Source organism: Burkholderia sp. Ac-20365, from assembly GCF_017104715.1.
GTDB lineage: Bacteria > Pseudomonadota > Gammaproteobacteria > Burkholderiales > Burkholderiaceae > Paraburkholderia.
Window position 1 is genome coordinate 55,603 of the sequence record NZ_JAAGPI010000010.1, and the last position, 57,671, is coordinate 113,273.

Consider the following 57,671-nt stretch of genomic DNA (forward strand, 5'->3'; position numbering starts at 1 on the left):
CACGCTGCCCGCAAACCGCATGTCGGGCAGCGCGTCGAGCTGGATTTCGCACGGGGCGTTCACCGCGATCTTCCCGATGTTCGATTCGGCGACGTCGGCTTCGACTTCGAGCGTGTCCATGTCCGCGATCGTCACGACGGCGCCCTTGCTGTCCGACGCCTGCGAAAACGGCGTGATGTTGTCGCCGACGTTCGCGTGCTTTTCGATCACCACGCCATCGAACGGCGCGCGGATCACGGTCTGATCGACGGCAACCTGCGCGGCCTGCGCGTTCGCCTGCGCCGACACGATCGCGGCGCGGCTGTTGTCGATCGATGCCACCGCCTTGTCGTAGCGCGCGACATCGGCGTCGTACTGCGTGGCGGAAATCGCGCCGTTCGGTGCAAGGATTTTCGAACGGCGCAGATTGACCTCGGCGTTCTGCAACTCTGCCTGCTGCAACGCGAGGTTGGCCTGCGCGACCTTGATCTGCGCCTTGGCCTGCGCGAGCGACGCTTCGACATCGTTGCTTTCGATCCGCGCGATGATCTCGTCTTTCTTCACGCGCGTGCCTTCCAGCACGCCGAGCCATTCGAGCCGCCCTTGCGCTTTCGACGACACCGCCGCCTTGCGCTGCGGCACGACGTAGCCGGTCGCATTGAGCAACGTGTAAGTTTGCGAGGGATAAGCCGACACCACGGTCGTGGTCTCGACGGTTTGCGGGCCCGCCAGCCTCAGCCCGACGACGAGCGCGCCAATGACGAGCAGCGCGACGACCCCGTAGCCGATCCAGTTGCGCCGGCGGCCGCCCGTGGCGACGGCGGGCCGGTCGATTTTCAGCCGCTTCAGATCGTGATCTGCCAATTTCTTATGTCGTCGCCGTGTGGCCGATGCGCACGCCAGCAACTTGTAGTGTGTGGACGGGTCCACAGTATAGCGCCGCGCCCTGCCCGCGTCTGCACGGCCTGGCATCCCGCTTGCAGCAGCAAGGCGTCTGCGCGCAGAACCCCGGGAGTGCTTACGATTCATGCGCTCTGCATCCGGCCGTGACGTGCAGAAGTTGACAGACGTCCGGGGCGATGTTTTAGATTCTCGCCCACGACGTCCGATTTCCGAGGGAGACATCATGGAAGAAAAACAACTGGCTGCGCCGGACAGCACTGCCGTGCGCGTCGCGCTGTGGCGAGCGATGCATGTGCAGGTCGACGCAGCGCCGCATGTGCTCGAAGACGAAGTCGGCCTGCGGCTCGCCGCGCCCGACGAAGACTGGCGCAAGCGGCCCGACATGGATGCGCAGGGAACGCGCGGCTATCGGGCGTCGATTGTCGGACGCGCGCGTTTTATCGACGATCTCGTTGCGCAGCAGGCGGATCAGGGTGTCGATCAGTACGTGATTCTTGGCGCCGGTCTCGATACGTTCGCGCAACGCAAACCGCAGGTCGCGTCGCGGCTCAGGATTTTCGAAGTCGACCGGCCCGGCGCGCAGGCGTGGAAGCGCGAACGGCTTCTCGAAACCGGCTATGGCATTCCAGACTGGCTGCGGCTCGTACCCGTCGATTTCGAAGCCGGTCAATCGTGGTGGGAGCAGATAGTGGAAGCGGGGTTCGATACACAGTCGCCCGCCGTGATCGCATCGACAGGCGTGTCGATGTATCTCACACGCGAAGCGAATCTGGCGACGCTGCGCCAGATCGCCCAGCTTGCGCCGGGCTCGACGCTAGCCATGACTTTTCTGCTGCCGCTCGAACTGATCGATCCTGCCGAACGCGCGCAGCACGCGGCTGTCTACGAACGCGCAAAAGCCGCGGGCACGCCGTTCGTCAGTTTCTTCACGCCAGACGAGATACTCGCGCTCGCGCGCGAAGCGGGCTTCAAGGACGCGAGACATGTGTCGACCGGCGATCTCATCGAGCGCTATTTCGACGGCCGCCCGGACGGCTTGCGTCCGTCGACGGGCGAAGCGTTTCTCGTTGCGACCACCTGAAAACCGCGCGCCGTCTTCCGGGAAAAAAAGACGGCGCGCGAGTCCGACCTAGAACCGGCCCTGATCGCTCCTTCGATAGCTGCTCCAGTTGTTGCCGCCCGTGCAGTTCAATTGCGAGCCTTGCGCCTGACACCACGCCTCGTAACCCGGCGAGTAGAGCCATGCGCCGATCCAGTCGAGATCGACTCGCGTATCGCCTTGCGTCGACGCGAAGTTCGCCGCGTCGTCGGTGCTTCCCGAGCCGGTGTAGCGCGCGACAGCCGGATACGGGAACACGGGACGCGTGCGCGTCGTCTGCCCCGTCGAATCGACGATCGATGCCACGATCGTGCCCGGCTTCGCGCCCGTCTCCGTCCACGACATCAGCGGCGTCAGGACATCGAACGTGTTCGGGCCGTCTCCGCCGCCGCAATGCGCGACGCCCGGGAACAGGTAAAGCCTCGCAAACCCGTCGACGCGATCACTACCCATCACACTTTTCATCGCCGTGTAGTACGCGATCGTCGAACGCGGCGAGATGTGCTGATCTTCGAGTCCGTGCCACAACAGCAGCTTGCCGCCGCGACGCTCGAACGGATGCAGGTCCGGATCCGTTGCCGCGAGGTACTTCGAAGTCGGCACGGTTTTCAGGAACGCGTCGATCGTGAACTTGAGATCGCCAAAGCTCGCTGATGCATTCGATCCATTGAAGTAGTCGAGGTAGCGCAGGAACGGCATTACGAAGTTGATGCTGCCGCTCGGGCCCGCATCCGTGGCGGGCACGAACAGGCTCCAGTTCAGCTCGGAACCCCATTCGCGCGACACGTACGGTTCGAGCCGCGCGCCGCTTGCATCGGTTGCGCCGTCGTGGATCTTGCGCACGACAGCAGCCTCGGCGGCAGACAGACACGTCGCAGTGGACTGGCCCTTCGCGCACACCAGTGTCTCGGGATCGAAACGGCACGCCTGCGGGCGATCAACGATGCCATCCGTCACGCCGTCGATGCCGTCGCAGGCCTTCAGCACGGCGGCATGGATCAGCGGCAGCTTGCCGGCAAGCAAAATGTACTTGCCCGTCTTCGGGTCGATGTTCGCAGCCGCTGCCCAGCCGTGATGGAACGTGTTCTGCACGATCAGATCGTTGGCGGGCGCGCCTGCCGCAATGCCGTCGAAGTCGTCGGGAAAGCGCTGCGCTTCCATCAGCGCCTCGCGGCCACCGTCGGAGCAACCGTCGAAGTACGCATACTTCGCGGGCCGCGCGTAGAACTTGTTGATAATCGCCTTCGCCACCTGCGCCGTCGCGTGCTCCGCGCGATACGCGAAATCGAGCTTCGCCTTCGGGTCGAGCGCCCATGAACCGTCGTTGCCGCCTTCGTGGCCCATGTCGGTTGCCGCCATCGCGATCTGTCCGTTGGTGACGGGTATGCAGGTCGACGCCATCGGCGCATTGATCGACAGATTGCCGCACAGGCCGCCGCAGCCCGTCTGCAGATAGCGCTGGGTCCAGCCTTGCGTCGGCAGTTGCAACTCGAACAGCGACGCGCCCGGCCCGATCGTGCCCTTCACGTCGCACATGGACGCGGCCAGCGTGTTATTACCGACGACCGTTCCCGCCGGTAACACGACAGCCGATGTAATCGTGACCGTGCCGTCCGTCACGCCGCTCAGGTCGAGTCCCGCGACAGCCGCGCAGGTCATTGCGGGCATCACGGCGGGCAGACTGGCGAGGCCCGTCGCGGCGTGTGCGCCGGTTGGCAGCGCGAGCGCCGCCAGCAGCGACACGATCAGGCTGAGTGCCGCCAGCAGGCGGCGCATCAGGTCACGTTTTACAAGTCCTGTCGCGCACGCTGCGCCCGCCATCATCGGCCAGGCACGCGCAAGCGATCCTGCGTTGCAGATCACACGCATCTCTGTCTCCTGTTGTCATCGAAAGGAGGCGCTCGCGCGATGCGCCACTAGCAGAACACGCAACCAGTTGCACGCTCAGGATAGCCAACGTAAGGGTCGGAGACGATTGCCAAATCGGTGCGATCCAATCTGTTTTTCTTATCGGCGGGCGGACAACAGCCGCGCTAAGACTGCGCTAACTCTGCGAGGGCAGAATCTTGCGTGTGCACCGAAACAAGGCCTGAAACCCCGCGCACGACGCGGGTTTTGCAATCCGTCTGCCTGTTTCCGGAAGCGATGATATGGTGCGCGCTTATTGGCGTGGCGCAATTGCATGACGCGCCTGCTTCGAGCGTGTGAATTGTGTGAATTCGCACGCTGCACACCTCTTCATCGATCGGCAATAAAGACATGAACTTCGAAAACTCCCCTTCGAGCAACACGACAGAAGCCGTCGACGCCACGTCTTCGCCGTTGCGCGCATGGCTCGCGGTAGCGTCGGTGACAGTCGGCGCGTTCGCGTTCGTGACGACGGAATTTTTACCGGTCGGACTGCTGCCCGACGTCGCAAAGACCTTCGACGTTTTGCCCGGCACAGCCGGCCTGATGGTGACGATTCCCGGCATCATGGCCGCGATCTCCGCGCCGGGCCTGATGCTCGCCGCCGGACGCGTGAACCGCCGGCTGATCCTGATCCTGCTGACCGTGATGCTGCTCGCGTCGAACCTGCTGTCGGCGTTCGCACCGAACTTCCCGGTGATGCTGGTGGGCCGCGCGCTGCTCGGCGCCGCGCTCGGCGGCTTTTGGACGCTCGCGCTCGCAGCCGCAGGACGGCTCGTGAAATCGCACGAAGCGGCCCGCGCCACGGCGACGATACTCGCGGGCGTGACGTGCGCGACGGTGATCGGCGTGCCGCTCGGCACGTTCATCGCAAGTCTGGCTTCGTGGCGCATGTCGTTCGTCGCGACGGCCGTGCTGGTGACTGTCGCACTGATTTCGCAATTCGCGCTGCTGCCGTCGCTGCCGTCGCACGCCGCGTTGCGTTTCGCCGATCTCGTCACGCTCGTGCGCCGTCCGTTCCCGCGCAAGAGCCTCTTGATGGTCGCGCTGATTTTCGGCGCGCACTTCTCGTCGTACACCTATATCGCGCCGTTCCTCCAAAACGCGCATTTCAGCACCTCGTCGATCACGACTGTGCTGCTCGGCTTCGGCATCATCGGCTTCTTCTCGAACTTCGCGGTATCGGCAGTCGTCGCGCGCCGGCTGAAAGGCTCGCTCGCTACGATGACCGTGCTGCTGATGTTCGCGTTGCTGACCATGCCGCTGCTCAAGGACATGGCGCCCGTCGTGACGGGCATCGTGCTCGCCTGGGGCGTCGCGTTCGGCGCGATTCCGCTGTGCGTGAGCGTGTGGATGCAGGAAGCCGCGCCCGATCTGCCCGAAGCGGGTTCGGCGCTGTTCGTCGGCATCATTCAGGTGGCGATTGCGGTGGGTTCGTCGGTGGGCGGCACGATCGTCGATCACGCCGGCATTCCCGTCGATTTCTGGTTCGGCAGCGTCCTCGCGGTGCTCGGACTCATCACGCTGGCGAGCTTCCGCTCGCGCGACGCCGCTGCACAGGCCGCTGCGCCGGTTGCATCGAACGAAGTCCAGACCGAGTGCGTCTGATGCGTGAAGCGCGGCGTCATCGCGCCGCGCATCTCACGATCACTTGCGCCTGAACGCGGCGCGCCGCTCGGCGCGCTCGCTGGCAAACCGATGGCTGAGCGTCGAGTCCAGGTCCTTGCGCTCGACATGCTCGCCGCAGTGCGGGCACACGTTATCCAGCCCGACTTCGTGACCACACTTGCGATGCACGAAGCGCACGGCGAGTCCCTCGTGCTTCTCCTTGCACCACGTCTCGCCCCACGCGCGCAGCGCGTGAATCACGGGATAAAACGCCCGCCCTTTCTCCGTCAGACGATACTCGTAGCGCAGCGGCTTCTCGTTGTATGGATGACGCTCGATCATGCCATCCGCCTCCAGCGACTTCAGACGCGTGGCGAGCATTTGCGGCGTCGCTTCCGTCTGGATCTGGATTTCCTCGAAACGCGATGCGCCCATGTACAGCTCGCGCAGGACGAGCAGCGACCACCGATCGCCCACGACATCCAGCGACCGGGACACCGGACACACGGTATCGGCCTTCTCCGCAACACGCGCCACGATCTTTCTCCGTAGAAACTCTTAATTTCATAGTAGCACGAGTGCCGCTCCACGTGCATACGCACACGCTTTCTGCACGGGCGTTTCATGGATCTCGGCGCTCATTTTCAGCGCTCGCGAAACAGCCGGAAAAGCCTCGCCACACTTGACACTATGATTTTCATAGTTATATCCTGCCTGGACGTTAGCGATGTGTGAGACGTCATGCATCGTCCGATCCAGGCAGCCGGCGCCGGGTGCGGAACGCCAATCCGACCGCACCCATTTCGATGGAGAACTGAAATGCCCAACACTGTTTATCGCGCGGAGCGCACCGGCCTGCTGCTGGTCGATCCGTACAACGACTTCCTGTCGGAAGGCGGCAAGCTGTTTCCGATGATCAAGGAGATCGCCACCAACGTCCGGCTGCTCGACAACCTGCGCGCGACGGTCGCCGCCGCGCGCAAGGCGGCAATCCAGGTGTTCTACGTACCGCATCGCCGCTGGCGACCGGGCGATTACGAGAACTGGGACCATCCGAATCCGACGCAGCGTCTGGTTGCGCAGCGTCATACGTTCGCCAAAGACACGTGGGGCGGCGAATGGCATCCCGATTTCGTGCCGCAGGAAGGCGACATCGTCGTGCAGGAGCATTGGGCGCAAAGCGGTTTCGCCAATACCGATCTCGACTTCCAGCTGAAGCAGCAAGGCGTCACGCATGTGATCGCCGTTGGGCTGCTCGCCAATACGTGCATTGAGTCGACCAGCCGTTTTGCGATGGAACTGGGTTATCACGTCACGCTGGTACGCGACGCTACCGCAGCTTTCTCGGAGGCGATGATGCATGCCGCGCACGCACTGAACGGCCCGACCTTTGCGCATGAAATCCTGACGACGGCAGAACTGATCGCCGCGCTGCCCGCAGCGCAAGGAGCACCGGCATGAAACTCACCGGCGATCTGCTGATCGGTTCACAAGAGATCGCAGCGACGGCAGGCACGATGAAAGCACTGAACCCTGCGACGAATGCCGAGATCGAACCGGCGTTCGCTTTCGGCGGCAGCGCGGAAGTGACGATCGCAGCGCAACTCGCCGACGAAGCATTCGATAGCTACAACAACACATCGCTCGGCGAACGCGCTGCGTTTCTCGAGCGCATCGCCGCCGGACTCGATGCCGTCGCGCCCGAACTCGCGCAACGCACGTCGCTGGAAACCGGTTTGCCTGCCGCGCAGCTCGAAGCGGAAACCGCAAAGGCCGCCACGCAGTTCCGCCAGTTCGCAACCGTGGTGCGTCAAGGGCGTTTCCGTCAGGCGACGATCGATCCCGCGCAACCCGAGCGTCAGCCGCGTGCACGCATGGATCACCGGATGCAGAAAATCGCGCTCGGTCCGGTCGCGATCTTCGGCGCAAGCAACTTCCCGATTTCCTACTCGGTGGCGGGCGGCGACGTGGCGTCGGCGCTGGCTGCGGGCTGCACCGTGATCGTGAAGGCGCACAACGCGCACCCGGGCGCATCCGAGATCATGGGCCGCGTGATCCAGCAGGCAGTTGCAGAATCGGGCCTGCACGAAGGCGTTTTCTCGCTGCTGCGTGGCGGCGGCAATGCAATCGGCGAAGCGCTCGTCGATCATCCGCTTATCAAGGGCGTGACGTTCACGGGCTCCGAAGTGGGCGGCATGGCGCTTTACCGGCGCGCGCAGCAACGCCCCGATCCGATTCCCGTGTTCACCGAAATGACCAGCGTCAATCCGACCTTCGTGCTGCCGGCGGCGCTCGCGGCACGCGGCGGTTCAATTGGCGACGGCTTCGGCGAACGCATGCTCGTCAACGTGGGGCAGGCGTGCCTGAAGCCCGCCATCCTGCTCGCCGTCGACGGCCCTGGTTTTAGCGAACTGCGTCAGGCGCTGATCGCACGCGTCGAAGCCATGCACGCGCGCACCATGCTCACGCCCGGCATCTGGAAGTCGTATAGCGAGAATCTGGAGCGACGCAAGAACGCGGGTGCGGAACCTATCGCGTCAGGCGGCAAGGCACAAGGCGCGTGGGACGGCCAGGCCGTGCTGCTCGAAGTCGACGGCGCGCGCATGCTGGCGGACGCGTCGCTATCCGAAGAAGTGTTCGGACCGGCTGCGCTGCTCGTGCGTGTGGCGGATGTCGGGCAGTTGATCGCGCTTGCGCGGCAGTTCCACGGCCAGTTGTCGGCGACGATGCAACTCGATTCCGCCGATCACGCGCTCGCCGCGCGCCTCTTGCCCGTGCTCGAACGGCGCACGGGACGCATCGTCGTGAATGCGTTCGCGCATCCGCAGGAAGTGTCGTATGCGTCGATTCACGGCGGGCCGTTCCCCGCGACGTCGGATAGCCGCTTCACGTCGGTCGGCATGACGTCGATCGAGCGCTTCTTGCGACCCGTCTGCTATCAGGGCTTCCCGGACGATCTGCTGCCGGAAGCGTTGAAACACGACAATCCGCGCGGGCTGTGGCGTTTGACGGATGGTGAACTGTCGAAGGCCTGATCGTATTTCGATGCAATGAAGCCTGCGCACGCAGAATACGTGCGCAGGCTCTTTTATGCCTTGCTCAAAGATCCAGAACCAGCAGTTCACTCTTCGCGCGCGATACGCACAACGTGAGGAAGTTCTGCTGCTCGCCGGCATCGAGAATGCAGTCCTGATGTTCGACTTCGCCGCTCAGATAGCGCACCTTGCAGGTCGCGCACAAGCCCGCTTCGCACGATGTCTGCACATCGATGCCCGCGGCCTTCAGCACGTCCGCGATGCTCCTGTCGACGGGAACGGGAATACGCTGCCCCGTGCTGGCGATTTCGACAGTGAATTCGCCCGGCTTCCTGTCCTCAAGCGCGACCGTACGTTCAGGCGCCTTGAAATGCTCGCAGTGCACGGTGTCCTGCGGCCAGTGACTGGACGCGTCCGCGCATGCCTGCATGAATCCTGCCGGACCGCAGTAATAGACATGCGTGCCTTCTTGCGCCTGAGCGCGCAGCAGCGCCGCGACATCGAGCCCGCGTGACGGATCGCCGCCATCGAAGTGAAAATGCAGTCGCTGCGTGTCGACCAGCCCTTGCAGGTCTTCCGTGAACGCGGCGCATTGCGCATCGCGCGCGCAGTAGTGAAGCTCGTATTCGACATCGCCCGCGTCGGCGAGCTGATGCGCCATCGACTTGAGCGGCGTCACGCCGATTCCGCCCGCAATCAGGATGACCTTGCGCGCCCCTTGCGCGAGTTCGAAGTTATTGCGCGGCACGCTGACGCGCACGCGGCCCTGCACCTGCAACTGCTCGTGAACGGCCTTCGATCCGCCGCGCCCCTTCTCGTCGCGCAGTACCGCGATCACATAGCGATGCCGGTCAGCGGGTGAATTGCACAGCGAATACTGCCGTATCACACCGTTCGCGAGATGCACGTCGAGATGCGCGCCCGCGGTGAACGGCGGAAGCTCTGTGCCGGCGGGATCGACCAGCTCGTACGACTGGATATTGCGGCCTTCGTAGCGGACCTGCCGCACGAACAGTTCGAGCGTCGCCGCTGCCCGATTGAATGCTGTCAATTGATGTCTCCTTGCTGCCTGCCGTCGCGCGTTTTGTGCGTGGATATGCGGCGCCACGCTGTTGCTGCGCGGCGCCGCACGTTGCGCTTACTCGCGCGTCGACTGCTCCAGCTCGTCCATCTTCGCGCGCACGAATTCGGCGCGCTCATCGCCCTTCAGGTGATCGCTCTGCGTGAGAATCGCGACGACCGCTTTCGAAATGCGGCGGCGTTGCGCGACTTCGTCTTCGACACTCGCCGCTTCGGGAATCTCGAACACGTTGCCCGAGCAATAGCTGTTCGGCGTCGCACCGACGTCACGCAGCCATTGCGCAAACTCCGCGGGCGACGCCGCGGGGTTCGTGCCGCGCACGGCATCGCGCAGCATCTTGCGGAACAGGTACAGGCCCGCGTCGAACCTGGTCGGATGCTCGAGCGAATGCACGGCGATCGGGCGCTGACTGATGATCGCTTCGTAATCGCCCGGCGCGTATTGCGCGTCCTTGTAGTGTTCGCGCTCGCGGTGATTCGACGGAATGGGCGGCATATCGTCGATCGAGTACTTGCCGAAGCGCTCGGGCCGGCGCATCGCCACCTGCCCTTCGAGAAAGTCGATCGATTCATAGCCGACCAGCGACTTGTCGCCGACGCCGCGCGTATCGATGCCCGGCCCCATCACGCGCCAGCCGATCATCTTGCTGTTCTCGTCGTCGACGGGCACGGTCCAGCGGATCATGTGAAAGCGGCTGAAGAGCTTCTTGTTGAGCCCGTCTTCCGACGTGTACGCGTGCAGGCTCAGATTCGGCAGCACCTGATGCTGGACGCGCACGAACAGATGATCCTTGTCCGCGCGGCGCGCGCCTGCGCAGGCAAGACTGCGGCCCTGCTGCACAGGAATGAACTGCATGTCGGGCGGCACTTCCATCGATGCCGCGCCCACTTCGTCAAAGGTCGTGCCCTGATAGTGACCGCCCACCACGTTCTTGCCCGCGTGCAGCGCGGCCGTGTGGTAGTTGTCGGCGGCGTTGTCCTGCACCTGCAGCCAGTTGCAGTGCTGGAAGTTGCTGTACGGCACGAGTTCATCCGTCGGCAGCACGGTGAAATTGCCTTCCCACTCGGGGAACGGCGGCTCTTCATCGGGCGGACCCATATAGGCGAACACGAGACCGTTGCGCTCGACGGCCTTGTACGCGCCCTGGCGGATCGAGCAGGCGTACTTCTCGGCTTCGCCTTCCTCGCCCTTCGGAAACGGCGCATGCAGACAGGTACCGTCGACATCGAACACCATGCCGTGATAGCAGCACTGGATGCCGCGCTCCTGGATCGCGCCATATTCGAGCGAAGCACCGCGGTGCACGCAATGCGCGTGCAGCAGGCCGACGCGGCCACTACCGTCGCGGAACGCGACCAGTTCTTCGTTGAGGATCTTCAGGAAGCGGGGCGTATCGGTCAGTTCCATCGCCATGCAGACGGGATGCCAGAAACGGCGCATGTACTCGCCCATCGGTGTGCCGGGACCCGTCTCGGTCAACTCGATGTCATGGGTCGGAATCTTGTTCGTGTAGTAGCCGCCGTAGGGAATCAGCTTCTTCACCACCGTGCCGCCCGTGCTGCCGCCCTTCTCCATCTGTTCCGACTTGATCGTCATGACCGCTCCTTTGACTGTGGGGTTTTTGACTGCTTCCGCCTGTTGAATACGGATACCGAACTCTGTATACAAAGATTAAGCATGTGCCGAATCACCGCCAATCAAGGTTTACACCTAAGGTTGACCATGCTGCCGTCACGATGTAGTCTGTATCCAAAGTACAGAGGCTCATCATGACGCTCAAGTTCAAGAAGTTGCAGGTTCGTCCCGACTATGTCGAGGAGGTGTATCGCGTGCTGGCTGATGCGATCAGCGACGGGTCGCTGGCGCCTGGCACGCGGCTGACGCAGGAAGAGATTGCCGAGCAGTTCGCGGTGTCGCGTTCACCGGTGTTGCAGGCGTTGCGTCTTTTGAAGAAGGATGGCCTGGTGCAGGATGCGCCGGGGCGCGGCGTGCTGGTTGCGCCGCTGGATGTCGAATGGACGAGCCAGCTGTATCAGGTGCGGGGCGCGCTCGATGCGCTGGCGGCAAAGCTTGCCGCGGAGCGCGGGGCTGTGATCGACAATGCGTTGATCATGCGTGGGCGGCTTGTCTCGAAGGGCAAGGATGTGAAGGCGATGATCGACGCCGATATTGCATTTCATTCGGCTATTTATAAGGCGTCGGGGAATCCTTTGATTGTCGAGAGTGCGCAATTGCATTGGGTGCATTTGCGGCGCGTCATGGGCGCGGTTTTGCAGTCTTCGCGGTTGCGTGATTCGATCTGGGATGAGCATCAGGCTATCGCCGAAGCGATCGCTGCGCGTGATGTTGTGCGGGCTGCTGAGTTGACGGAGTTTCATGCTCGCAGTGCGAGGGAGAATCTTGTGGCACGGCTTGGGGAGATGCTTAAGGCTGGGTAGTTGTTTTTTGTCCTGCTATCGCCTTTAGTGGTTTGCCTGGGTGTTCGCTGGCATCCGCGATATGCCTTCTTGCTTCAGGCGTTGCCCCTGTGCGGGGCGGCACTTACTTTCTTTGCCGCCGCAAAGAAAGTAAGCAAAGAAAGCGGGCTAACACCGCCAGCTCTTGGCCTCAGCCTGAGGGCCCCCAACGGGTCCTCCGCTTCACACGGCGTTCTGCCATTCACCGTCCGTTGCCAACGCTTCGGCTAGTCGCCTCACCCACTTCAAACACCCGTAGCACAGCGAACAGCAGCGAATGGTCACTGCCGCCAAGGTGGCAAACTGTGTGTAGGTCGCGGTACTTCACACGTCAGCGCTCCTACGACACCGATCGTGCTGTTCAGTCCGGAGTGATGCGTGTGCGGCGCGACAGCCGACACACAGTTTGCCGCGATAGAACGCGCGCAATTTGATCGCGCACGCGCCGACGCGGACGTGTGAAGCGGGTGATGAGCCAATTCGAAGCGTTGGCAGCGGGCATCGAGAAGAGCGGTGCCGCATACAAGACGGGGCTGTTGGGGGCCCGTGGGCAAACGTCAAGAATTAGCGGTGTTCAGCGGCTTTCTTTTGCCTACTTTTCTTTGCCGCGGCAAAGAAAAGTAGGTGCCGCCCCGCACAGGGGCAACGCATGAACAAGGCAAAACATCACGCGGATGCCAGCGAAAGCAAAAGCAAAAAAAGCGAAAGCAAAAAACAAAAAACCAAACCTTAAACAACCGGATCAATCGGCGCCACCACCGCCCCCCGCGCCTCAATCTCCTCCCCCGCGAGCAAACACAAATCCTCCCGATAATGCGCAGCAACAACCTGCACCCCAACGGGCACACCGTTGACCAATCCGGTCGTCACAGCCAGCCCAGGCAAGCCCATAGCAGGCAATGCACGCATCGTGAGTTGCGCTTCCCACACCCGATCAAACCCTTCCGCCCCACGCTGATCGAGATCATCAGGAAACGGCAGTTCGCCCGACACGGGCATCAACACAACCGCATACTGATCAAGAAACAAACGCCATTGCCGCGTAAGCGTCGTCCGCCGCACAAGTGATCGGCTGATCACATCGACCGGCAAATCCCGCACCTTCAACCGCGCCGCCGCAATAACAGCCGCCGCCCCCGGATCGCCGTCACGCGCGACGGAATCGGCCAGCGCATCGAAGCCGTCGCCCAGCCACAAGCGCTCCTGCAACTGCCCCGCTTCGCGAATCGACGGCACGTCTTCAATTTCTTCTACTTGCCAGCCTGCATCGACCAGCCGGCGCGCTGCATCCTGCAACGCATCTTCGACTTCCTTCGCGATCTGCATGCCGCCGGGCCGCAGGCAAAGCGCCGCCCGCAACGGCACCGCGCGCCCCTCCAGCGGCATCGGCACATACCACGGGTCGCGCAGGTCCGTCGCGGCAAGCGCCTGCAAGCCGAGTCGAAGATCCGCGATCGTGCGCGCGATCGGCCCCGCCGCCGACATCAGTTGCGCACCAATCGCACGCTCCGGCGACGACGCATTGAAGGCCGGCACCCGCCCGAAGCTCGGCCTGAGTCCGTGCACACCGCACGCATAGGCGGGATAGCGAACCGAGCCGCCGATATCCGTGCCGAGCGCCAGTTGCCCGATGCCCGCCGTCACAGCCGCAGCCGCGCCGCCCGACGAACCGCCCGGCGTCAGCGACGAATCGCGTGGATTCAGCGTGCGGCCATGCACCTGATTCGACGTGAACCAGCGCAACGCAAAGGTCGGCGAATTGCTGCGGCCAAGCAGCACCGCGCCCGCCTTCGACAGATTGTCGACGGCAGGACTGCTCGCCTCGGCGATCAGGTTCTCCTGCAAACGCGTGCCGTTGGTGGTCGCAAAGCCCGCCTGATCGACGTTGATCTTCGTCGTGACAGGCACGCCCGCAAGCGGCCCCGGATCTTCGCCGCGCGCAATCGCGCGATCGATCTCGTCCGCCTGGCGCAGCACCCACTCCGGCTTGTGCGCGACGATCGCGTTGATGATGGGATTCACGGCATCGAGCCGCTCAAGCGCGGACTGTGCCGCCTCGCGCGCGGACACCTCGCGGCTGCGAACGCGCGTCGCGAGGTCAGCCGCGGACAAACGCCATAGTTCACTCATGTTGCCCTCGATAAGGAATCGGACTGGAAAAGACGTGCATCACGCAGCGGGCAGGTCCGCGTGCGGATCGAGCGTGGCCGCAAGAATCATCTGATGCCGGTTGGACGGCACGTGAAAATCGTGCGCGCGCGGACGGAACACCTCATCGCCGCGGCTGATCGCGCGGCCTGTCAATGCACACACGGCCGCGCCGCGCGCGAGCCCGCTGCGCCAGATCTGCGCGCTGTAATGCCCCGAGCGCGGGTCGCTCCACGATACGCTGATCGTGCACGACGACAGCCGTTCCTCGACCACGATATGCGCGGGCCGGGCAGGCGCATCGAACGGTTCTTCATCGACGGGCGACGGCAGCGTGATACGCAGCTTCTTCAGCGCCGAATACCGGTTGATCGCGCACGCGTCGCGCTGTTCCGCAGAGGGATCCAGCACGTTCAGCAGCGTACGCAGTACGACATTGTCTTTGGATAGCGCGCTCATCGACTTATCTCCCGTCACTGTCGCGGCCATAACCTTGAAAACATCTCCATTCTGCTGAAGGCGGCGGCTAGCCGCAAAACATGTCCGCGCAGCCGCTCGCCGTCATGCATCGACCGTCGATCAGCCGCCGCCTTGCTGGCGCAGCGTCAGCTTGCTGACCACCGACGTGACACCGTGCGCCTGCTTCGCCGTATCGACGGCAAGGCGATCCTGGTCTTCGCTCGACACCTGCCCTGCCAGCGTCACCTGTCCCGTCTTCGCGTTGCCGAACACGGTGATCGACGTGTCTTCCAGACCCTTCGTCTTCGAGATCGTCTTCTGGATGGGACGGGAGAACGCACGATTGGCCGCGCGGATCGACTTCTTCGTCGCGCCGGCCTGCGTGCCCGTTGTTGCGGTCGCGTCGCTGGCTGCCGCGTCGGCCGCGAACACCTGCGTGCACGAGAATGCCATCACGGCCGCGAGGCCGCTGCCCAGTACGAATTGGCGGAGCTTCATTGTCTTGTCCTTGTCGTTGTTGAAGTGAACTGCGGGTCGTCAGCGCTTCGTGCACCAACGCCTGCCGACAATTAGAAACGCTGAATGTATCGTCTGTTTTTCCTCGACGTATCCAAATGTATCGGGTTTTACAGTTGCATTGCGCGACAGGACGCAAGCGTCATCCGGTCCCAAGCGCGCGGCCGATCCACATCTCCAGTTCCCGCGCGTCGATCGGCTTGTCGAGCATGCACAGCGCCGTGCCGGCCTGCACGCGCTCGCGCATGCGTTGCGTGGCAAATGCGGTAATGAAGATCGTAGGAATGCGCATGTGTTTGCGCTGAAGCGTTTCAAGCAGTTCGATGCCGTCGATATCCGGCATCTGCACGTCGCAGACGAGGCAACGCGTGCGCTCGAGCGTATCGGAAGCAAGCAGTTCAGCGCCGGATGCAAAGACCCGCGCATCCCATCCAAGGGATCGCACCAGACTGCTGGTTGCGGCGCGCACAAGGGGATCGTCGTCGACGATAGAGACTAGCTCGTTGTTATGCAGGGACAAGGACACTCTCGCTGATGTCGAGGCAAGCGAATGAGCGGATCCCAAACTTGCCCGGCATGGTCAGCATAGAGCGCGCCTTTTGCGCACACCATCATATGATCGTATATGGCCCCTTTTGATGTGCACCGGGGAATGCAACGCGCGGCTATCGCGGCGCCTGAACGATCCCGAGCGCTTCCATCTTGCGCATCAGTTCCGCGACCGAGCGCGAATTCATCTTGCGCATTGCCTGTCCGCGATGAATCTTGGCCGTGATCTCCGCAATGCCCATGTTCGCGGCAATCTGCTTGTTCAGCAGGCCTGTCGCGACATGCTGCAGCACTTCGCGCTCGCGCGGCGTGAGCGACTCCCATGCCGAACGCATCGCGTGCAGTGAGCGGTCCGAAGCAAGACGCTTTGCGTCGCGCTCCAGCGCGGCGATGACGGCATCGATCATGTCCTGATCGCGGAACGGCTTGGCGAGAAAATCCATGGCGCCCGCCTTCATTGCCTGCACCGACATTGCAATGTCGCCATAGCCCGTCATGAAGATGATGGGCATATGCACGCGCCCGTCTTCGCTCAGCGTCTGTTGCAGCGCGAGGCCGCTTTGACCGCGCAGCCGCACATCGAGCACGAGGCAGGAAGGAATGGCCGGCTTGTCGGCAGCAAGAAAATCTTCCGTCGATGCGAACGCGCGCACATCGATGCCGATCGAGCGCAGCAGCCCCGACAGCGCACCGCGCACGAGTTCGTCGTCATCGACGATATATACGAGGCGTGCATCGGATTGAGAGGAAGCTGACTGGGAAGGCGTTGATCTCGACATCGTTGCTTTGTGCTGTTTCTTATAACGCGGATGACCGCTGATTGAGGCGGCCGACCATGGTAACAAATGCGACCATGCCGGTCCACGGCATCAGCGCGCAAAGCTATAGGCAATCGTAACGTCGCATGCGGCCGGTCACGGCACGCAGCGCGGCAGCGTGAACGTTGCACGCGTGCCGCCCGTTTCGCGCGGCGAGAGCGTCAGCGTGCCGCCATGCGCTTCCACGATCGAATTGCAGATGGCGAGCCCCATGCCCATGCCGTTCTCCTTGGTGGTGAAAAGCGGTTCGAGCAGACGCCCGGCGATCTGCGGGTCGATGCCGCCGCCCCGGTCTTCCACCGACACACACACAGGCGCGCCTTCCTCCGATGTGCAGACCAGCCTCAGCTTGCGCTCGCCCTGCGCGAGCGACGCCATGGCTTCCGCGCCGTTCGTCAGCAGATTGATCGCGACCTGCTGCAACTGGATGCGGTCGCCGCGCACCTGCACCGGGAGATCGAGCCCGCGCAACTCCAGCGATATCTTCAGCGCGTCGAGTTGTCCGGCGACCAGCGCGGCCGCTTCGCGCAACGCTTCGTTCAGATCCAGCGTCACGAACTGCGGCTCCGCGCGGCGCGCCTTCGCGCGCAACCCGTGGATGATCGCCCTTGCGCGCGTCGCGCTCAGACTGATATGCGTGAGCATCTCGCGCGTCTCGCCGATCTCGGGCGGCGAACGGTTCAACCAGCGCAACGCGGCGCTAGCGGATGCATCGACGGCGGCAAGCGGTTGCCCGACTTCATGCACGATCGACGCAACGAGTTCGCCCATCGCCTTCAGGCGGCTCGCGCGCTCCAGGTCGCCGAGCGCGTTGCGCAACTGGTCTTCGGCCTTCGCGCGCTGCCGGTTCTGCTCGAACAGTTCTTCATAGAGACGCGCGTTTTCAAGCGCAAACGCCGCTTGTGAAGCGACGACTTCGAGCAACGCCGCTTTCGCCGACGTGAAGACATTCGCCGCGAGATTGTTCTCCAGATACAGCACGCCGACGAGCATCGCATAACGCATCAGCGGCACGCACAACACCGAGCGCGGCCGCTCACGCCGCACGTAGTCGTCCTGCGCATAGGCGGGCGAGTCGCAGACATCGTCAAGCACGAGCTTTTCCTGCGTGCGCGCGACCGCATGCACGATCGAGACGGGCAACGTGTCCGACGAGAACCCAGCCGCCTCATGCGATACCACGATGGCGCCGCCCATCACCTGCGCGCGCGCCGGCACGCGCCACACGCCGCGTTGCAACAGCACGAGCGCGCCCTGCTCGGCGCCCGCGCTTTCGAGCGCGGTGCGCAACAGCGTTTCGACCAGACGCGCGGGCACGATGTTGCTGGCAAGCGCATTCGAAATGCGCAGCACGGCCTGCACGTCGAGTTCCTGCAGACGGCTCGCTCCTGGCGCGCTGCTGTCGGAGGTGAAGTAATCCGGATAGTCGGCCTGCAACTGACGCACCTTGGCCGTTGCGCCCCAGCGCTGCCACGCGCCGCGCGCGTGATTCAGATACGCTTGCGCCGGCACCTCTTCTGAGCGTGAAGCATGAAAGCGCGCGGCCAGTTCGGCGGCGAATGCCTCGACCTGCGTAAAGCCGTTGCGGCGCGCGTGCGAAACGGCCTTTGCGTACGCTTCGCCCGCTTCGTGCGAAGGCCCGTAGACACGCGCATACTCGGCGCGCACCAGTTCGCGTCGCGCGACGAAGTTCATCGGGCAGGCAAGCGCCCATACGTCGAGCTGATCTCTATGACGCTGCAGCGCCGCTTCCTGTTCGGCGTCGCGCGTGGGCAAGGCGAGCAGCGTCAGTGCACCGTAGTACGGCAATTCCGCGCGCTCGGCAAACGAGCGCGCGAAGTTCGAACACGCGTCAGCGCGCCGGCGTGCTTCGACGGCATCGTGCAGATCGCCTAGCAGCAGCCCGCGTTGCATGCGGTACACCCAGTACGCGAGATCCACCAGCGTGACGGGCGCGCCTTCCTCAGGAACGGGCGGCGGCTCTTCATCGGGATCCGGCACGCCGTCCTGCAACGCCGTCACGAACGCCCACTTGGCGAGAAACGACTTGATGACGAGGCGAAAATTGGCGTCGCGTACCAGCGCCAGGCCGCGCGACACCGTCGCGCGCACGTCGCCGAGGAACTCGCCCGCGAACAACATTCCCGTCACCTGATTGCTCGGGCAGTACATCGCAAACGTGTGATCGCCGCTTTCGACGGCAATATCGAATGCACGCCGGATGTAGTCGCGCCCCGTTCTCGCGGGCAGCGCCCACGGTACGACGAAGGTGCCGAACACCATGTAGACCCGTGCGCGATAACGTGCGAGCCCGCGCTGGTCGACCAGATGCAGCGCGAGTTCGCCGAACGGCAGCGCGGCGGCATGGTCGCCGTAACGCGCGCCGAAAATCTGCTGCATGCAGGTGTAGACGTTCGCGGATGCATCCGAATGCCCATGCTCGATGCCGAGATTGACGGCGCGCAGCAGCATCAGGTCGACGAGATCCTGGTCCGTGTAGAGCGCGGGCGGAATCAGGTCGGCGAAGATGTCGGTGATCGCGCGCCGCAACGGGTCGGCGACGATCGGCAGACTCCGCAAGCCGTCGATGCCATGTTCGTCTAGCCAGCCGCGCAGACGCGCGTATTCGCGATCGACGTCGGCGGCGCCAGGACGCAACGGCACGTCGATACCCGCCTTGCGCAGAAACGCGAGCCCGACTTGCAGCGCGAGATCGTAGCGGCCGAGCGTCGTATATAGCGCCGCGCGCAGCCGCGCCAGATCCGCGCCGAAGATGCCGTCGCCCGCCACCGTCTCCAATGCCGATAACCGTGCCTCGGCGGGTTCGAGCGCACCCGTCATGAATTCCGCTTCGCCGCACAGCATGCGCGCCGCGAGACCGTCTTCCGTGGTGTCCTCGTCGCCGAGGAAATCGAGTGCGGCGCGAAACAGCCCCAGCGCCGAATGATGCGCGGTCGCCGACTTCGCTTGCCGGCCCGCATCGAGATTGAGCCGGGCGAACGCAAGCCGTTCGTGCTCGTCGACAACGGCGGCCCGCGCGAGATTGACCTGCGCGGCGAGCGCAAACACATCGGAATGCGCGGCGCGTTGCGCCAGCAGGCGCCGCGCGATCTGCAGATGCAGCGATGCGCGCCCGGCTTCCGGTATCGACGCATAGGCCGCCTCGCGGATGCGGTCGTGCCAGAACACCCAGTCCGCGCCATCGCGATACACGCTGCCCGCTTCGAACGCGGCCTGCAAGCCCTGCGCCGCGTCGGCTTCGGACAGCCCCGACGCGACCGCCAGCATCGCGCCCGATGCGCGGTCGCCAAGGCATGCGAGTACCCGCAGCGCGCACTGCGCCGGCAAGGGCAACTGCTCGAGCTTGTGCGTCAGCAGTTCGACGACGTTATCCGCGCCGCGATGGCTAACGATACGCTCGAGATGCCAGCCCCACGCGCCCGCTTCGAGGTCGTATTCGAGCGCGCCTTCATCGGCCAGCACGCGCAGCAGATGGCGCACGAAGAACGGATTGCGCCCGGTCTTGCGGCCGATTTCCTCGGCGAGCGGCGCGAGCGCCTGCGTGTCCCGATGCAGCGCCAGCGCGATCAGCTCACGCAACGCGTGCTCGTTCAACGGCCCCAGATCGATACGCAGCGCCTCGCGCCATTGCGCCAGCGGACCGACGCGCAACGGATGGTCCGCGCCGACTTCATTGCCTCTGAACGCGCCGATAAACAGCACCGGCGACTGCGCGTGCTGCTTCAACAGCCGTTCGAGCACATGCAGCGTACCGACGTCGGTCCATTGCAGATCGTCGAGCAACAGCACGAGCGGTCGCGCGGGCGTCGCAAAGCACGCGATCAGCCGCGCCATGCCTTGCAGCACGCGTTCGCGTTCGAGCGAAGGTTGCGGGTCGGGCGCCTCGCCGATGCCCGGCTGCGAGCCGAGGACGGCCGTGAGCGTCGGCAGCAGGCCGGCGAGCGTGCGGCCCGCCGGCCCGGTCGCTTCGCGGATGCGGTGACGCCACTGCGCGAACTGGTCGTCGGCGCAGCCCAGCACGTATTGCAGCAACGGCTCCAGCGCCTGCACGAGAATGGCATACGGGGTCGCGCGCCGCCCCTCTTCACTCTTGCCCGCGGCAAGCAGCGGCGCGTCGGTACGGCGGATACGCGCCACGGCTTCCTGCAGCAAGGTCGACTTGCCGATGCCGGACGCGCCCGCGATCCACGCGACGTGCGCCTTGCCGCTGTCCGCGACGCGCCGGTACAGCGCGGTCAACGCGCCGATCTCGTCATCGCGGCCGAAGACGCCGTCGGCGCGCTGCAGCGATTGCAGCGCCGCGTGGGTATCGAGTGCGAACGACGGGATATGCCCCGCACGCTCGTGCAGATCCTCGCAGCGGCGCAGGTCGGCCAGCAGGCTCGCGGCATTGGTGTAACGCTGCCCCGGCGCTTTCTCGAGCAGCTTCATCAACAGCCCCGAGAGTTGCGGCGGAACATGGGCGGCGAGTTCGAGGGGCGGACGCGGGCGCTGTGTCGCGTGAGCGTGCACGCGCGCGGCGGCATCCAGTGCGGTTTCGAACGGCGCGACGCCCGTCAGCAATTCATAGAGGATGCAGCCGAGCGAATAGAGGTCGGCCCGTTCATCGACGCGCACATTCATGCGTGCGCCGAGTTCGGGCGCCATATAGATAAAGCTCGCTTCGCCCCATTCGAAGTCGGCATCGGGCAAGGCGGCCGTATCGTTGAGCACGCCCGAGGCAAAGCCGAATCCCACAAGATGGGTGCGACCTTCTTCATCGACGAGAAAACTGCCTGGCGTCAGCGCGCGATGGACCACGCCGGCTGCATGCATCGCGTGCACGGATGTGGCGAGGCTCACGGCCAGCCTGAAGAATGCTTTTAGCCCTGCGGGGCGTGGTGTGGCGGTGCACACGGTTTCTCCGCCCGGGTCGGCGAGGATCAGCACGGCGCCGTTGCCATGAGGTTGCATGCTGAGGGGCATGGCGCACCAGGCGTGGTGCAGCGTATGGCGCAATGCATATTCGCGCTGAAGCGCGGCCAACGCGGCGGGCGTGGTATTGGCGCGGCCAGCGACGAGCACAGGCGCAGCGGTTAGAGACGTTGCACGTTGCAGGCCTGGCGCTGCCGCGCTGAGGTCAGTGAAGGTCCGGGTGGAGAGATCGATCATTCAATGAGGTTAGTGACACGGCGAGCGTGTCGAGCGTGTGGCGGGCACGGTACTGTATCGCGAGTCTTTGGGTGTTTTGGTTGTATGTGATGCGTGTCTCATATTTTGTTCGCATTCGTGTGGCGCCTGCGCGGCGCGGCATTTACTCTGGGTTGTCTTGCGACGCTGGTTTGGTTTGGTTTGGTTTGGTTTGGTTTGGTTTGGTTTGGTTTGGTTTGGTTTGGTTTGGTTTGGTTTGGTTTGGTTTGGTTTGGTTTGGTTTGGTTTGGTTTGCCTGTGTTTTTGCTGGCATCCGCGTGATGTTTTGCCTTGTTCACGCGTTGCCCCTGTGCGGGGCGGCACTTACTTTCTTTGCCGCCGCAAAGAAAGTAAGCAAAGAAAGCGGGCTAACACCGCAAGCTCTTGTTACTGCCTGAGGGCCCCCAACGGGTCCTCTCCTTCACACGGCAACTTCTCAGTCACCACCCGTTACCAACGCTTCGAATTGGCTCATCACCCGCTTCACACTCCCGCGTCACCGCACGCGTTGTCGAATTGCGCGCGTTCTATAGCGGCAAACTGTGTGTAGGCTGTCGCGCCGTATGCACTTCACTCCGGACTGAAAAACACGATCGGTGTCGTAGAAGCGCTGAGGTGTGGAGCACTACGACCTACACACAGTTTGCCACCTGGGCGGCGCAAACCATTCGCTGTCGCTGGCTGCGCTGCGGGTGCTTGAAGCGGGTGAGGCGCCTGTTCAAGGCGCTGGCAACGGGCATTGAATGACAGAACGCCGTGTGAAGCGGAGGAACTGTTGGGGGCCCTCAGGCGGTGGTCAAGAGCGGGCGGTGTTAGCCCGCTTTCTTTGCTTACTTTCTTTGCGGCGGCAAAGAAAGTAAGTGCCGCCCCGCACAGGGGCAACGCGTGAAGCACCAGTAACAAATCGCGGATGCCAGCAAAAACACAGGCAAACCAAACCAGCGCGGATGCGAGCGAAAACAAAACCAAACCACAAACCAACAACACCTCACCGCAACGATCTAAACCCAGCCCGCACTTCCTGTGCAAACAACAAAGGCTCCTCCCATGCCGCAAAATGCCCACCCTTATCAACTTCGTTGAAGTAAATCAGATTGTGATAACTACGCTCAGCCCAACTCTGCGGCGCCTGATAGATCTCACCAGGAAACACTGTAATAGCCGTAGGCAACGCAATATCAACAGCATTGAAGTTATTCGAATGATCTTCCCAATAAATCTGCGCCGACGAAGTCGCACTATCCGTCAGCCAGTACAGCGAGATATCGTCAAGAATCTCATCCCGCGTCAGTGACCGCTCAGGCACACCGCCGCTATACGTCCACTGCGATATCTTGTCGTACATCCATGCCGCCTGGCCGACAGGCGAATCGGCAAGCGCATAGCCCACCGTCTGCGGGCGAGTCACCATCATCGCCGAATAACCGCAGTTGTCGCGATAGAACACAGCAAGCTTCTCGTACGCGGCCTTCTCCTTCGCCGACAGGCCAGCAGGCGCAGGCGCGTCCAACGCCAGCAATCGCGCAATATCGGGCGGCACCGTCGCAGGCATGTTCACATGAATGCCGATCAAACCCTTCACGTGCTGCATCGCCATGCGGTGCGATACAACCGATCCGCAATCGCCGCCTTGCGACACGAAACGCGTATAGCCAAGTCGCTCCATCAGCACGCCCCACGCCCGCGCGATGTGATCCGAGCCCCAGCCCGGCTGCGTCGGCTTGCCCGAAAAGCCGAAGCCGGGCAGCGACGGCACGACCACGTGGAAGGCATCGTCGGCGCTCGCGCCATAGGCGGTCGGGTCGGTCAGCGGGCCGATCGCCTTGATCAGCTCGAAGATCGAGCCGGGCCAGCCGTGCGTCATGATCATCGGCATCGCGTTCTTGTGCCGCGAGCGCACATGAATGAACTGGATATCCAGCCCATCGATCTCCGTCACGAACATCGGCAACGCGTTCAGCTTCGCTTCGCCCTTTCGCCAGTCATATTCGCTGCCCCAGTATTGAACGAGCTGCTGCATGCGCGCGAGCGGCACGCCCTGCGATTCGTCGGCGACCGTTTCCTTGCCCGGCCAGCGCGTTCTCGCAAGACGCTGACGTAAATCGGCGAGATCGCTATCGGGAATATGAGCCTTGAACGGGCGAATCGCGTCCGCATTGGTCGCGGCATACAGCACTTCGGGAAAGAGCGCGAATGCGCCGGCCGCGGCGGCGGCCGTCAGCACGTTACGCCGCATCGGCGAGAACGGAGTTGAAGACATGCTTTGTCATCCTGTTTCCAAGGAGTGGGCATCGATGTGCATGCAACCATGCACGAAGATGTGAGATGCAATGCTTGACCCGCTTGCGAGGCAAATGGCCCGAAGCGTCCACTCATTAGAAAGGACGAATGTATCTCGCGTTTGTCCGCGGTGTACCTGTTCGTAACAGGCACGCGTTAAAGCGGCTAGAACAATATGAATAACCTGAAGACGCGCGAGCGAATAGCCGGAAAATAAAAGAAGGTTTGGCGATAGGCGCGCGTGACTATCATACTTTCGTTTGGATTGACCCTGCCCTCGCGCAACGCGATTATGCCGGCGCGCATGCAAACAAAGGAATCCGATGAGTCAGCATCGACACGACAGCGAAGACCCGCCAACAGGTAACGGCCCTGCCCGCCCGCAACCGCAACCGGATTCCGTTGCAGCTTCGAAGAGCGCATCCGCCGACGATCGCTACCCGCGCTTCAGCACCGCCGACATCGAAAAGATGATGCGCTTCGGCATCATTGAACATTGGCGTGCGGGTGACGTGATGTTCCGCATCGGCGACCCCGGCCTCGGCATGCGCGTGCTATTGAGCGGACGTGCAAGGCTGTCGCGGCGCGACGGGCTCGGCCGCTCGCAGACCATCGTCGAACTCGGTGCAGGCCAGTTTCTTGGCGAAGTCGCGCAACTCACGGGCAAGCCCGCGCTGGCCGACGGCCTCGCGCTCGACGACGTTCAGGCATTGATGATTCCGCCCGAGCAGATACGCGAGATGCTCGTCGCCGAAGCGCATCTTGGTGAACGGATCATGCGATCGCTCGTGCTACGCCGTTTCGGTCTCGTGCGCGAAGGCGCCGGCCCGGTGCTGATCGGACGTTCGTGCGATATGAAGCTGCTCGCGCTCGAAGGGCTGTTGCATCGGCTCGGTCATCCGTACTCCGTGGCCGATCCCGCGACCGACTCCGACATCCGTGCGCTGCTCGAAGAATGGGGCGTTCCGTATAACGACGTGCCTGTCGTGATGCTCGCCGACGGCACGCTGCTGCGCGACCCCGATGAACGCGAACTCGCCGCGCGCCTTGGCCTGCTGCCCGAACTCGATTCGGCGCGCACGTATGACGTCGCCGTGGTCGGCGCAGGGCCGGCCGGTCTCGCGGCCGCCGTGTATGCGGCGTCCGAAGGACTCTCGGTGATCGTGTTCGATAGCCACGGCCCCGGCGGACAGGCCGGCGCAAGCGCACGCATCGAGAACTACCTCGGCTTCTCGACGGGCGTCTCGGGCCGCGAACTCGCGGCGAACGCATTCGCACAGGCGGTGAAGTTCGGCGCGGAAGTCGTGATGCCGACGCGCATCGACCGGCTCGATTGCGCACAGGCGCCGCTGCAACTCGAACTGGAAGGCGGCCAGCGCATCTCGTCGCGCACGGTCGTGATCGCGACGGGCGCGGCGTATCGAAGGCCCGACATCGAAGGACTCGACGAAGTGGCTGGGCGCGGCGTGTACTACTGGGCCTCGTCGATTGAAGGCCGGTTGTGCCGTGGCGCGGAAGTCGTGCTGGTCGGCGGCGGCAACTCGGCGGGACAGGCGGCCGTGTTTCTGTCCTCGCACGCAAGCCGTGTCCATATGCTGATTCGCGGCGACAGTCTCGACGCGAGCATGTCGCGCTATCTGATCGACCGCATTGCGTCGCTGGGTAACGTGGTGCTCCATACGCGCACGGTTGTCGCTTCGGTGCGCAGCGACCAGTGGGGACTCGAAGCCGTCACATGTAATACGCCGCAAGGCGAGCGGGTGTTCGATACGCGGCACCTGTTCCTGTTCACCGGCGCGAGCCCGAACACGCAATGGCTGCGCGATTGCAGCGTCGATATCGACGAGCGCGGCTTCGTCAAGACGGGGCTCGCGGCGGGCGTGCGTGCCGACACCGCGTGCTTCGCGCTGCAGACCAACGTGCCCGGCGTGTTTGCGATCGGCGACGTGCGCAATGCATCGGCCAAACGCGTCGCGGCGGCGGTGGGCGACGGTGCGGCCGTCGTCGCGGAGATTCATCAGTTTCTGAGCGCCACGCCGACTGTCGCGTGAGCACATCCCGCATATCGGGCACATATCGGGCCTGACACGGGCCGACCCTATACGATCGTATGCGGTCGCCCATCCCTTTGCATCAACTGGCTAGCTGCAGATTGTATGGATCACATGCGACCCGCAGACTACTCTTTGCACATCGATGTATTCAAGCGATGACCGGTCACTGACCGAACGACTCTGACAAGAAAATCTGGATGAATAAAAGGAGCACGCACATGCAAGACACGGTGAATCAACGCCGCCGGCACCTGATCGGGACGTCTGCGGCAGGCCTTGGCCTGCTCGGCCTGGGCCTCGGCAACTTCGCACATGCACAAGGCACGAAGAGCGCGCATGGCGCAAGGAAAGCGGCGCACCATACCTCGTTCGATGCCATCGAGCAGATCGACGCGGGCACGCTGAACATCGGCTACGTCGACACAGGCCCGAAGGACGGACAGCCCGTGATCCTGCTGCACGGCTGGCCATACGACATCTACGCATTCGTCGATGTCGCGCCGATTCTCGCGGCCGCGGGCTATCGCGTGATCGTGCCTTATCTGCGCGGCTACGGCTCGACGCGCTTTCTCTCCAACGAAACGCCGCGCAACGGCCAGCAGGCCGTCGTCGCCGTCGACATCATCGCGTTGATGGACGCATTGAAGATCGATCAGGCGATCTTCGGCGCGTTCGACTGGGGCGCGCGCACCGCGTGCATCATCGCTGCACTGTGGCCGCAGCGCTGCAAGGCGCTGGTCTCGGTGAGCGGCTATCTGATCGGCAGCCAGGAAGCGAACCGCAAGCCCTTGCCGCCGAAAGCCGAATTCGCATGGTGGTATCAGTTCTACTTCGCCACCGAGCGCGGCGAACTCGGCTACGCCGCCAACCGCAACGACTTCAACAAGCTGATCTGGCAACTCGCCTCGCCGAAATGGCGTTTCGACGATTCGACCTATCAGCGCACCGCAGCCTCTTTCAACAACCCCGATCACGTAGCTGTCGTGATTCACAACTACCGCTGGCGTCTGGGTCTCGTGCAAGGCGAAGCGCAATACGACGAACTCGAACAGCGTCTCGCCGCGCTGCCCACCATCTCCGTGCCGACCATCACGATGGAAGGCGATGCGAACGGCGCGCCGCATCCGGATCCGTCCGCGTACGCGAAGATGTTCACGGGCAAGTACCAGCACCGCAACGTGAGCGGCGGCATCGGCCACAACCTGCCGCAGGAAGCGCCGCAGGCCTTCGCCGAAGCCGTCATGCAAGTCGTCCGCCTTTGATCACGATGCGTTCAACCATGACCCGCGACTCCTCGCGCTCGAGCTGACATCATGGACAAACCCGACCACGTTCTGATCGTCGACGAGGACCGCGGCATGCGCGAGTTCGTCGCCAGCTATCTCGAGAAAAACGGCATGCGGGTAACGCTCGCGTCGAGCGGGCGCGAGATGCATGCCGTACTCGACCGCGATACGCCCGATGTGATCCTGCTCGACGTGATGCTGCCCGGCGAAGACGGCCTCGCGCTGTGCCGCTGGCTGCGCTCGGGCCGGCATCGTGCCGTGCCCATCATGATGCTGACCGAGCATTGCGACGAGATGGACCGCATCATCGGCCTGGAGATGGGCGCGGACGATTACCTGTCCAAGCCGGTCGCCGTGCGCGAACTGCTCGCGCGCATCCGCGCGGTGCTGCGCCGTACGCGCATGCTGCCGCCGGGCATGCTGGTCGCGGAGTCGTCGGAGATGCTGAGTTTCGGCGACTGGCGGCTCGATACGACCGCGCGCCATCTGCTCGATACGGACGACTCCGCGGTGGCGCTGAGCGGCGCGGAATACCGGCTGTTGCGCGTGTTCCTCGATCATCCGAACCGCGTGCTGACGCGCGACCAGTTGCTCAACCTGACGCAACGGCGCAATGCCGAACCGTTCGACCGTTCGATCGATCTGCTCGTCAGCCGTCTGCGGCAACGGCTCGGCGATGTCGCCCGCGTGCCGCGCTACATCAAGACGCTGCGCAACGAAGGCTATGTGTTTTCATCGGCGGTCAAGGCTGTCGACGATGTGCGCGAACGGCAGCATGCATGATGCTGCCCGCATGACTCGCCTCTAGCATCGGCTCACGAAGAGAAGACCGCTCCTTCCCGTTCCCTATGTATCGCCATGTATCCGGCGCGCCCGCCGATACATCGCGATACGCAAACCCCACCCTCCAGACATTCGCCGGATACATGTGCGGGCTTAAATCCGTCACAAGGGCACGCGCGTGATCGAGCCGCGCGTGCAGAACCCACCGCTTTGCATCAGGAGGTCGATTTCATGTTACTCATCGTCATCGCGTTTCTGGGCGGGGTGCTCACCATCCTGAGCCCCTGTATCCTGCCCGTCGTGCCGTTCGTGTTCGCGCGCTCCGACAAGCCGTTCGCGACGGGCCGCCTGCCGCTGCTGGTCGGCCTCGCGCTCACGTTCGCGCTCGTCACGGGCGTCGGCATTGCGGGTTTGAGCGGCGCTGCGCAACTGAATCACTACGGACGCTGGGTGTCGCTCGCGCTGTTCGGCGTGTTCGGTGCGTCGTTGCTGTTTCCCGCGCTGTCCGCGCGCCTGTCGCGTCCGTTCTTCGGGATCGGCAATCGCGTCGCCGCGTTGTCGAATGCACGCGGCACGCGCTTTCAGGTCGGCTCGGCGTTGCTGCTCGGCATTGCCACCGGCCTGTTGTGGGCGCCTTGCGCCGGTCCGATTCTCGGCCTGATCCTCACGGGCGCGGCGCTGCATGGCGCGAACTGGACCACGGCCGCCGCGTTGACGGCGTACGCGTTCGGCGCGGCCAGCTCGCTCGCTGTCGTGTCGGGTCTCGGCAAGCGGGCGCTCGACGGCCTCAAGCGTTCGCTCGGTCTCGGCGAGCGCGTGCGCCGCGCAATGGGCGCACTGGTGCTGCTCACCGTGACCGCCATCGGCTTCGGCTTCGACACGCGTGCGCTCGCGCATGTGCCGTCGGCGTCGACTACAGGTGTCGAGAACCGGCTGGTCGGGCTGCTGTCCGCCAACGCCGCGCAACAGCCGCGTATCCAGCGCGTCAGTGTGAAGGCGCCGTCGGCGCTGCCTGTCGAAGGCCAACTGCCTTCGCTCGATGGCGCGCAAGGCTGGCTCAACTCGCCGCCGCTCACGGCCGACGCGCTGCGCGGCAAGGTCACCGTCGTCAACTTCTGGACGTACTCGTGCATCAACTGCCTGCGCACGCTGCCGTATCTGAAGACGTGGTCGGACCGTTATCGCAACGACGGGCTCATGGTGGTCGGCGTGCATACGCCGGAGTTCGCATTCGAGCACGATCCGTCGAATGTGAAGCGCGCCGTGGGCGACCTCGGCATCCACTACCCCGTCGCGATCGATAACGACTACAAGATCTGGCAGGCGTTCGGCAACCAGTACTGGCCTGCGTTCTATATCGTCGATGCACAGGGCCGCATCCGTTATCACCACTTCGGCGAAGGCGGCTATGGGGAAGCCGAGAAAGTGATCCAGCAGTTGCTCGCCGAGTCGGGCCATGCGATGCAGACGCGCGATCTGCCGCCCATCAGCGGTGCGGGCGCGCAGGCAGCGGCGGATTCGTCGAACGTCGAATCGGGCGAGACGTATGTGGGTTATCAGCAGGCGCGCGGCTTCGCATCGCCGCAAGACATCCGCCCCGACGATGTCGCCACGTACACGGTGCCTGCGCAGTTGCGCCTCAATAGCTGGGCATTCGGCGGCAAGTGGATCGTAGGCGGCGAAGCGGCCGTGGTGGACGAAGCGCATGGACGCATCGCGTACCGCTTTCATGCACGCGACCTGCATCTCGTGCTCGGACCGTCGGCGAATGGCAAGCCCGTACGCTTTCGCGTGACGATCGACGGCGCGGCACCCGGCGACTCACACGGCGCCGACGTCGCACCCGATGGCAGCGGCGTGGTGACGAGCGCCCGTCTGTATCAGCTCGTGCGCCAGCAAGGCGACGTGCGCGACCGGACCTTCACGATCGAATTCCTCGATCCCGGCGTACAGGCTTTCTCGTTCACGTTCGGCTGACACGGAAACACAGCGTTTCAGGCAACGCCACTGCGCTTTCGCGGCGCAGTGGCGTTTGCAATTGCGAAGCCCGATAAGGCGCCCAATGCAATTCGCAAAGCCGGTTTGTACCTCAATGTATCTGGCGTCGATCGAGAAAAACTGGCTTACATTCCGGCACGTTCTGGAAACACGCCAGATACGTGAGCGGGTTCAAATAACGACACGCAAGGTTGATTCATGACAGTGCGACTGAACGGACAACAAAGAATCGACGTCCGCCCGGAATGACATCAACGCAGGTTATTCATCTACTGGAGAAAGCTCATGAAACTCGTTCAATCCCTCATCGTTGCAGCCTTGATCGCCGCTCCCGCTGTGTCGTTCGCGCAGTCGAACCAGCCCGTCACCCGTGCCCAGGTGCGCGCCGAACTGGTCCAGTTGCAACAGGCCGGCTACAACCCGGCGAGCGACAACACGCAATACCCGAAGAACATCGAAGCCGCGCTGTCGCGTATCCAGGCTGAAAAGGGTGCGTCGTATGGCGGCGTCGCAGCAGGTCAATCGAATGCGGGCGCACGTCACGACGCCGCGCAGACGCCTGCCCCGCAGCAGGACGTGATCGGCCTCGGCCCGATCTACGCGCACTCGTAAGCGCGCCGCAGCTGCGTTGCGAACTGGCGCCGACGCGCTTCGCAACGCAGCAGTCCTTCCTGTAGCAGCACTCACACATAACGCGGTACTCAGGGGCAATACAAATGAAAAGAAGCTTCAGGACCATCCTCGCGTTCGCCACGATGCTGTGCGGACTCGTTGCGTTGCAGGGCGCGCATGCAGCCGCGCAAGACGACCTCAAAGGCACGAACATCGTGCTCGTGCACGGCGCGTTCGCCGACGGCTCGAGCTGGAACCGTGTGATCCCGTTACTCGAAGCGCATGGCGCGCATGTCGTCGCCGTGCAGAATCCGCTTAGCTCACTCGCTGATGATGTAGCCGCCACGAAGCGCGTGATCGATCAGCAGACAGGCCCTGTGGTGCTGGTGGGCCATTCGTGGGGCGGCGTCGTCATCAGCCAGGCGGGCAATGACGACAAGGTCAAGTCGCTCGTCTACGTCGCGGCGTTCGCACCCGACGCCAACCAGTCGATTGCCGACATCACGCAAGGCATGAAGGCGCCCGCGTGGGCGAACGAGTTGCAAAAGGATGCAGCGGGCTATCTGACGCTGTCGGACAAGGCCGTGCGCGACGACTTCGCGCTTGACCTCCCCGCAGGCCAGCAGCGCATCGTCGCCGCGACGCAAGGTCCGTGGTTTTCCGGCTGCGCGAACGACAAGGTCACGCAAGCCGCCTGGCACGAAAAGCCGTCGTACTTCGTGATTCCCGGCCGCGACAAGATGATCGACCCGCATCTTCAGCGAAAGATGGCCACTGAGATCAACGCCAAAGTGACGCACGTCGACGCGAGCCACGTCGCGATGCTGAGCCAGCCGCAAGCCGTCGCCAACGCGATTCTCGCAGCGGCACGCAACGCGCACTGACGCAGGAACGCTCCCGATGAAGACGATCGTGATGGACGGTCCTGGGGGACCGGAGAAGCTTCGGCTGGTCGAGCACAGCGATCCTGTTGCCGGGCCGGGTGAAGCCGTCGTCGAAGTGGATGCCGCAGGCGTCAATTTCATGGACATCGGCGTGCGGCGCGGCGGTATCTGGTCGACGGTGGCCAATCCGAAGCCGCTGGGCGTCGAAGGCGCGGGACGCGTGGTCTGTGTCGGCGACGACGTCACGGAATTCCGGCCCGGCCAGCGCGTCGCGTGGGTCTATGCGCCCGGCAGCTACGCGCAGCGTATCGCGCTGCCCGCGGCGTCGCTCGTGCCGATTCCCGACGCGATCGATCACACCACCGCTGCCGCCGTGATGATGCAGGGCCTCACGGCCAGCCACTTCGCGACCGACTTCTATCCCGTGCGCCAGGGCGACATCGCGCTGGTGCACGCGGCGGCGGGCGGGCTCGGCCTGCTGCTCACGCAGATCATCAAGCTGCGCGGCGGCATGGTGATCGGCCGCGTGTCGCACGAAGACAAGATCGACGCCGCGCGGCAAGCAGGCGCCGATCACGTGATCGTCGATACGCAAGGCCGCTTCGCCGACGAAGTGATGCGGCTCACCGACGGCGAAGGCGTGCATGTCGTCTACGACGGTTCGGGACCGGCGACCTTTCAGGGCTCGCTGGCGTCGCTGCGGCGCTCGGGCACGTTCTGCTGGTATGGACCCGTGCTCGGCGCGTCGGGACCGCTCAACATCATGAGCCTGCCGAAGAGCATCAAGATCGGCTACGCAACGTTCGCCGATCACATCCCGACGCCCGCCCTGCTGCGCACGCGCGCAAAGCAGCTGTTCGACTGGATCATCGCCGGCATGCTCGATGTGAAAATCGGCGGCGTCTATCCGCTCGCGGATGCCGCGCGGGCGCACGCCGACATGGAAAGCCGCCGGACCACGGGCAAGCTGTTGCTGATTCCCTAAGCGATGCAACCCGACATCGGCATGGACGACATATGGCTTTCTTCCACCGTCACTGCGGCCGAGAACAGATAGCCTTCGTTGCGCAGCGTCTTGATGTAGCGCCCGTCGCGCACGCCGTCCTGCAGCCGCTGACGCACGCGGCTCACGAGCAGATCGATCGAACGGTCGAGCAGGTCGGCGTGCCGTCCCTGTGTCAGGTTCAGCAACTGGTCGCGCGTCAGCACGCGGTTCGGATGATCGAGGAACACGCGCAGCAGCCGGTACTCGGCACCGCTCAGCGCGACGACCTCGCCGTCGGCATCGAGCAGACGGCGCGCCGCCGTTTCGAGCCTCCAGTCGCCGAAGCGCAGCACCGTGGCCGACTCCGCGACCTGCATGCCGGGCGGCAGCATGTGCGTGCGGCGCAGGACGGCGCGAATGCGCGCCAGCAATTCGCGGATCGCAAACGGCTTGGCCATGTAGTCGTCGGCGCCCATCTCGAGCCCGACGATGCGGTCCGCTTCGTCGTGACGCGCGGACAGCATCACGACGGGAATCGCGTGAAATTCGCCCGCGCGCAACTCGCGGCACAGCGACAGGCCGTCCGTATCGGGCAAGCTCACGTCGAGGACGATGAGGTCGGGCGTGTCGCGCCCCAGCGCCGCGCGCATGTCGCGCCCATGCGCCGCGTGCGACACACGCATGCTGTTGCGTTCCAGATAGACGGCGACGAGTTCGCGGATCTCACGATCGTCATCGACGATCAGGACGTGTTCGAGCTTCTTCATGACAGGTTCAACGGCTACGGCGACAGGCTCTGCTTGCGGCGCGCACCGACGCGGTATCGACGGATTCGTACGCGCATGTATCCGGCCGACAGGTGCCGGATAAGTGTCGGACAAGTGCCGATATCTGCCGATACAAAACGTTGCGTACGCGCCAGGTCGCGACATGCGACGGATACATCCTGCTGTTCAAATGAACACCGTCGACAGGCGTCGCGCGGACCACAGGGTGCAGGCCAATGTGTCGCGCATGGTGGCAGGAACGCATCGTTGACACAACAGCAACTGTGCTCACGCTCCGTTGCCCTGTGGGCAACACTCGGGCAACACTCGGGCTTCGATGGGTCTGACAACGATGCGAACAATCAATCACCAGCGCCTTAGATACTTCCAGGCGGTACTCACGCAAGGCTCGATTCGCGGCGCCGCCGACGAGATGAACACCTCCCCGTCCGTCATCACGCGGCAGATCCGGCTGCTGGAAGACGAACTCGGCGTCGCCCTGTTCGAGCGCGGCGCCAAGGGCGTGCGGCCGACGGAACCCGCCGCGCATCTGCTCGAGTTCTGGGACGGCTGCCAGTCGCAGCAGGAACGACTCGAAGACCAGTTGCACGCGTTTCGCGGGCTGCGTCACGGACGCGTGCAGCTTGCCGTCAGCGAAGGCTTCATCGACACCTTGACCGAAGAAGTGCTCGCGCCGTTTTGCGCGAAGTATCCGGCGCTCACCATCGAGATGAGCATGCTGGCGCGCGACGGTATTGTCGAAGATCTGGCGCAGAGCCGTGCGCACATCGGGCTGGCTTACAATCCGCCGCCGCATTCGCGCGTCGAGTGTCTGGCGAGCTCGGTGCAGCGGGCCGTGCTGCTATTGCGCCGCGAGCATCCGCTCGCGAAGCGCAAGCGCCCCGCCACCGTTCATGATCTGCGCGCGTTCCCGCTTGCATTGATGCCGCAGACGTACGGCATCGGGCATGCGGTGAAGATGCTGGAAATCGCGGAAGGCATGCAGATCCAGCCGGCCATGACGACCAACTCGCTCGCCGTGCTCAAGCGCATGGTCGCGACGGAGAACTTCGTCACGCTGATCGGCGAGTTCGCGGCGCAACGCGAAGTGGCCAGCGGCGAGCTGACGACCGTGCCCGTCGATCACCCGCTTTTCCAGAACACGCATGCGCGCCTGCTCGTGAAGACAAGCCGTCCGCTCACGCCGGGCCCGCTGGAATTACTCAAATGGATTCAAGAACGGCTTTCAATGTTTTCGACAGCGAATGCCGGTGTTGCCAGTGCGGCGACCTGAGCAATTAGCCGCCTGAAGGCCTTTAACCGTGGCCGACTCACGAAGTCAGCCTTGCGCGGACTTTCGTGCACCGCTTCTGCGCATGTCCGCCGACATCGAGCACAAACACGACTGCCTGGTAACGCGTCCGCCATTCATTGCATTGGCGCACGCCGACGCTTTTCTAGCCTCACACTCCACACTAACCGGCCGCATGCGCGGCCACTCGTTGTCTCAGCACCTGCTCCGCAAACGGCGGCAACACAGTCGCACTGCGACCACGTTTGCTTTTCATTCGGCGAATCGGGCGCCTGGTTTATTCAGGCAACGGAAAGCTTTGAAGGGAAGAAGGTATGGTTGTCCGGCTTTCGCCAGGCGTTCAGTGTGTCGAAAACGGATTCAAAAACGGATTCAAACGCGGTACGGAGTCTGTCGAAGCGTATGATGCCGACGGGCTCCGATTCGTCCGGATTTATCCGTATAATCCGGCCCGAAAAAAATATTTGTTCAGGGCTCTATTCTTTCGTCGTCCGGTGCCGATAAGAGCGCTCATACGCCCCCGTTCGACGAGGCTTTCCATGTCATTCGAATTCATGACCTACCGCACCACCAAAGTTAAACGTTTGCTTATTGTTCTGGTCGGCTGTGCCGGCGTACTGGCCAGCCTGTCCATCTGGGGCCGGGTGCCCGCCGCCGCACTCGCCGACGCGGATCGCGAAGTCGCCCAGTTCGGCCCGGCGCTGCCCGGTACGGCCTGCGGGACAGAAGGCGCGGTATCGAGAGACGCCGGCGGCACGTTCCTCATGTGCTGGAAGCAGGTCTGGAGTCGGCCGTAATTTTTGCACGGTGATCGCGTGTCGGGTTTCATTGCGAACGCACGCGATCGTGGCAACGGTTAGCAAGCGCACGTAGCGCGATGACAGGCGTTTCCGCGACGCTTTATACGTTGTACGATTGCCCATCAATAACCATAAAGGGAGGCCTCATGGACACAACCTTGAGGCAGACGTTGGCCGGCGCGTGTCTCGCCACGGGCTGTCTGGTTTCGGCATCGTCCCACGCGTACAACGCCGCCGATGACGCCGACGCCCAGAATCGGGAAGTCAAGGCGGCTTACGATCGCGGCTACCAGGCGGCAAAACAGGAACTCGCCCGCGAGGCAGCGTCGAAGGGCGCAGCCCCCGCCACGCCTCCCCCGACAGCGACCGCCGCACCCGCATCGCCATCCCCGCAAAAGACGGCAGCTGCCACGGCTCGCAAGCCCATCCTCGATATCAAGCACGTCTACAGCGACGCAAGCGAGATCGAAACCGTGCAGGAAGTGCCCGTCACGGCGAAGCCGTTGCCGGAACAGCAAAGCGCACAGGCTCCCGCGCCAGAAGCGGCTCGCGTCGCGCAGCCACAACCGCAGCCCGTTGCCCGTCGTCCCGTAGCCGTGGCAACCGACGACTCGACAGACACCGACGCGCCGCAAAACTACCAGCCGGTGCAACGCCCCAAAGCGCAGGCACGGAACGCGGATTACGGACGGACCGCGCAACGTGTGCCGCAGCAGGACGCCGTGTCCGCCGACGAACTGGCCGATGACGATGCGTACGACGCCCCGGCACCGCGCGCCGCCCAGGTCTACTCGACGGGACCGCAGTACACGAGGCCGCGCGCACAGTACGCGCCGCCACCCGCACCGATGCCGCCACCGTCGCAGGCATATGGCTATGTGCAGCGGCCTACCTATGTGGCGACCCGTCCTTACGGCTACTACGCGCCGTCCGGTGCATGGGTCGACGCCTATCAGCAGCCTGCGCCATATGCTGGCCGGTGGTACTGGTCGCCGGAGTATGGCCGCTGGCTCTACTACTGAACCTGAGATAAACGCTCGAACAGATTGCGCGGCAAGGACGCTTTTGCCCTTGCGCGCATGATGCGCTGCCCAGTCCACGCCCGTCTCGATTCGCGCCAGATAGTCGTCGCCATTTTTCGGCGTGCGGCGCCGGAAAGTTTTCATCCGGCTTGTCGTGCGCCGTCCGGGCAACACGCCCTTTCCTTCCGTTGCCGATCGCCCGCGCCATACGTCGCGATCGCGCTCTGCATGCCGCACCGCTAGAAGTTCACTCAAGTCGGAGCAAGGCTCTCCCTATAGCTGACCGCTGCGCGGCACGATGCCGAGTGCGACCGTACATCGTCAATCCAGCAAAACGATACGATCATCACAAATACCGCTATGATTGTTTCAAATTGCTCGCCATCACCCGGCCAGATCAGGGCTAAATGTTATTGACGCATCATTTACGTGATGCGAAGATCACAACACACAGCGCGACCCGATCGCGAACCATAAGAATTCGTCATACCGACGAAGGAGACATCAGGATGAGTGAGCCGGTTGCGGTCGCGGCCGCTTCATCGCCTCGAGTGCCATTGATCCGTGTTGCAGGCGTCACCAAGAAATTCGGTGGCGTGCAGGCGCTGCGCGGCGTCAATCTGGAGGTTCTGCCTGGCGAAGTCCACGCGCTGCTCGGCGAAAACGGCGCGGGCAAATCCACCCTCATCAAGATACTGAGCGGCGTGCACGCGTACGACGAAGGCTCGATCGAGATCGCCGGCCAGAAGGTCGCGTTCGAATCGCCGGCAAAGTCGCGCGAAGCCGGCGTCGCGGTTGTCTACCAGGACCTGAGCCTCGTCGAATCGCTGTCCGTCGCTTCCAATCTGATGCTGGGACGCGAGCCGCGCACCCGGCTCGGCTTCGTCAGGAAGCGCGAACTGATGGCGCAGGTCAGTGCTTTTCTGCGCGAGCACAATATTCCCCTCGATCCACGCGTCCCCGTCGATTCGCTGCCGTTCGCATATCGCCAGATGACGGAGATCTGCAAGGCGCTGATGGGCGACGTCCGCGTGTTGATTCTCGACGAACCGACCTCCGCATTGACGGGCGGCGAAGAACAGATTCTGTTCGACGCGATCCGCACGGTGACGGCGCGCGGCGTCGGCGTGATCTACGTGACGCACCGGCTAAACGAGGTATTCCGCATTTCGCAGCGCGTGACCGTGTTCCGCGACGGCGCCAACGCCGGCCATTTCGCCACCGCCGAGACCGACATGAAGCAACTGGTCGCGGCCATCGTCGGCCCGCGTCATGCGGCCATGCAGGCGAGACAGGAAAGCGCCACGGGCGCGGCAGCGCAATCCGCGCCAAACTCGAACGAACGAACCGCAGCGGAAAACGCACGCGATGACCACGTACTGACGTTGTCGAATGTGAGCAATGCGCGCCTTCACGGCGTGAACTTCGGCGTGCGCAAGGGTGAAGTGCACGGTCTTGCCGGACTGATCGGCAGTGGCCGAACGGAGATCCTGCAGACCATCTTCGGCCTCTTGCCGATTCACACCGGCGCAATCGAACTCGACGGCCAGCCGCTCGCCGCGCGCCGCCCCGCCGATGCCATTCAGCGCGGCGTCGCGCTCGTGCCGGAAGACCGTCATCTGCAAGGGCTCGTGCTCGATCATTCGATCGAACGCAATCTGACCTTGCCGCGTCTGCCGCAGTTTTCGCGCGGCGGATGGTTGCGCGCGCAAGCAGCGGCGCAACAGGCGCAGGTCGCGATGAAGCAGCTATCCGTGAAAGCGCCCGACGCTTCGACGCATGTGAAGTTTCTCTCCGGCGGCAACCAGCAGAAAGTCGTGTTCGCCAAATGGAACCATCCGCGGCCCAAAGTGCTGCTGCTCGACGAACCGACCGTCGGCGTCGATGTCGGTGCGCGTGAAGAGATCTACGGCGTGGTGCACGACGCGGCGCGCGCGGGCACGGGCGTCGTCGTGGTGTCGTCGGATCTCGACGAACTGTTGCGGCTGTGCGACCGCATTTCGATCGTGGTGGACGGCTCCATCGTGCGCACCGTCGGGCGCGCCGAACTGCGCACCGCAGAAGAACTGCACCATCTCATTCAACTTCCCCGGCCTACCGAAGAGCTTGCAACATGAACGAGTCAGTTTCGCCGATGCCCGCCGGGCAACAGACCGTCCAGCGCCATAGCCGCGCGTGGCGCATTGCGCGGCGTCTGCTGCAGGGCGACCGCCCGTACATGCTGTACATCGCGTTTGCGATTCTGCTGGTGGTGTTCAGCTTCGCGTCGCCGTGGTTCCTGTCGATCGACAACTTCCTCAATATCGGCCGGCAAACGGCACTCGTGTCGATCATCGCGATCGGCATGACGTTCGTGATCATTGCGCGGCAGATCGATCTTTCCGTGGGATCGGCACTCGCGTTGTCGGGCATGTCGGCGGCGCTCGCCATGTCGCACATCAGCGATAGCTGGATCGTCGGCGCGATCGCGGGGATCGGCACGGGTGCCATCGTCGGCGCGATCAACGGTTTCGTCACGACGCGCCTGAACATTCCCTCGTTCCTCGTCACGCTCGGCACGCTGAGCGCGGCGCGCGGCCTGGCGCTGATGGTCACGACCACGCGCCCCGAAATCATCACCAACGACCACTTCATCGCGATCTTCGGCGAAGGCGACATTGCGGGCGTGCCCGTGCCGATTCTTTGGACGCTGCTCGCCGTGATCGGCGGCATTCTGCTCTTGCACTACAGCGTGTTCGGCCGTCAGATCTACGCAGCGGGCGGCAACCCCACTGCCGCGCTCTATTCGGGCATCAATATCCGCCGCGTGACGACACTCGCGTTCGTGCTGACGGGCGTGCTCGCCGGTCTCGCCGCACTCGTGCTGTCCGCGCGTTCGCATGCGGCGCGGCCCGATGTCGTGCAAGGCATGGAACTCGACGTGATCGCTTCCGTCACGCTGGGCGGCTGCAGTCTGTTCGGCGGACGCGGCTTCATTCTCGGCACGCTGCTCGGCAGTCTCATCATCGGCACGCTGAATAACGGCCTCGTGCTGCTCGGCGTGAGCTCGTCGCTGCAACTCGTCATCAAGGGCGTCATTATCGTCGCGGCAGTCGCATTCACCCGCAAGTGAGCATCGCGTGTGAGAGTCATCCGGTTTCTCGCGCATGCGACGTTGCGCAAGAAGCCACGAAGGGCAATTCCAAAAACGGCAGGAGACGCAGTACATCACGACCAACGGAGGAAAACATGAACGATCGTCGTGGATCAGCAGCGAAGCTGGCGAGTGTCGTGGCGGCGACTGCGCTGGCCATGTGCTGTTCGCAGGCATTTGCGCAGGCATGCACGAGCCTGCCTGCGAAATCGATTGGACCGGCGGGCATCGTCGGACAGGGGCCGAATGGCGAGAAGGCATCGTCCGCCGATGCCGTCAAGCTGACGGATGCCGAAGCCGCGAAGGTCAAGGCGGGCAAGTTCAAGGTCGGCATTTCGATGCAAACCATGAACCTCGACTGGTCGCAACTGCAGGTGGCGGGCATCACCGATACGCTGAAGAAGTACGGCGTGGAAGTGATCGGCACGGCGTCGGCCGAGTATCAGGTCGACAAGCAGATCGCCGACATCGAGAACACGATCCAGCGTCACCCCGACGGCATCATTTCGATTCCCGTCGACGGCACGGCAACGGCTGCGACCTACAAGAAGGTCTCGCAGGCGGGCATCAAGCTCGTGTTCATGGACAACGTGCCGACGGGCCTCAAGCATCCTGAACAGTACTCGGCGATGGTGTCGGCCGACAGCGAAGGCAACGGCCAGATTGCGGCGAAAGTACTCGCGTCGTGCGTGCCAAAGGGCGGCACGGTCGGTCTCGTGAACTTCGGTGTCGATTACTTCAGCACGACGGAGCGCACGAAGGCGGTCAACGAGTGGCTGAAGAAGAATCGCCCCGACATCAAGATCAAGCAGGTCGCTTTCACGGACCCGTCGAAAGTCGGTCAGATCGCGGGCGACTTCCTCACTGCCAACCCCGATGTCAAGGGCGTGTTCGCCGTATGGGACCAGCCCGCACTCGACACGCTCACGTCGATGCGCGCGCAGGGCATCAATACGCCTGTGACGACGGTGGACCTCGGGCTTGAATCGGCGATCGAAATCGCCAAGGGCGGACCGTTGAAAGCGACGGGCTCGCAGCGTCCGTACGATCAGGGCGTGGCGGAAGCAATGGCGATGATGAAGGCGCTGATCGGCCAGACGCCGCCTGCGTGGATTGGTGTGCAGTCGCTGCCCGTCGTGCAGTCGAATGTGCTCGAATCGTACAAGACGGTGTTCAAGAAGGATCCGCCGCCGCAACTCGCCGATGCATGCAAGAAGGCCGCGCCTGCCTGCGGTTGATCGCGTGATGCGTTGATGCATGAGCGTGGGAGGAGCGAAGTCTTCGTGGGCTTCGCTCTTTTCTATTGGGCCGGTTCGCACGAGTGGCATGTTGCCTGCGTCTCAGGAAAGCGCAGCCAGAACGTCGTGCGCACACCCGGCCGGCTTTGCGCGCCGCATTGGCCGCCGTGGCTCTCCATGATCGATTTCACGATCGCCAGTCCAAGCCCTGTTCCCGACGCCGGATTGTGCCGCGAAGGATCGACGCGGTAAAACCGCTCGAAGATCCGTTCGAGGTGTTGCCCTTCTATGCCAACACCAAAATCCGTGACAGCCACTTCTGTTGCGTCGCCCACCTTGCGGCACTCGACAAAAATAGTCGTCCCGCGCGGCGCATGCGTCAGCGCATTCGAAACCAGATTGCTCAACGCACGCTGATACAGCAGCAGATCCGCGCAAACCTGCGCGCGCCCAGTCACCTGTATTGTCACACCGGCTTCCGACGCCATGGGCTCGTAGTACCCCGTAACCCGTTCCGCTTCCATCACAGCATCGAGCCGGCGAACCTTGACGAACGCATGCGCCTTCTCCGACCTCGCGAGGAAGAGCATGTCTTCGATCATGACGGAAAGCCGCCGATACTCTTCCACACTCGACTCGATGACATCGCGGTACTCGCCCGCGCTGCGCGGCTGCGATAACGCCACCTGTGCCGCCGCCTGCAGATTCGTCAATGGCGTGCGCATGTCGTGCGCGAGATTCGACGAGAACTGGCCAAGGCGCGTGAACGAATCATTCAGTCGTTGCAACATGCCATTGAAGGCCTGTTCCAGTTCTTTTAATTCTCCCGATGTGCCAAACCCCGACAACGGTTGCGCGAGCCTGCTCGACGACATGTCCTCCGCATAGGAAACGAAACGTCGCAAGGGGCTGAGTCCGAACATCGCAATCGCATAGGCGAACGCGGCCGCGACCCCTACGCCTACGACTTCGATAAGCGCAATTGTCCACGCATGAGCGCGCAGCGATGCGACGTTGTCGGACCGGTCGTACTGAACCACGACGCGGACAACCACACCCTCTGCGCTACCAAGTTGCGTCAGTGCCGTCAGATAGCGGATATTCGAGTCAGCCGCGTTGAATGCAAGCTTCGCGCGATGCATCGACATGTGACGTGGACAGACGAACGGCCTGAATCCGCCAGTGCTGACGAGAAGGTTCCCAGCCGCATCGTAGATGGCCATATCCATGTTCTGATGGCCTTGCATCTGATCGATCCAGATGTGGTCATCGTTCACGATATCGGCTGCCGTGCGCACGGTCGCGAGGTCGGCTTGCAACGCTTCAAGCGTCGTTTCCATATGCCCCGCTGTGGCTGCCGCCATACGGCTGCGCAATGCTTCATAGAGCGCCGCGCCGCTGAGCGCCAGAATGACCGACGTGGAGAGAAAGATGAGCGCGGTCAACCTCGCCCCCAAGGTTCGGGGCAACAATCGATTGTTCATTGATTCCGCCGTTATTCCGTTCGTCTGGCGGCAGCCCGTCACCCAACATGCCCGGTTCAGACCACCGCATGGAACAGACGTTTATCGGCTCGCGTTGACGGGCGTTACCTTCGTTGCGTATGCCGATACAAAAACGGCGTGCACGGTGTCGCCCACCTTGAGTGTGTTGAGGTCCAGATCGGGGCCGACTGCCAACGTGGCCGCCCTGTACGCGCCTCGAAGCCGCACCTCGCGCTTTCTTGCATCGATACTCAACACGGTGGCCTGAACCTCGACCTGACGGGCCGCACTGTATCCCGACGACGTCGACTGAAATACGTTGGAATCGACGCGTTCGCGAATCCCCTTTTCTGCGCCCGCAACCTTGTCAGCCGATACCAGCAGCGCATTCTTGTAGAGTACTTCGACGTCATCGCCCACGCGCAACTGATCGAAGTTCACAACTTGCGGACCGATCGCTACATCGATGTCGTTACCTTGAGGCCCGTGCAACGTAATGATGCGTGAATCGGGATCGATGTACGAGATCTTTGACTTGATCCGAACAGGAGGCGCATTGGCGACCAGCGCCTGCACCCTGCCTGCAAGCGCGGATTGCTGTTGTGTACCCGACGCCGCCTGATCGTTCTGCGCGTTTGCCGTGAGCGCCATGCTCAGGCTTACGACTGTTGCCACTGCCAGACTTACCGCTTTCATCATCCGCATTCTCCTGTTCTAAACGGATTCTTTTGCCGAGGCAGATCAGAGTCTGCGATGTGAATGTCACTCCACGTAGGCTCGATTGCACTTGAATTGCTCTTCTCGTCGCGACCATCGCGACGGACGGACACCACGATTAGCGTCGGAAGAATGGGTACCGCGACGGGGAAAAGGAGAATCGCGCCAATGCGACCCAAGAGTGCGCAAACGTCCACCGTCAACGCGGTGGCGTGCATGCGCAGCGAATGCCAGAGATCTCGATCGATCAAAAGAAGCGGGATTGCCCGAGCCGTGCGATTGAGTACATCGAAATAGGTCATTCTCAGTGCCTTACCGATAACGTCGACCAGATCATTTTTACCACGATCATCTTCTTCAGATAGATGGATAAATCTCTTTATTGATTCAACTTAAATTACGTCCATTCTATTTATTCGTTAAGCGAAACGTGACCAATTCGCGACGGCTATTTCCCGCAAGAAATGTAGATTGAGAATTCCCGGACACCCTTGATCCTGGGTCGTCCATTCACTCAGGCGTTCGCCATAACCCTATTGGCCACGCATCAGAGTCCGACCTCGCCAGCAGGTCGATCATTCAAGGAATTACTCATGCGACATATCCGCATCGCAGCGGCGCTAGCCATTGGCGCAGCAACAGCGACTGCATTCGAATCGGCCTACTCTGCCGAGGCCTCGCTCGGCGCACAGATCAACGTCATGCCGAAATATGAAGGCGCGGCGTCGTATCGTGCCATTCCATTGCCCATATTCGCTTACGACAACGGCCTTCTGTTTGTTTCCGGTCTTTCAGCGGGAATACGCTATCCGATTGGAGCCGGATTTTCGACGGGCCTGATTGCACAGTTCGATTTTGGACGCGATGCCGACGATTCACCCCGCCTTGCAGGCACCCATGACATTTCCAATACCGCCCGCGTCGGCGGCTTCGTGGATTGGCATAAAGGCAAGTGGCGCGCTTCATTCAACGTGCTGCAGGCGACGCACAGCGGCTATGGCCTGAAGATGCGGCTCGCAGGCGGCTACACGGCCCTGTCGACTCCGAAAAATACGGTTCATCTTGCCGTCGGCGCGACATTCGGCAACGAAGACTATATGAACACCTATTTCGGCGTGACCGATCAGGAAGCAGCCGCGAGCCAGTCGAAGCTCCCCGTGTGTTCGCCTTCGGCGGGTATCAAGGGCGTCGATGCCAGCGTCACGTGGACGCACCAGCTCAACCCGCACTGGAGCACCGCCGCGATGCTGGGTGTATCGAGCCTCGTAGGGGACGCAGCGGATAGCCCAGTGGTAGAACACAAGGCAGCCGTATTTGGCTCTGTAGGTCTCGCGTACCGCTTCTGATTCAGACGTTGCATGCCGGGGCGAGCATCCGGCAATGATGGGCGCGTTCCGGTACAGGGACGGCCCAGCTTCAGTCCTGCACACATCACTCACACCTTCAACGCTCTCAGCCCAATCACAGGACAGACAGCGGATTGCGCTGCCTGCCCATGTGTTATACGGTCAGAAACGGTGACGCAGACCGATCGTTGCCGCCACCTGGTTGGTCGTTGACGACGCAGACAGCATATTGATGGAGGCCGTGTTCCCGATGCTGCTACCGTCCGCGTTATAACCAAGCGAGCCGGATGCATGCTGATACACACCGGCCATATACACGTCAGTGCGCTTGCTGAGCGAATAGTCGGTGCCCAGAACAAACGTATGCCACTTCGGCGAATTGTTGCTGCTGTTGCCTGTCACCGTGCCATCGGTGAACGTGTATGAACTGACGATCGCCAACGCCGGCGCAACATTGTATGTACCGTTGATTTCGTAGTTGTCGAGATGCAGGTTCATCCCCGTGAGACCCGGCAGCGCAGCACCGCCGCTCGACAGGCTTGCAAGACCATCCATCTGCGAGTGCGTCCAGACGAGCCCGACCTGTGCGGGACCGAACGCATAGCTTGCGCCGAGCCCATAAGTGCGCTGCGTCTTGGCCGACACATTCTGGTTCGCGGAGGCTGCGCTGTTTGCCGCACCAAGACCGCCCGAGTTGTTCGACTGCGTGTAGCCCGCCGCAACCTTCAGCGGACCTGTGCCATACCTGGCGCCAAGACTCCACGAGCGGCCGTTCGTAAAGCCATTCGCGTCGTTGCTGAAGCCATAAAGGCCGCCGAACTCGATGCCTGCGTAATCCGGACTGGTGTATTTGATGGCATTCTTTGTCGAGTAAGTCTGCGCCAGATTGTCGTTGTCGAACGGGTGACCGGCGAGGTTGTTGCCGAATCCCGCGCCCGCCGCCGAAAGCGGCCCGAGATACTCGGAGGTCGAATCGTATTGACGTCCCAGCGTCACGGCGCCATAGCGGTCGCTCTTCAGCCCGACAAAGGCCTGACGGTTGAACAGATCGTCGCTCCCATGAAAACCGCCGTTGTTCATGTCGAAGCCGCTTTCCATCGTGAAGATGGCCTTCAGGCCGCCGCCGAGATCCTCGGCGCCACGCAAACCGAAATAGTTATCCGACAGGTTGCCGCTGCCTTGCTGCCAGACGCTCTTTCCGCCAACGTTATTCGCATAGGTGATGCCTGCGTCGATCGAGCCATACAGGGTCACGCTGCTTTGCGCGTGCGCGCTCATCGCAAAGACGCCCACCACGCAGGCAGAAATAATTTTTCTTTTCATGCTTCAAGCTCCGAAAGTACATGGAAATCTCACGACCGCCGATACAGCGCGAGCGATCGCGATCTGACGAATCAGATCATTGAGTTTCCATCGATTCGGAGTGTGTCGCTTTAACGCGCCACAACAATATGTTCGCTAATTCAAACTGCGTAGTGACCATATTGCTTAAAGCACTGTTTTCAATGAAGTTGGTGGCCTCCTCCCGATGCTACCTCTGTTGAGCGTCTCTTGCGAAAAGCGTGCTTGCGCGATTCATGCGTGGTTCGATATTGTCACAAGTTCTTTCCCTGAATGATCAGGTATCGTCGCGCGACGCGAAACGTAACCAGAACGTTGAACCGACACCAGGCGAACTCTGCACTCCGCACGTTCCTTTATGCAGATCCATGATCGATTTGACGATGGCGAGTCCAAGTCCGGCACGATAAGACATATCATTCTTCCGAACCGGCTCGCCTCGATAAAAGCGTTCGAAAATCCGCTTCACGTGCGCCTCTGCAATCCCCTTACCATGATCCGACAACGACACCACGACCGCGCCGGGTTCCTCCACGCATTCGATTACGATCGTTGAGCCACGCGGCGAATGGGCAATCGCGTTGGCGAGCAGGTTGCTCAGCGCGCGTTGATACAACAGCAGATCGGCGCGAACAAGACCCCGTCCGCGGATGACGATCGAAAGATCCGCCTCTCTTACCAGCGACTCGTAAAAGCCGACCACGCTGCGCGCCTGCGATGCTGCGTCGAACTCGCTAATCGACAACGACAGGTCAGCACGTTCCGCACGCGCGAGAAAGAGTGTGTCGTCGATCATCCGGGAAAGACGCTCGTATTCGTCTATGCTCGACTCGATCACTTCCCTGTACTCGCGCGCGGCGCGTGACTTCACAAGCGCGACCTGAGCCGCCACCCTCAGATTCGTGAGCGGTGCGCGCAAATCGTGGGCGAGATTCGAAGAGAACTCACTCAGGCGCGTGAACGAGTCGTCGAGACGTACCAGCATGCCGTTGAACGCCAGACCCAACTCCATCAATTCCCCGGAACTCGCGAGCTTCGGCAGAGGCTGGCCGAGCCCGCCGCTCGACATCTGCTCGGCGCGCGCGACAAGACCGCGCAACGGGCTCAGCCCTAACATCGTCATGCCGTAAGCCGCGATTGCCGCGACCACGACACCGCCTGTCTGCGTGAGAAATATGATCTCCGCGTTCGATCTCACCAATGCGCGTTCGTCACTGCTGTCGTACTGCACGGCAACGCGAACACTTTTCCCGCCATGCCCATCGATCGGCACGACCGCTACACGATATTGCAACGCCGCGGACGGGTTGAAGAGATTCACAGGCTCGCGTGCCTTCTGCACGTCGTGAATGGGCGCATAGTCGAGAAAGCCCGGCGTGGCCAGCAAACGCTTTCCCGACGTGTCGAAGATCGCGAACGCTACGTGCTCGCGCCCATGCAGGAACTCGTTCCACGCACGCGCATCGCGGCTGATTTCTGCCGTTGATTTCACCCCGGAGAGATGCGCGTCGACAATCGACAGGGTTTCGCCCATCTCCCTGGCCGCATTGCGTTCGACATGGCTCATCATCGCTTCATACATCACGAATCCGCTGATTGCGAATGCAGCCGATGCAGAAAGCACGATCAGCGCCGTGATCCGCATGCGTAGCGTGCCGGGGAAAAAACGAAGCATGATGAACTGCCGTACGCTTTACCTCGATTGGACGTCGTGACGAGACCGACTGGATGAGAGACGAGAGAATAGCACTGTGCCCGCAGCAGCCCCTCTGTTAAGCACGCCAGCAAAAGGGGCAAATTTGAGTAATCGCAAAGAATGCGAGTGCAGCGTGATAGCGGGTCAATCCGCGGGTCAACTCGCGGCTCAGTGCGTTGCTCAATCCGCCACGTCGCCGCGCATTTCCAGAACATAGCCCATACCACGAACGGTATGGATCAGCTTGGGTTCAAACGCATCGTCGAGTTTCGCGCGCAGGCGACGAATGGCGGAATCCACGACATTGGTGTCACTGCTGAAGTTCATGTCCCATACCTGCGACGCGATGATCGCGCGCGGAAGGATTTCGCCTTCGCGCCTCATCAAGAGCCATAACAGCGCAAACTCTTTCGCCGTCAAAAGAATGACTTTTCCCTGCCTCGTCGCCTTACGACGGGTGAGGTCGAGTTCAAGGTCCGACACGCGAAGCGTATTGAGATCCTGCGACCGCGTGCGACGAAGAATCGACTTCACACGTGCAATCAATTCGACAAAGTCAAAGGGTTTGGAAAGATAGTCGTCAGCGCCGAGTTCAAGACCGCGGATTCGATCTCCTACATCGTCTCTCGCGGTGAGAAAGAGTACCGGCGTCGATTTGCTGCGCCTGAGATTCTGCAACAACGTCCAGCCGTCCTGACCCGGCAACATGACATCGACGACGAGCAGATCGTAGTGTTCTGCCTCCGCCTGATGCTGGCCGGATATCCCGTCTTCCACCCAGTCCGCGACGAACCCTGCTTCCGTCAAACCTTTCCGCAGATACAAGCCCGTCTTGCGCTCGTCTTCGACAATCAGAATACGCATCGTCCGTTACCTCGTTTGAACCATGTACGCCACCGCTGGCGCATCGGCCGGCAAGGCGATCGGCAGGCGCACACGATATCAAAGCAACACGCGATCTGGAAGAGCGTGTCCCGCTAATACTTGCGGCTGAAGTCACGGGTACTCGCCAGATGATGTCGACTCGTTTCGCATACCTTACGCCACGTCAAACATGACGCGTTTGTCATGTTCATCTCACCGACACGCAGCGCCCGAATGCGATGCTTGAAGCGTCGAATATCGACAGTTGCCTGCGCGGTGAATCCACCAGGTCAAGTAAAGGTCAATCGCACTGACTGGTAAAGAACGCGGACGAAATAAATCGACTTCAATGCAATGAGAACATCTCAACGTTTTGACGAATACCTTGAACACCTGTCTCAAGCACTTCGCCACAAACATCATGTTGCAGGTCTACGCGATTATTGCAAAGGACTGATGCAGCCATTGGAGCGGAAAAGCACCAGTGCGATTGCGGAGAATCTGCAACCGGCGCGCGCAACGGCAATGCGCCAGGCACTCCATCATTTCGTGGCGATAGCCCCATGGTCCGACGAAGCGTTGCTGAACCTGATTGCGCGGTGGGTGGTGCCGCAAATGACGGGCTTGCAGCGTCGCGGCTGGTGGATCATCGGTTGCAGTTCATTTCCGAAGCGCGGCAATCAGCCCGTCGGTGTCGCAAGACAAACGCATGGGCCACTGGACAAGCACTTCAAGTGCCAGGTTGCCGTGAGTGTGTCGCTAGCCTGCGAAACGGCCAGCCTGCCTATCAGCTGGCGACTGTATCTGCCGCGAACCTGGACCGACGACCCCATCCGGCGCGTGAGAGCCGGCGTGCCAACAGATGTGCAGTTTGCGACGCGGCCCCAACTCGCGCTTCAACAGATCGAGCGGCTGCTTCCACTGACGACAGCCCGCCATCCCGTGCTCGCCGACGCAAGCTATGGCATGGACCACGCATTCAGGCAAGGATTGGTCGACCTGGGACTGCCCTATGTGCTTGGCATCACGTCGCAAGCATCCGTCTGGCGCGATGAAGCCGCATCGCAGTCTTCAACGGGACACAGGACTGCGGATTCTCTTTCCTCGCGAACGTGGCGTACGGCCGAACACAACGCCGTCGGCGTACGGGCATTAGCACTGGAATTGCCGGCGCACGCGTTGCAGACAATCAGCTGGCGTGAAGGCATGGGCAATCTGCGAAGCAGCCGGTTCGCCGTCGCGCGCGTGCGTCACGCGGGCAGTCAGGCATGCTGGACGCGACGACAGCCTGCGCAATGGCTGTTATTGCAGTGGCCGCAAGGCGAGCCAGAACCGACTCGATACTGGCTTTCCACGCTACCGGAAGATACGCCCCTCCCCGAACTCGTCGCAGCGGCTCATCACCAGTGGCGCACAGATCGCGACCATGAAGAGCTCAGACAGGATTTTGGACTTGACCAGTATTCCGGCCGTGGCTGGAGAGGCTTTCATCATCACGCCACGCTATGCACCGCCTCATACGGTTTTCATCTCGCGGAGCGGCTCGCGAATGAGCGTGCAATAGCCTCCCGGCGCTTTTCGATCTGCCCGGAAGCTGGCGCATGAGTCCATCGCGGATGAACAGTGAAGATCCTTTGACGAATACGCCATCCAACGGACCATCCTATGAAACAGACGCAACACATGCTGCTCGGAAACAATACATGGGCGGTTGAATCGACTCTGACCAACCCCGCGTTGTTCGATGGTCTCAAACGCGGACAGAACCCGAAAGTCTTGTGGATTGGCTGTTCGGACAGCCGTGTGCCCGCGGAGATCATTACCAAACGCTCGCCGGGAGATCTGTTCGTCTACCGCAATATCGCCAATCTCTTTTCGACTACCGACGACAACTCCATGAGCGTCCTCGAGTACGCGATCAAGTTTCTCAAAGTGGAGGACATCATTGTCTGCGGTCACTACGGTTGCGGCGGAGTCAAGGCCGCCTTGCACGCGCCGCCGGGTTTGCCGCACGTCGTGCGGCGCATCTCGCCGATATGCGCACTCGCCAGTGTTCATATCAGGGAATTGAGCCGGTACCGGACCAGCGACGAACAGGCCAACCGGCTCGCCGAACTCAATGTCGTCGCGCAGGTCAAGGCGATTCGCGCAACGTCGATTGTTCGCGACGCGCCTCATCGCCCCTCCGTGCACGGCTGGATCTTCGGTCTACATGACGGGCGCATCAAGGTGCTTGCTGCAGGCGAGCGCCAGCTTCACGCGGTCGCGTGAAAAAGCCGGTTACACAAGATTCGTCAATGCCGCCCACAGTACTTTCCATCACCATCTGATGCGTTCTTTCCCGATCGTCTGGAACAGATACGACCTGGCAGTTAGATAGACGCTCGCAATATCGTGACAAAGGACAATTCATGTCGAAACGTTTCCGCCTGCTGGCTGGCATTGCAACACTCACTCCGGCATTCGCACTCCTCGCGCAAGACATTCCCGGTACACCCAGAACCAATCCTTATCTCGCCGCGGAAAAGTTCGCGATTACCCATTTCGATTCCTCTCAAAGCGACGCTTTCCCGTATGCGGTTCCGCGTGGCACATTCAAGATCGACCTCAGGAAAGAACAGCGAATCGTTGCGGGTCCGGTCAACATCATGACGCTCGCGTCGACCTCTCCGTCCTACATGTGGGGCGTGTCGAGCGAGGGCGTAACGTATATCGATGTATCGAATGGCGGTTTCAAGGAAGTGGCCCGACTGCCGGCACCGGGTCAGAAGGTGATCCCTGCAGCGTTGCATGCCAAAGTTCTCGATCAGAACTTCACCAGTGCAGCGCAGGTGCAGAAAGCCGTTACTGATGTCTATGGCCTGGACTGGACGCGCGTGGTGAACGGCGTGTATTCCGTCGTCGATAAAGATAACGACGTGTACTACAACACCGCGGATGGCATTCTGATCAAGTTCGGCCTCGTCGACAGAAAGAACCCGTCGGCCGGCATCGAGGTCATCAAGAGCGTCGATATGCGCCCGGTCATCGGTCCCGACGCGCACCTCGTGGGCACAGGCATGACCTACGACGGAAAACTCGTTGTCGCATCCAATTTCACTGTGAGCGTGTTCGACCGGTCTCTCGAAGGCAAGCCGCAGACCATTCATCTCGCACCGGATGAGATCGTCACCAATTCATTCGCAATCGACGATCGTAACGGAATCTACATTGCCTCGAACCGGCGCATGCACAGGCTGGTCTGGACGGGTACGAGACTCTCCGATGATCCAGCCGACGGCGCATGGGCGTCGCCATACGATACCGGCGACCAGCCGCCCACCATCAAGCTCGGCGACGGCACAGGCTCCACGCCGACGCTGATGGGTTTTGGCGCGAATCAGGACAAGCTCGTCGTGATGACCGACGGGGCAAATCACATGCATCTGGTCGCCTTCTGGCGCGACGACATCCCCGCGGGCTGGAAAGCACCGGCGGGCGCGAAGTCGGACCGCATAGCGGGGCAAATCGCCGTGACAGCCGGATTGGCGCCACTGCCGGAGTTCGTTCAGAGCGAGCAATCGGTGGTCGTGAATGGCTACGGCGCGTTCGTCGTCAATAACATTTCGAAGTCGGGCGAAAAGGACAAGCTCGTCGATGTACTGGCGCTTGGCCCCGTCAACCAGCCTGGTCGCGGCATCGAACGTTTCGAGTGGGATCCGAAGATGCATCGCTGGCATTCCGTCTGGAAGCGAGGCGACGTGATCTCGATCAGCATGGTGCCGAGCGTCAGTTCGGCGTCGGGCATCGTCTTTGTGAATGGCTATTACAAGGACGTCGGCTGGGAATTGACAGGGCTTGACTGGAACACGGGCAAGACCGTGCAGCGCGTCGTGTTTGGCAAGGACAATCTCGGCAATGGCGCCTACGCAATCATCCAGTACGCGCCGAATGGCGACCTGATCTTCAATAGCGTGGGCGGCCCGACACGCGTGCATCTGAAAGATCCGGCAAAAACCTGACGACGTATCTCGCTAGTTTGATGGGTCGAATCCGTGGAGGTGTCCACGGATCGGCCCATGCCATCGTGCGGCTTTAGAGCACGCGTGGAAAAAGTGCACAGAACGATAAGACAACAACATCATGCTAATGCGTCGCCTGTTTCGACATATGACCCGTAGCCTGCTGGCGACCTGCTGTGTGGCCGGCGTACCCCAAACGTCGTCGGCTACTGAAACGGGTGTTGGCCGACCTATCACGGGACAGCAGATCACACCATACGGCGGTATCGTTCCGTCGACCGACGAATGGATCGTATCGTGGGCGACAATCTATTACGAAGGATCGCTCAGCGCTAACAAGACCGTATCCACGGGTAACCACATAACGGGCGGCTTGAACTACCAGGTTGTCTACACGATCGCCAATCTGGTGAAGACGTGGGGTGTCTCGCTGGCAGGATGGAACTTTGCATCGTCCATTGGCGTACCTGTTCAATACTCGAATGCGTCGTCATTCAATGGTCTGCTGCGCCCCGATCACGGCACACAGTTCGCCGATCTGTTCTTCGTGCCCGTGATTGCGGGGTATCACCTCTCGCCAACTGATCACGCTGCACTGAGTCTGCAAATCTATGCGCCGACCGGCGCCTACAATCCCGGTCGTCTCGCCAACGCTGGCCAGAACACCTGGACCTTTACGCCGAATATTGCCTATACAAAGCTGTTTCCGAAGCACGATATCGAATTGACCGTCAACTACGGTATCGAGTTCTATACGACGAACAACGATACCCACTACCACAATGCCCCAGTGAGCGTACTGGACGTACTGGCACTCAAGCGCTTCGGAAATGGATGGAATGTGGGTCTGGTCGGCGGGTGGATTCAGCAACTCGGCAATGACACGGGACCCACTGCTGATGCACTCGATGGAGCAAAGGGCTATTCCGTCGGGATGGGACCGATGGTGGGCTGGACCGGCAAGCTTGGAAAAACGCCTGTATCTGCGAATCTTCGGTGGGTCAATGAATTTGCCACGCATGCAAGACCAGCTGGAAATGCCGTGCAATTATCGTTGAGTGCGTCCTTCGAATAGCGGTCGAAGCAATGGTTTGCTGAGTGCGGCATCAGAGAGCGAAGCTTGCACGAGCTCCGCTCTTCGTAGCGACCATGCAGCCACGCATCAGCCTACGAGTAGTTGAACCGTCTGCTCAGTGGTCAACAGCGCATGTGCGAGATAGCGATAGTTGATGATCGCCGCCAGATAGCCGTCGCCGTCGGGCAGCCGGGGACCCGCCGTGGCATCGCGCACGACCGCCACCTCGAACCCCTGCTCGATCAGTTCGCGCAAATGCGATTCGATGCAGAGATTTGCCGCCATGCCAGCGAGGATAATCTGCGACACGCCTTTCTTTCGAAGCTGCAAGGCGAGGTCATTCGTTTCCGGTCCATACACCTTATGCGGTGATGCAATGATCGTCTTGCCGTCGAGAATGTACGGCTTGTACGCTTCAAGAAAATCCGCACCCGAGCCTTCGAAGTTCTCCAGCGTGTTCGGCCCTTTGCGATCGAACATGCAAATGTTGTGCATCACCTTTTCAAGCGGGCCACCGAAGTGCCACTCATGGTCGCAAGGGTAGTAATAGTGCGGAGAGACGGCGACGGGAATGTCCGCCCGCTTCGCCGTCGCGAAGAGTCGCTCGACGTTCGCGACCGTATTGTTTTCCGTAATGCTCGCGCCGAACACGGACCATGCTGCGCCTGACGGACTCAAAAAGTCGTTCTGCGGATCGACCACCACGAGCGCCGCTCTCGAACGGTCCAGTTTGAAGCCCGTCGGCGGCAATGCGGGATCGACCGGATCGTCGTATGGATTTGCGTTCTCTTGTCCTGCCGGGTTGCCGTTACTCATAAACCTCTCCATTTGAAAATCACAACGTCGGAACACGGAGACCGCCGCCGCGACAACAACAGCAGCCTTCAATGAATAGTTGACCGGTCGTCTTATTAAAAGCACAAAAAAAATTCAGCGCATCAGCCGCGGCAAAACGAACTTCTCGAAACGCTCATATGCGTCGCCGCTCTGTTCGATCTTGCCGCGCATCACGGCGCCTTCATAGGCTTCGATAAGGACCGCTGCGAGCGCATCCGCGTCGTGCTCGCGCTCCAGTTCGCTACGCTGTTGCGCCTCGCGCAGGCACGCGGCGATACACGCCTGCCAGCGCGCGATTATCGCCAGCAGCCTGGCGCGTGCCTCTTCGCTGCCATTGGACAGTTCAAGCGACAGATTGCCGATCAGGCAACCCAGCGCGAAATCGTTCTTGCTGTGATCGTCGGTCAGCGCCCGGAAAAACTGGGCGATGCGCACAAGCGGCCTGACCCGCGCGTCATACAGGAGCGGCCCGTGACGGTCTTCGATGGACTGCCAGTAATCCTCGAGAATCTCAGCGGCGAACATCTCCTTGCTGTCGAAGTAGTTGTAGAACGAGCCCTTCGGCACGCCCGCCGCCGACGTGATGTCCTGCACGCCGCAGCCGTTGAAACCACGGTCGTGGACCACATCGCGCCCCACCGACAACAGGCGCGAACGGACTTCAGGATTGGGAGGACGCGGCAACTTTGTGATCTCCGATGGCTGGATGCGTAACAAGATAACCGGTCATCTATTTATTGTCAATGCGGTGACAACCGATTCGACGCAGCCAAGGTGTCACGCGGATCAGTCTTCGTCACCATCGCCCAGCACGCGCCGGTTGCGATTGTCGATCACCGCGTGCGTGGTTTTTGTCGCGCCCGGACCGGGCGCAAAGCGCACGTCACGGAAAGTCAGCTTGCGGCCATTCTTTCCCTGCACGGCTAACGGTTGAACCGGTTTTCCGCTTGCATGCTCGACCAGTTCGACAGGCGGCTTGCCATTGGGCGCGAGCCACCGGTCGCCCCATTGCATCAGCGCGACAATCACCGGATATAAGTCCGTGCCTTTCCCGGTTAGCCGGTACCCGTAAGTGTTCGCGCGCTCTGCGAGTGGATAGCGCTCCAGGATATCCAGTTCAATGAGGCGCTCGAGACGCGCAGTAAGAACGTTCCGCGCGATGCCAAGTTCGCTTTGAAATTCGTCGAAACGTGTCGTGCCCTGCGTGCATTCCCGCACGATCAGCAAGGTCCACCACTCGCCGACCTCATCGAGGGCACGAGCGATCGAACAGTTCATTCCGTCAAAGCGTTTTCGGTACATGATTTTTTTATAGCACAGCAGGTTTGGTGATGCATCTTACCGGGCTTATCGCGTAACAACATCGATCCTGCTTTCCTTCCCGAACGGCATCAGCGAGAGGAAAAAAGTGTAACCGTTATAATTAGTTTTATCAGGTTACACTACAATACTCGAACTTCGACGGCACAGGCGTTGCGCTGCGCGTCTTCATGTGCCCTCGTAGACTATTTGCGGTCCGGGCAACGCTTCAAGGAGTCTTCCGTGTTCAAACTGCGCGTGCTTGCTTCACTGGTTTTCGGCGTCACCATGATGATGACGTCGTCGTCCCCCGCGCGAGCGGACTCCGTTGCGAATCCCTCTGGTGCGTCGGATATCCCCGTTTACTATCGAACGGTAAAGGTAGATGGGTTATCCATTTTCTATCGCGAAGCCGGCAAGTCCGATGCGCCGACTATTCTGCTGCTGCATGGCTTTCCGTCGTCGTCGCGCATGTACGATCCGCTGCTGTCGAGGCTGGCGGACAAGTATCATCTGGTCGCGCTCGACTATCCGGGTTTCGGTCATAGTGACGCCCCCGATGCAAAAGACTTCTCTTACACGTTCGATCATCTGACCGAAGTCACCGGGCACTTTATCGAAACGATCGGACTGAAGCATTACGTTCTGTATGTGCAGGACTATGGCGGTCCTATCGGCATGCGGCTCGCCGTTCAGCATCCCGAGCGGATCGACGCGCTGATCATCCAGAACGCCGTCTCGCATGAAGATGGTCTTGGCCCGCTTTGGGCGACGCGCCGTGCGTTCTGGAAAGATCGGAGCGCGCACGAGGCCGCGCTGCGCGAGAACTTCCTGTCGCTCGCATCGACCCGGCAGCGGCATGTCGGATCGAACCCGCATCCAGAGACGATCAACCCCGATTTATGGACCGATGAGTTCGCTTTCCTGAGCCGCCCCGCCCAGGCCGATATTCAATCGGACCTGTTCTATTCCTACCAGACGAATGTCGCGAGTTATCCCGTCTGGCAGGCATGGCTCAAGAAGCATCAACCCGCCACGCTGATCGTGTGGGGTAAATACGATCCATCGTTCCAGGTTGCAGAAGTCGCGGCGTATCAGCGTGATCTGCCGGATGCGGAAGTGCATGTGCTCGACGCGGGTCACTTTGCACTCGACGAAAAACCCAATGAGATCGCGGCGATCATGCGGAGCTTTCTCGCGCGTTTGCCGGGCGCGTCGTCATAACGAAGACGAACACGCCCGCTAGCGTCAACGGCGCACCAGTCGCTCGCAGAGTGCGTCGATAGACACACGTCCTGGCCCCCACGCGGCTATCGCGAGTGCCATCGCCGCCCAGGTCAGATGGATGGGCCAGCCGTCCGGCACCGTCAATTCGATGACGATCGTCATCAGCAGAAGACCCAGTGCCGCGAAGCGGGTACCAAGCCCCAGCACGAGCAGCACCGGGAACATCACCTCGCCGCAACCCGAGACGAATGCAAACAGTTCGGGGTGCGGAAACGGATAAGGTCCACCTGGAAGATGCAATTTGAACTCTTCCGTGAAGAGATCGATTGCGGTGTCGTTCAACTGGAAAAGGCCATGCCATTTGAGCATCCCGGACTTCCAGAACGGCACCGCAAGCGCCAGCCTGAGCACGAATTGCGTCAGCGTGGGATGCGCGAGCGACTGGATCGCCCGGCTTGCCTTTCCGATGAAGTTGACAAGCGGATGCACGACGCCGCCCGCTTCCTGTCGGTCAGATATCATCGTCAATCTCCAGATTGAGTTGCTGTAAAAGCGCCCGCCGGGATCATTCCGGCAAGGTTGGCTTGCAGATCGAAACTGGCGGCCGCATCGAATGCCATTGCTACGGCATCTGCAAGGCACTCGCCGGCTGCGAGGCTCGATAAAAACACCGCGCCGCCAGCGGGCAGACGCGAAACAATGACTTCCTGCCCGGGGCGCGTGATGAGTGCGTCTTCCGCATCGTTCGAATGTATGGGCTCAGCAGTTCCACCATCGCGATTCATCGCGAAGATCGTTACCGCGGGAAAAGCAGAACGCACGATGCGTGTCGCGGGATGCACAACAAAACGCATCGCGCCCAGCGCCGATTCAGCGACACC

At 61.9% G+C, this 57,671-nt stretch carries 48 protein-coding genes (2 of these 48 only partly in view); 25 read left to right on the forward strand and 23 right to left on the reverse strand.

Features of this window, described 5'->3' with window-relative positions; genetic code table 11:
* A protein-coding gene (locus tag G3O01_RS19225; protein WP_205806714.1) for an efflux RND transporter periplasmic adaptor subunit crosses the window boundary here: on the reverse strand, nucleotides 1-843 show its 5' portion. The gene continues 366 nt to the left of window position 1, outside the view; the window shows 843 of its 1,209 coding nt (coding positions 1-843); its start codon is at nucleotides 841-843; the stop codon falls past the left edge of the window.
* Nucleotides 844-1,105: 262 nt separating this feature from the next.
* On the opposite strand from G3O01_RS19225, the gene G3O01_RS19230 reads away from it, so the two are divergent.
* The gene (locus G3O01_RS19230) at nucleotides 1,106-1,963 is read left to right on the forward strand and encodes a class I SAM-dependent methyltransferase (RefSeq protein WP_205806715.1); all 858 of its coding nucleotides are present in this window, start codon (nucleotides 1,106-1,108) and stop codon (nucleotides 1,961-1,963) included.
* A gap of 48 nt (nucleotides 1,964-2,011) precedes the next feature.
* Here G3O01_RS19230 and G3O01_RS19235 read toward each other — a convergent pair whose 3' ends face one another.
* A complete protein-coding gene (locus G3O01_RS19235; RefSeq protein WP_205806716.1) occupies nucleotides 2,012-3,850 on the reverse strand; it encodes a tannase/feruloyl esterase family alpha/beta hydrolase in 1,839 nt (612 codons plus the stop codon).
* A gap of 390 nt (nucleotides 3,851-4,240) precedes the next feature.
* On the opposite strand from G3O01_RS19235, the gene G3O01_RS19240 reads away from it, so the two are divergent.
* The gene (locus tag G3O01_RS19240) at nucleotides 4,241-5,497 is read left to right on the forward strand and encodes an MFS transporter (RefSeq protein WP_205806717.1); all 1,257 of its coding nucleotides are present in this window, start codon (nucleotides 4,241-4,243) and stop codon (nucleotides 5,495-5,497) included.
* Between the two features lie 39 nt (nucleotides 5,498-5,536).
* On the opposite strand, the gene G3O01_RS19245 is transcribed toward G3O01_RS19240, so the two are convergent.
* Nucleotides 5,537-6,034 (reverse strand): helix-turn-helix domain-containing protein, encoded by a 498-nt coding sequence (locus tag G3O01_RS19245; protein WP_205806718.1) that lies wholly within the window; start codon nucleotides 6,032-6,034, stop codon nucleotides 5,537-5,539.
* A gap of 282 nt (nucleotides 6,035-6,316) precedes the next feature.
* On the opposite strand from G3O01_RS19245, the gene G3O01_RS19250 reads away from it, so the two are divergent.
* Both G3O01_RS19250 and G3O01_RS19255 read left to right on the forward strand, forming a co-directional pair.
* Nucleotides 6,317-6,958, forward strand: a complete 642-nt coding sequence (locus G3O01_RS19250; protein ID WP_205806719.1) for an isochorismatase family cysteine hydrolase — start codon at nucleotides 6,317-6,319, stop codon at nucleotides 6,956-6,958.
* Nucleotides 6,955-8,532, forward strand: a complete 1,578-nt coding sequence (locus tag G3O01_RS19255) for an aldehyde dehydrogenase (NADP(+)) (RefSeq protein WP_205806720.1) — start codon at nucleotides 6,955-6,957, stop codon at nucleotides 8,530-8,532. Before G3O01_RS19250 ends, G3O01_RS19255 begins: the two co-directional genes overlap by 4 nt.
* Nucleotides 8,533-8,596: 64 nt before the next feature.
* Here the strand turns inward: G3O01_RS19255 and G3O01_RS19260 are convergent, their stop codons facing one another.
* Together G3O01_RS19260 and G3O01_RS19265 are read right to left on the reverse strand one after the other, a co-directional pair.
* Complete coding sequence (locus G3O01_RS19260) at nucleotides 8,597-9,583, reverse strand: PDR/VanB family oxidoreductase (protein WP_205806721.1); 987 nt, start codon at nucleotides 9,581-9,583, stop codon at nucleotides 8,597-8,599.
* 87 nt (nucleotides 9,584-9,670) lie between these two features.
* On the reverse strand, nucleotides 9,671-11,209 hold the full coding sequence (locus G3O01_RS19265; protein ID WP_205806722.1) for a Rieske 2Fe-2S domain-containing protein: 1,539 nt from the start codon (nucleotides 11,207-11,209) through the stop codon (nucleotides 9,671-9,673).
* A gap of 173 nt (nucleotides 11,210-11,382) precedes the next feature.
* Between G3O01_RS19265 and G3O01_RS19270 the strand changes: the two genes are divergently transcribed.
* Entirely contained in the window at nucleotides 11,383-12,051 is a 669-nt protein-coding gene (locus G3O01_RS19270) for a GntR family transcriptional regulator (RefSeq protein ID WP_205806723.1), read from the forward strand.
* Nucleotides 12,052-12,798: 747 nt separating this feature from the next.
* Here G3O01_RS19270 and G3O01_RS19275 read toward each other — a convergent pair.
* From G3O01_RS19275 to G3O01_RS19300, 6 genes are all read right to left on the reverse strand, one after another.
* On the reverse strand, nucleotides 12,799-14,199 hold the full coding sequence (locus G3O01_RS19275; RefSeq protein ID WP_205806724.1) for an amidase family protein: 1,401 nt from the start codon (nucleotides 14,197-14,199) through the stop codon (nucleotides 12,799-12,801).
* Nucleotides 14,200-14,238: 39 nt separating this feature from the next.
* Nucleotides 14,239-14,676, reverse strand: coding sequence for a DUF3331 domain-containing protein (locus G3O01_RS19280; protein ID WP_205806725.1), 438 nt, complete (start codon nucleotides 14,674-14,676; stop codon nucleotides 14,239-14,241).
* A 120-nt stretch (nucleotides 14,677-14,796) separates the two neighbouring features.
* Entirely contained in the window at nucleotides 14,797-15,174 is a 378-nt protein-coding gene (locus G3O01_RS19285; RefSeq protein WP_205806726.1) for a BON domain-containing protein, read from the reverse strand.
* 160 nt (nucleotides 15,175-15,334) lie between these two features.
* Entirely contained in the window at nucleotides 15,335-15,712 is a 378-nt protein-coding gene (locus G3O01_RS19290; protein ID WP_205806727.1) for a response regulator, read from the reverse strand.
* Between the two features lie 145 nt (nucleotides 15,713-15,857).
* Nucleotides 15,858-16,520, reverse strand: coding sequence for a response regulator (locus G3O01_RS19295; protein WP_205806728.1), 663 nt, complete (start codon nucleotides 16,518-16,520; stop codon nucleotides 15,858-15,860).
* 135 nt (nucleotides 16,521-16,655) lie between these two features.
* Nucleotides 16,656-21,731, reverse strand: coding sequence for a trifunctional serine/threonine-protein kinase/ATP-binding protein/sensor histidine kinase (locus tag G3O01_RS19300; protein WP_205806729.1), 5,076 nt, complete (start codon nucleotides 21,729-21,731; stop codon nucleotides 16,656-16,658).
* A 71-nt stretch (nucleotides 21,732-21,802) separates the two neighbouring features.
* On the opposite strand from G3O01_RS19300, the gene G3O01_RS19305 reads away from it, so the two are divergent.
* Complete coding sequence (locus tag G3O01_RS19305) at nucleotides 21,803-22,147, forward strand: hypothetical protein (RefSeq protein ID WP_205806730.1); 345 nt, start codon at nucleotides 21,803-21,805, stop codon at nucleotides 22,145-22,147.
* Between the two features lie 590 nt (nucleotides 22,148-22,737).
* Here the strand turns inward: G3O01_RS19305 and G3O01_RS19310 are convergent.
* Nucleotides 22,738-24,009: an epoxide hydrolase gene (locus tag G3O01_RS19310; protein ID WP_205806731.1), complete on the reverse strand. Its 1,272-nt coding sequence runs from the start codon at nucleotides 24,007-24,009 to the stop codon at nucleotides 22,738-22,740.
* A 343-nt stretch (nucleotides 24,010-24,352) separates the two neighbouring features.
* Between G3O01_RS19310 and G3O01_RS19315 the strand changes: the two genes are divergently transcribed.
* From G3O01_RS19315 to G3O01_RS19345, 7 genes are all read left to right on the forward strand, one after another.
* Nucleotides 24,353-26,080 carry an FAD-dependent oxidoreductase gene (locus tag G3O01_RS19315; RefSeq protein ID WP_205806732.1) on the forward strand — a complete coding sequence of 576 codons (1,728 nt, stop codon included), beginning with the start codon at nucleotides 24,353-24,355 and terminating at the stop codon, nucleotides 26,078-26,080.
* 221 nt (nucleotides 26,081-26,301) lie between these two features.
* Complete coding sequence (locus tag G3O01_RS19320; protein ID WP_205806733.1) at nucleotides 26,302-27,345, forward strand: alpha/beta hydrolase; 1,044 nt, start codon at nucleotides 26,302-26,304, stop codon at nucleotides 27,343-27,345.
* Nucleotides 27,346-27,396: 51 nt separating this feature from the next.
* Nucleotides 27,397-28,152: a response regulator transcription factor gene (locus G3O01_RS19325; protein WP_205806734.1), complete on the forward strand. Its 756-nt coding sequence runs from the start codon at nucleotides 27,397-27,399 to the stop codon at nucleotides 28,150-28,152.
* 231 nt (nucleotides 28,153-28,383) lie between these two features.
* Complete coding sequence (locus G3O01_RS19330; RefSeq protein ID WP_205806735.1) at nucleotides 28,384-30,129, forward strand: cytochrome c biogenesis protein DipZ; 1,746 nt, start codon at nucleotides 28,384-28,386, stop codon at nucleotides 30,127-30,129.
* A gap of 306 nt (nucleotides 30,130-30,435) precedes the next feature.
* Entirely contained in the window at nucleotides 30,436-30,762 is a 327-nt protein-coding gene (locus tag G3O01_RS19335) for a DUF4148 domain-containing protein (RefSeq protein ID WP_205806736.1), read from the forward strand.
* Between the two features lie 143 nt (nucleotides 30,763-30,905).
* Complete coding sequence (locus G3O01_RS19340; protein WP_241024110.1) at nucleotides 30,906-31,646, forward strand: alpha/beta hydrolase; 741 nt, start codon at nucleotides 30,906-30,908, stop codon at nucleotides 31,644-31,646.
* 16 nt (nucleotides 31,647-31,662) lie between these two features.
* On the forward strand, nucleotides 31,663-32,631 hold the full coding sequence (locus G3O01_RS19345; RefSeq protein WP_205806738.1) for a quinone oxidoreductase: 969 nt from the start codon (nucleotides 31,663-31,665) through the stop codon (nucleotides 32,629-32,631).
* On the opposite strand, the gene G3O01_RS19350 is transcribed toward G3O01_RS19345, so the two are convergent.
* Nucleotides 32,628-33,398, reverse strand: coding sequence for a response regulator transcription factor (locus G3O01_RS19350; protein WP_205806739.1), 771 nt, complete (start codon nucleotides 33,396-33,398; stop codon nucleotides 32,628-32,630). The genes G3O01_RS19345 and G3O01_RS19350 overlap by 4 nt on opposite strands.
* A gap of 352 nt (nucleotides 33,399-33,750) precedes the next feature.
* Here G3O01_RS19350 and G3O01_RS19355 point away from each other — a divergent pair, with 352 nt between their 5' ends.
* From G3O01_RS19355 to G3O01_RS19380, 6 genes are all read left to right on the forward strand, one after another.
* On the forward strand, nucleotides 33,751-34,692 hold the full coding sequence (locus tag G3O01_RS19355) for a LysR family transcriptional regulator (protein ID WP_205806740.1): 942 nt from the start codon (nucleotides 33,751-33,753) through the stop codon (nucleotides 34,690-34,692).
* A 557-nt stretch (nucleotides 34,693-35,249) separates the two neighbouring features.
* The gene (locus tag G3O01_RS19360) at nucleotides 35,250-35,507 is read left to right on the forward strand and encodes a hypothetical protein (protein ID WP_205806741.1); all 258 of its coding nucleotides are present in this window, start codon (nucleotides 35,250-35,252) and stop codon (nucleotides 35,505-35,507) included.
* Between the two features lie 149 nt (nucleotides 35,508-35,656).
* Nucleotides 35,657-36,532 (forward strand): hypothetical protein, encoded by an 876-nt coding sequence (locus tag G3O01_RS19365; RefSeq protein WP_205806742.1) that lies wholly within the window; start codon nucleotides 35,657-35,659, stop codon nucleotides 36,530-36,532.
* Between the two features lie 509 nt (nucleotides 36,533-37,041).
* Entirely contained in the window at nucleotides 37,042-38,649 is a 1,608-nt protein-coding gene (locus G3O01_RS19370; protein WP_205806743.1) for a sugar ABC transporter ATP-binding protein, read from the forward strand.
* Nucleotides 38,646-39,644: an ABC transporter permease gene (locus tag G3O01_RS19375; RefSeq protein WP_205806744.1), complete on the forward strand. Its 999-nt coding sequence runs from the start codon at nucleotides 38,646-38,648 to the stop codon at nucleotides 39,642-39,644. The genes G3O01_RS19370 and G3O01_RS19375 overlap by 4 nt, the downstream gene beginning before the upstream one ends.
* A gap of 116 nt (nucleotides 39,645-39,760) precedes the next feature.
* Nucleotides 39,761-40,903: a substrate-binding domain-containing protein gene (locus G3O01_RS19380; RefSeq protein WP_205806745.1), complete on the forward strand. Its 1,143-nt coding sequence runs from the start codon at nucleotides 39,761-39,763 to the stop codon at nucleotides 40,901-40,903.
* Nucleotides 40,904-40,965: 62 nt separating this feature from the next.
* On the opposite strand, the gene G3O01_RS19385 is transcribed toward G3O01_RS19380, so the two are convergent.
* Nucleotides 40,966-42,387, reverse strand: coding sequence for a heavy metal sensor histidine kinase (locus G3O01_RS19385; RefSeq protein ID WP_205806746.1), 1,422 nt, complete (start codon nucleotides 42,385-42,387; stop codon nucleotides 40,966-40,968).
* Nucleotides 42,388-42,468: 81 nt separating this feature from the next.
* Complete coding sequence (locus tag G3O01_RS19390) at nucleotides 42,469-43,086, reverse strand: hypothetical protein (protein WP_346779204.1); 618 nt, start codon at nucleotides 43,084-43,086, stop codon at nucleotides 42,469-42,471.
* Between the two features lie 509 nt (nucleotides 43,087-43,595).
* Between G3O01_RS19390 and G3O01_RS19395 the strand changes: the two genes are divergently transcribed.
* Complete coding sequence (locus G3O01_RS19395; protein WP_241024088.1) at nucleotides 43,596-44,450, forward strand: MipA/OmpV family protein; 855 nt, start codon at nucleotides 43,596-43,598, stop codon at nucleotides 44,448-44,450.
* A gap of 162 nt (nucleotides 44,451-44,612) precedes the next feature.
* On the opposite strand, the gene G3O01_RS19400 is transcribed toward G3O01_RS19395, so the two are convergent.
* From G3O01_RS19400 to irlR, 3 genes are all read right to left on the reverse strand, one after another.
* A complete protein-coding gene (locus tag G3O01_RS19400) occupies nucleotides 44,613-45,773 on the reverse strand; it encodes a porin (protein WP_205806747.1) in 1,161 nt (386 codons plus the stop codon).
* Nucleotides 45,774-46,068: 295 nt separating this feature from the next.
* Nucleotides 46,069-47,466, reverse strand: coding sequence for a heavy metal sensor histidine kinase (locus tag G3O01_RS19405; RefSeq protein ID WP_241024090.1), 1,398 nt, complete (start codon nucleotides 47,464-47,466; stop codon nucleotides 46,069-46,071).
* 201 nt (nucleotides 47,467-47,667) lie between these two features.
* The gene (gene irlR, locus G3O01_RS19410; RefSeq protein ID WP_205806748.1) at nucleotides 47,668-48,351 is read right to left on the reverse strand and encodes a heavy metal response regulator transcription factor IrlR; all 684 of its coding nucleotides are present in this window, start codon (nucleotides 48,349-48,351) and stop codon (nucleotides 47,668-47,670) included.
* Between the two features lie 354 nt (nucleotides 48,352-48,705).
* On the opposite strand from irlR, the gene G3O01_RS19415 reads away from it, so the two are divergent.
* The 4 genes from G3O01_RS19415 to G3O01_RS19430 all read left to right on the forward strand — a co-directional run bounded on the left by G3O01_RS19415 (nucleotide 48,706) and on the right by G3O01_RS19430 (nucleotide 53,427).
* Nucleotides 48,706-49,956, forward strand: coding sequence for an IS701 family transposase (locus tag G3O01_RS19415; RefSeq protein ID WP_205806749.1), 1,251 nt, complete (start codon nucleotides 48,706-48,708; stop codon nucleotides 49,954-49,956).
* Nucleotides 49,957-50,016: 60 nt separating this feature from the next.
* Nucleotides 50,017-50,622 carry a carbonic anhydrase gene (locus G3O01_RS19420; RefSeq protein WP_205806750.1) on the forward strand — a complete coding sequence of 202 codons (606 nt, stop codon included), beginning with the start codon at nucleotides 50,017-50,019 and terminating at the stop codon, nucleotides 50,620-50,622.
* Nucleotides 50,623-50,762: 140 nt separating this feature from the next.
* Nucleotides 50,763-52,352 carry a hypothetical protein gene (locus G3O01_RS19425; protein ID WP_205806751.1) on the forward strand — a complete coding sequence of 530 codons (1,590 nt, stop codon included), beginning with the start codon at nucleotides 50,763-50,765 and terminating at the stop codon, nucleotides 52,350-52,352.
* Between the two features lie 121 nt (nucleotides 52,353-52,473).
* Nucleotides 52,474-53,427, forward strand: a complete 954-nt coding sequence (locus tag G3O01_RS19430; protein ID WP_205806752.1) for a transporter — start codon at nucleotides 52,474-52,476, stop codon at nucleotides 53,425-53,427.
* Nucleotides 53,428-53,514: 87 nt separating this feature from the next.
* On the opposite strand, the gene G3O01_RS19435 is transcribed toward G3O01_RS19430, so the two are convergent.
* From G3O01_RS19435 to G3O01_RS19445, 3 genes are all read right to left on the reverse strand, one after another.
* Nucleotides 53,515-54,243, reverse strand: a complete 729-nt coding sequence (locus G3O01_RS19435; RefSeq protein ID WP_205806753.1) for a cysteine hydrolase — start codon at nucleotides 54,241-54,243, stop codon at nucleotides 53,515-53,517.
* 114 nt (nucleotides 54,244-54,357) lie between these two features.
* Nucleotides 54,358-54,948 (reverse strand): TetR/AcrR family transcriptional regulator, encoded by a 591-nt coding sequence (locus G3O01_RS19440; RefSeq protein ID WP_205806754.1) that lies wholly within the window; start codon nucleotides 54,946-54,948, stop codon nucleotides 54,358-54,360.
* A gap of 102 nt (nucleotides 54,949-55,050) precedes the next feature.
* The gene (locus G3O01_RS19445) at nucleotides 55,051-55,566 is read right to left on the reverse strand and encodes a helix-turn-helix domain-containing protein (protein ID WP_205806755.1); all 516 of its coding nucleotides are present in this window, start codon (nucleotides 55,564-55,566) and stop codon (nucleotides 55,051-55,053) included.
* Between the two features lie 240 nt (nucleotides 55,567-55,806).
* Here G3O01_RS19445 and G3O01_RS19450 point away from each other — a divergent pair, with 240 nt between their 5' ends.
* A complete protein-coding gene (locus tag G3O01_RS19450; RefSeq protein WP_346779205.1) occupies nucleotides 55,807-56,787 on the forward strand; it encodes an alpha/beta hydrolase in 981 nt (326 codons plus the stop codon).
* A gap of 24 nt (nucleotides 56,788-56,811) precedes the next feature.
* Here G3O01_RS19450 and G3O01_RS19455 read toward each other — a convergent pair whose 3' ends face one another.
* Together G3O01_RS19455 and G3O01_RS19460 are read right to left on the reverse strand one after the other, a co-directional pair.
* On the reverse strand, nucleotides 56,812-57,312 hold the full coding sequence (locus G3O01_RS19455; RefSeq protein WP_205806756.1) for a DoxX family protein: 501 nt from the start codon (nucleotides 57,310-57,312) through the stop codon (nucleotides 56,812-56,814).
* Nucleotides 57,313-57,314: 2 nt separating this feature from the next.
* On the reverse strand, nucleotides 57,315-57,671 hold the end of the coding sequence (locus G3O01_RS19460; protein ID WP_205806757.1) for a DNA-binding domain-containing protein. It continues 435 nt past the right edge of the window; the window shows 357 of its 792 coding nt (coding positions 436-792); its start codon lies off the right edge, out of view; the stop codon is at nucleotides 57,315-57,317.

Excerpts from the sequence above, each read along its gene's own strand:
- G3O01_RS19230 (WP_205806715.1), top strand. The coding sequence starts at position 1,106 with ATGGAAGAAAAACAACTGGCTGCGCCGGACAGCACTGCCGTGCGCGTC.
- G3O01_RS19235 (WP_205806716.1), bottom strand. The coding sequence starts at position 3,850 with ATGCGTGTGATCTGCAACGCAGGATCGCTTGCGCGTGCCTGGCCGATG.
- G3O01_RS19240 (WP_205806717.1), top strand. The coding sequence starts at position 4,241 with ATGAACTTCGAAAACTCCCCTTCGAGCAACACGACAGAAGCCGTCGAC.
- G3O01_RS19250 (WP_205806719.1), top strand. The coding sequence starts at position 6,317 with ATGCCCAACACTGTTTATCGCGCGGAGCGCACCGGCCTGCTGCTGGTC.
- G3O01_RS19255 (WP_205806720.1), top strand. The coding sequence starts at position 6,955 with ATGAAACTCACCGGCGATCTGCTGATCGGTTCACAAGAGATCGCAGCG.
- G3O01_RS19265 (WP_205806722.1), bottom strand. The coding sequence starts at position 11,209 with ATGACGATCAAGTCGGAACAGATGGAGAAGGGCGGCAGCACGGGCGGC.
- G3O01_RS19270 (WP_205806723.1), top strand. The coding sequence starts at position 11,383 with ATGACGCTCAAGTTCAAGAAGTTGCAGGTTCGTCCCGACTATGTCGAG.
- G3O01_RS19275 (WP_205806724.1), bottom strand. The coding sequence starts at position 14,199 with ATGAGTGAACTATGGCGTTTGTCCGCGGCTGACCTCGCGACGCGCGTT.
- G3O01_RS19280 (WP_205806725.1), bottom strand. The coding sequence starts at position 14,676 with ATGAGCGCGCTATCCAAAGACAATGTCGTACTGCGTACGCTGCTGAAC.
- G3O01_RS19285 (WP_205806726.1), bottom strand. The coding sequence starts at position 15,174 with ATGAAGCTCCGCCAATTCGTACTGGGCAGCGGCCTCGCGGCCGTGATG.
- G3O01_RS19295 (WP_205806728.1), bottom strand. The coding sequence starts at position 16,520 with ATGTCGAGATCAACGCCTTCCCAGTCAGCTTCCTCTCAATCCGATGCA.
- G3O01_RS19300 (WP_205806729.1), bottom strand. The coding sequence starts at position 21,731 with ATGATCGATCTCTCCACCCGGACCTTCACTGACCTCAGCGCGGCAGCG.
- G3O01_RS19310 (WP_205806731.1), bottom strand. The coding sequence starts at position 24,009 with ATGTCTTCAACTCCGTTCTCGCCGATGCGGCGTAACGTGCTGACGGCC.
- G3O01_RS19315 (WP_205806732.1), top strand. The coding sequence starts at position 24,353 with ATGAGTCAGCATCGACACGACAGCGAAGACCCGCCAACAGGTAACGGC.
- G3O01_RS19320 (WP_205806733.1), top strand. The coding sequence starts at position 26,302 with ATGCAAGACACGGTGAATCAACGCCGCCGGCACCTGATCGGGACGTCT.
- G3O01_RS19325 (WP_205806734.1), top strand. The coding sequence starts at position 27,397 with ATGGACAAACCCGACCACGTTCTGATCGTCGACGAGGACCGCGGCATG.
- G3O01_RS19330 (WP_205806735.1), top strand. The coding sequence starts at position 28,384 with ATGTTACTCATCGTCATCGCGTTTCTGGGCGGGGTGCTCACCATCCTG.
- G3O01_RS19335 (WP_205806736.1), top strand. The coding sequence starts at position 30,436 with ATGAAACTCGTTCAATCCCTCATCGTTGCAGCCTTGATCGCCGCTCCC.
- G3O01_RS19340 (WP_241024110.1), top strand. The coding sequence starts at position 30,906 with ATGCTGTGCGGACTCGTTGCGTTGCAGGGCGCGCATGCAGCCGCGCAA.
- G3O01_RS19345 (WP_205806738.1), top strand. The coding sequence starts at position 31,663 with ATGAAGACGATCGTGATGGACGGTCCTGGGGGACCGGAGAAGCTTCGG.
- G3O01_RS19350 (WP_205806739.1), bottom strand. The coding sequence starts at position 33,398 with ATGAAGAAGCTCGAACACGTCCTGATCGTCGATGACGATCGTGAGATC.
- G3O01_RS19355 (WP_205806740.1), top strand. The coding sequence starts at position 33,751 with ATGCGAACAATCAATCACCAGCGCCTTAGATACTTCCAGGCGGTACTC.
- G3O01_RS19360 (WP_205806741.1), top strand. The coding sequence starts at position 35,250 with ATGTCATTCGAATTCATGACCTACCGCACCACCAAAGTTAAACGTTTG.
- G3O01_RS19365 (WP_205806742.1), top strand. The coding sequence starts at position 35,657 with ATGGACACAACCTTGAGGCAGACGTTGGCCGGCGCGTGTCTCGCCACG.
- G3O01_RS19370 (WP_205806743.1), top strand. The coding sequence starts at position 37,042 with ATGAGTGAGCCGGTTGCGGTCGCGGCCGCTTCATCGCCTCGAGTGCCA.
- G3O01_RS19375 (WP_205806744.1), top strand. The coding sequence starts at position 38,646 with ATGAACGAGTCAGTTTCGCCGATGCCCGCCGGGCAACAGACCGTCCAG.
- G3O01_RS19380 (WP_205806745.1), top strand. The coding sequence starts at position 39,761 with ATGAACGATCGTCGTGGATCAGCAGCGAAGCTGGCGAGTGTCGTGGCG.
- G3O01_RS19385 (WP_205806746.1), bottom strand. The coding sequence starts at position 42,387 with ATGAACAATCGATTGTTGCCCCGAACCTTGGGGGCGAGGTTGACCGCG.
- G3O01_RS19390 (WP_346779204.1), bottom strand. The coding sequence starts at position 43,086 with ATGATGAAAGCGGTAAGTCTGGCAGTGGCAACAGTCGTAAGCCTGAGC.
- G3O01_RS19400 (WP_205806747.1), bottom strand. The coding sequence starts at position 45,773 with ATGAAAAGAAAAATTATTTCTGCCTGCGTGGTGGGCGTCTTTGCGATG.
- G3O01_RS19405 (WP_241024090.1), bottom strand. The coding sequence starts at position 47,466 with ATGCTTCGTTTTTTCCCCGGCACGCTACGCATGCGGATCACGGCGCTG.
- irlR (WP_205806748.1), bottom strand. The coding sequence starts at position 48,351 with ATGCGTATTCTGATTGTCGAAGACGAGCGCAAGACGGGCTTGTATCTG.
- G3O01_RS19415 (WP_205806749.1), top strand. The coding sequence starts at position 48,706 with ATGAGAACATCTCAACGTTTTGACGAATACCTTGAACACCTGTCTCAA.
- G3O01_RS19420 (WP_205806750.1), top strand. The coding sequence starts at position 50,017 with ATGAAACAGACGCAACACATGCTGCTCGGAAACAATACATGGGCGGTT.
- G3O01_RS19425 (WP_205806751.1), top strand. The coding sequence starts at position 50,763 with ATGTCGAAACGTTTCCGCCTGCTGGCTGGCATTGCAACACTCACTCCG.
- G3O01_RS19430 (WP_205806752.1), top strand. The coding sequence starts at position 52,474 with ATGCTAATGCGTCGCCTGTTTCGACATATGACCCGTAGCCTGCTGGCG.
- G3O01_RS19435 (WP_205806753.1), bottom strand. The coding sequence starts at position 54,243 with ATGAGTAACGGCAACCCGGCAGGACAAGAGAACGCAAATCCATACGAC.
- G3O01_RS19445 (WP_205806755.1), bottom strand. The coding sequence starts at position 55,566 with ATGTACCGAAAACGCTTTGACGGAATGAACTGTTCGATCGCTCGTGCC.
- G3O01_RS19455 (WP_205806756.1), bottom strand. The coding sequence starts at position 57,312 with ATGATATCTGACCGACAGGAAGCGGGCGGCGTCGTGCATCCGCTTGTC.